This window comes from Inquilinus sp. OTU3971 (assembly GCF_038440215.1).
Map to the genome: position 1 here is coordinate 1 of NZ_JASATH010000037.1, position 48,153 is coordinate 48,153.

The 48,153-nt window shown below is 70.7% G+C and carries 43 protein-coding genes and 1 tRNA gene; 24 read left to right on the top strand and 20 right to left on the bottom strand.

Annotated features, from left to right (window positions below):
• Nucleotides 1–75: 75 nt before the first annotated feature.
• Complete coding sequence (locus AAHM41_RS11960; protein ID WP_342236764.1) at nt 76–1,086, top strand: serine hydrolase domain-containing protein; 1,011 nt, start codon at nt 76–78, stop codon at nt 1,084–1,086.
• 10 nt (nt 1,087–1,096) lie between these two features.
• Here the strand turns inward: AAHM41_RS11960 and AAHM41_RS11965 are convergent, their stop codons facing one another.
• Nucleotides 1,097–1,486: a hypothetical protein gene (locus AAHM41_RS11965; RefSeq protein WP_342236765.1), complete on the bottom strand. Its 390-nt coding sequence runs from the start codon at nt 1,484–1,486 to the stop codon at nt 1,097–1,099.
• 50 nt (nt 1,487–1,536) lie between these two features.
• On the opposite strand from AAHM41_RS11965, the gene AAHM41_RS11970 reads away from it, so the two are divergent.
• The 3 genes from AAHM41_RS11970 to AAHM41_RS11980 all read left to right on the top strand — a co-directional run bounded on the left by AAHM41_RS11970 (nt 1,537) and on the right by AAHM41_RS11980 (nt 2,979).
• The gene (locus AAHM41_RS11970) at nt 1,537–1,719 is read left to right on the top strand and encodes a hypothetical protein (RefSeq protein WP_342236766.1); all 183 of its coding nucleotides are present in this window, start codon (nt 1,537–1,539) and stop codon (nt 1,717–1,719) included.
• A gap of 178 nt (nt 1,720–1,897) precedes the next feature.
• Nucleotides 1,898–2,347 (top strand): Dps family protein, encoded by a 450-nt coding sequence (locus AAHM41_RS11975; RefSeq protein ID WP_342236767.1) that lies wholly within the window; start codon nt 1,898–1,900, stop codon nt 2,345–2,347.
• 116 nt (nt 2,348–2,463) lie between these two features.
• Entirely contained in the window at nt 2,464–2,979 is a 516-nt protein-coding gene (locus tag AAHM41_RS11980; RefSeq protein ID WP_342236768.1) for a hypothetical protein, read from the top strand.
• A gap of 63 nt (nt 2,980–3,042) precedes the next feature.
• On the opposite strand, the gene AAHM41_RS11985 is transcribed toward AAHM41_RS11980, so the two are convergent.
• Together AAHM41_RS11985 and AAHM41_RS11990 are read right to left on the bottom strand one after the other, a co-directional pair.
• Nucleotides 3,043–4,617, bottom strand: a complete 1,575-nt coding sequence (locus tag AAHM41_RS11985; RefSeq protein WP_342236769.1) for a calcium-binding protein — start codon at nt 4,615–4,617, stop codon at nt 3,043–3,045.
• A 182-nt stretch (nt 4,618–4,799) separates the two neighbouring features.
• Nucleotides 4,800–5,699, bottom strand: a complete 900-nt coding sequence (locus tag AAHM41_RS11990; protein WP_342236770.1) for a LysR family transcriptional regulator — start codon at nt 5,697–5,699, stop codon at nt 4,800–4,802.
• Nucleotides 5,700–5,823: 124 nt separating this feature from the next.
• On the opposite strand from AAHM41_RS11990, the gene AAHM41_RS11995 reads away from it, so the two are divergent.
• Nucleotides 5,824–6,654 (top strand): oxidoreductase, encoded by an 831-nt coding sequence (locus tag AAHM41_RS11995; protein WP_342236771.1) that lies wholly within the window; start codon nt 5,824–5,826, stop codon nt 6,652–6,654.
• A 132-nt stretch (nt 6,655–6,786) separates the two neighbouring features.
• Nucleotides 6,787–8,199: an APC family permease gene (locus AAHM41_RS12000; protein WP_342236772.1), complete on the top strand. Its 1,413-nt coding sequence runs from the start codon at nt 6,787–6,789 to the stop codon at nt 8,197–8,199.
• On the opposite strand, the gene AAHM41_RS12005 is transcribed toward AAHM41_RS12000, so the two are convergent.
• The 6 genes from AAHM41_RS12005 to AAHM41_RS12030 form a co-directional block, all read right to left on the bottom strand.
• Nucleotides 8,196–8,534 carry an ArsR/SmtB family transcription factor gene (locus AAHM41_RS12005; RefSeq protein WP_342236773.1) on the bottom strand — a complete coding sequence of 113 codons (339 nt, stop codon included), beginning with the start codon at nt 8,532–8,534 and terminating at the stop codon, nt 8,196–8,198. The two genes, AAHM41_RS12000 and AAHM41_RS12005, sit on opposite strands and share 4 nt — an antisense overlap.
• Nucleotides 8,535–8,570: 36 nt before the next feature.
• On the bottom strand, nt 8,571–9,383 hold the full coding sequence (locus AAHM41_RS12010) for an ABC transporter permease (RefSeq protein ID WP_342236774.1): 813 nt from the start codon (nt 9,381–9,383) through the stop codon (nt 8,571–8,573).
• A 5-nt stretch (nt 9,384–9,388) separates the two neighbouring features.
• Nucleotides 9,389–10,621 (bottom strand): ABC transporter permease, encoded by a 1,233-nt coding sequence (locus AAHM41_RS12015; RefSeq protein ID WP_342236775.1) that lies wholly within the window; start codon nt 10,619–10,621, stop codon nt 9,389–9,391.
• 187 nt (nt 10,622–10,808) lie between these two features.
• Nucleotides 10,809–11,849 (bottom strand): ABC transporter substrate-binding protein, encoded by a 1,041-nt coding sequence (locus AAHM41_RS12020; RefSeq protein WP_342236776.1) that lies wholly within the window; start codon nt 11,847–11,849, stop codon nt 10,809–10,811.
• 48 nt (nt 11,850–11,897) lie between these two features.
• Complete coding sequence (locus AAHM41_RS12025; RefSeq protein WP_342236777.1) at nt 11,898–12,653, bottom strand: SDR family NAD(P)-dependent oxidoreductase; 756 nt, start codon at nt 12,651–12,653, stop codon at nt 11,898–11,900.
• A gap of 160 nt (nt 12,654–12,813) precedes the next feature.
• Entirely contained in the window at nt 12,814–14,784 is a 1,971-nt protein-coding gene (locus tag AAHM41_RS12030) for a bifunctional DedA family/phosphatase PAP2 family protein (protein WP_342236778.1), read from the bottom strand.
• Between the two features lie 180 nt (nt 14,785–14,964).
• On the opposite strand from AAHM41_RS12030, the gene AAHM41_RS12035 reads away from it, so the two are divergent.
• Nucleotides 14,965–15,732, top strand: a complete 768-nt coding sequence (locus tag AAHM41_RS12035; protein ID WP_342236779.1) for a ChaN family lipoprotein — start codon at nt 14,965–14,967, stop codon at nt 15,730–15,732.
• Nucleotides 15,733–15,945: 213 nt separating this feature from the next.
• Nucleotides 15,946–17,121, top strand: coding sequence for a hypothetical protein (locus AAHM41_RS12040; RefSeq protein WP_342236780.1), 1,176 nt, complete (start codon nt 15,946–15,948; stop codon nt 17,119–17,121).
• On the opposite strand, the gene AAHM41_RS12045 is transcribed toward AAHM41_RS12040, so the two are convergent.
• Complete coding sequence (locus AAHM41_RS12045) at nt 17,114–17,479, bottom strand: VOC family protein (RefSeq protein WP_342236781.1); 366 nt, start codon at nt 17,477–17,479, stop codon at nt 17,114–17,116. The genes AAHM41_RS12040 and AAHM41_RS12045 overlap by 8 nt on opposite strands.
• Nucleotides 17,480–17,509: 30 nt before the next feature.
• On the bottom strand, nt 17,510–18,415 hold the full coding sequence (locus AAHM41_RS12050) for a LysR family transcriptional regulator (RefSeq protein ID WP_342236782.1): 906 nt from the start codon (nt 18,413–18,415) through the stop codon (nt 17,510–17,512).
• A gap of 117 nt (nt 18,416–18,532) precedes the next feature.
• Here AAHM41_RS12050 and AAHM41_RS12055 point away from each other — a divergent pair, with 117 nt between their 5' ends.
• Both AAHM41_RS12055 and AAHM41_RS12060 read left to right on the top strand, forming a co-directional pair.
• Nucleotides 18,533–19,165 (top strand): glutathione S-transferase family protein, encoded by a 633-nt coding sequence (locus tag AAHM41_RS12055; RefSeq protein ID WP_342236783.1) that lies wholly within the window; start codon nt 18,533–18,535, stop codon nt 19,163–19,165.
• 25 nt (nt 19,166–19,190) lie between these two features.
• Nucleotides 19,191–20,114 carry a DMT family transporter gene (locus tag AAHM41_RS12060; RefSeq protein ID WP_342236784.1) on the top strand — a complete coding sequence of 308 codons (924 nt, stop codon included), beginning with the start codon at nt 19,191–19,193 and terminating at the stop codon, nt 20,112–20,114.
• 14 nt (nt 20,115–20,128) lie between these two features.
• Here the strand turns inward: AAHM41_RS12060 and AAHM41_RS12065 are convergent, their stop codons facing one another.
• A complete protein-coding gene (locus tag AAHM41_RS12065; protein ID WP_342236785.1) occupies nt 20,129–20,977 on the bottom strand; it encodes a LysR substrate-binding domain-containing protein in 849 nt (282 codons plus the stop codon).
• A gap of 103 nt (nt 20,978–21,080) precedes the next feature.
• On the opposite strand from AAHM41_RS12065, the gene AAHM41_RS12070 reads away from it, so the two are divergent.
• The 4 genes from AAHM41_RS12070 (at nt 21,081) to AAHM41_RS12085 (ending at nt 24,143) form a co-directional block, all read left to right on the top strand.
• Nucleotides 21,081–21,713 carry an FMN-dependent NADH-azoreductase gene (locus tag AAHM41_RS12070; RefSeq protein WP_342236786.1) on the top strand — a complete coding sequence of 211 codons (633 nt, stop codon included), beginning with the start codon at nt 21,081–21,083 and terminating at the stop codon, nt 21,711–21,713.
• 41 nt (nt 21,714–21,754) lie between these two features.
• On the top strand, nt 21,755–22,576 hold the full coding sequence (locus tag AAHM41_RS12075) for a class I SAM-dependent methyltransferase (protein ID WP_342236787.1): 822 nt from the start codon (nt 21,755–21,757) through the stop codon (nt 22,574–22,576).
• A gap of 191 nt (nt 22,577–22,767) precedes the next feature.
• Nucleotides 22,768–23,283: a MarR family winged helix-turn-helix transcriptional regulator gene (locus AAHM41_RS12080; protein ID WP_342236788.1), complete on the top strand. Its 516-nt coding sequence runs from the start codon at nt 22,768–22,770 to the stop codon at nt 23,281–23,283.
• Nucleotides 23,280–24,143: a DMT family transporter gene (locus AAHM41_RS12085; RefSeq protein ID WP_342236789.1), complete on the top strand. Its 864-nt coding sequence runs from the start codon at nt 23,280–23,282 to the stop codon at nt 24,141–24,143. Before AAHM41_RS12080 ends, AAHM41_RS12085 begins: the two co-directional genes overlap by 4 nt.
• Here the strand turns inward: AAHM41_RS12085 and AAHM41_RS12090 are convergent.
• Complete coding sequence (locus AAHM41_RS12090) at nt 24,140–25,060, bottom strand: LysR family transcriptional regulator (RefSeq protein WP_342236790.1); 921 nt, start codon at nt 25,058–25,060, stop codon at nt 24,140–24,142. The genes AAHM41_RS12085 and AAHM41_RS12090 overlap by 4 nt on opposite strands.
• A gap of 107 nt (nt 25,061–25,167) precedes the next feature.
• Here AAHM41_RS12090 and AAHM41_RS12095 point away from each other — a divergent pair, with 107 nt between their 5' ends.
• From AAHM41_RS12095 to AAHM41_RS12115, 5 genes are all read left to right on the top strand, one after another.
• Nucleotides 25,168–25,797 (top strand): glutathione S-transferase family protein, encoded by a 630-nt coding sequence (locus AAHM41_RS12095; RefSeq protein WP_342236791.1) that lies wholly within the window; start codon nt 25,168–25,170, stop codon nt 25,795–25,797.
• 27 nt (nt 25,798–25,824) lie between these two features.
• Nucleotides 25,825–27,927 (top strand): pyridoxamine 5'-phosphate oxidase family protein, encoded by a 2,103-nt coding sequence (locus AAHM41_RS12100; protein ID WP_342236792.1) that lies wholly within the window; start codon nt 25,825–25,827, stop codon nt 27,925–27,927.
• Nucleotides 27,928–28,059: 132 nt separating this feature from the next.
• The gene (locus AAHM41_RS12105; RefSeq protein WP_342236793.1) at nt 28,060–28,605 is read left to right on the top strand and encodes a hypothetical protein; all 546 of its coding nucleotides are present in this window, start codon (nt 28,060–28,062) and stop codon (nt 28,603–28,605) included.
• A complete protein-coding gene (locus tag AAHM41_RS12110) occupies nt 28,602–29,183 on the top strand; it encodes a hypothetical protein (RefSeq protein ID WP_342236794.1) in 582 nt (193 codons plus the stop codon). The genes AAHM41_RS12105 and AAHM41_RS12110 overlap by 4 nt, the downstream gene beginning before the upstream one ends.
• On the top strand, nt 29,180–29,779 hold the full coding sequence (locus AAHM41_RS12115) for a hypothetical protein (RefSeq protein WP_342236795.1): 600 nt from the start codon (nt 29,180–29,182) through the stop codon (nt 29,777–29,779). Before AAHM41_RS12110 ends, AAHM41_RS12115 begins: the two co-directional genes overlap by 4 nt.
• Nucleotides 29,780–29,782: 3 nt before the next feature.
• On the opposite strand, the gene AAHM41_RS12120 is transcribed toward AAHM41_RS12115, so the two are convergent.
• Nucleotides 29,783–31,120: a hypothetical protein gene (locus AAHM41_RS12120; RefSeq protein WP_342236796.1), complete on the bottom strand. Its 1,338-nt coding sequence runs from the start codon at nt 31,118–31,120 to the stop codon at nt 29,783–29,785.
• Between the two features lie 147 nt (nt 31,121–31,267).
• On the opposite strand from AAHM41_RS12120, the gene AAHM41_RS12125 reads away from it, so the two are divergent.
• The 3 genes from AAHM41_RS12125 to AAHM41_RS12135 all read left to right on the top strand — a co-directional run bounded on the left by AAHM41_RS12125 (nt 31,268) and on the right by AAHM41_RS12135 (nt 39,248).
• Complete coding sequence (locus tag AAHM41_RS12125; protein WP_342236797.1) at nt 31,268–32,614, top strand: MdtA/MuxA family multidrug efflux RND transporter periplasmic adaptor subunit; 1,347 nt, start codon at nt 31,268–31,270, stop codon at nt 32,612–32,614.
• 266 nt (nt 32,615–32,880) lie between these two features.
• Nucleotides 32,881–35,985 carry an MdtB/MuxB family multidrug efflux RND transporter permease subunit gene (locus AAHM41_RS12130; RefSeq protein WP_342236798.1) on the top strand — a complete coding sequence of 1,035 codons (3,105 nt, stop codon included), beginning with the start codon at nt 32,881–32,883 and terminating at the stop codon, nt 35,983–35,985.
• Nucleotides 35,982–39,248: an efflux RND transporter permease subunit gene (locus AAHM41_RS12135; RefSeq protein WP_342236799.1), complete on the top strand. Its 3,267-nt coding sequence runs from the start codon at nt 35,982–35,984 to the stop codon at nt 39,246–39,248. The genes AAHM41_RS12130 and AAHM41_RS12135 overlap by 4 nt, the downstream gene beginning before the upstream one ends.
• Nucleotides 39,249–39,250: 2 nt before the next feature.
• On the opposite strand, the gene AAHM41_RS12140 is transcribed toward AAHM41_RS12135, so the two are convergent.
• The 4 genes from AAHM41_RS12140 to AAHM41_RS12155 all read right to left on the bottom strand — a co-directional run bounded on the left by AAHM41_RS12140 (nt 39,251) and on the right by AAHM41_RS12155 (nt 44,293).
• Nucleotides 39,251–41,665 carry a hypothetical protein gene (locus AAHM41_RS12140; RefSeq protein ID WP_342236800.1) on the bottom strand — a complete coding sequence of 805 codons (2,415 nt, stop codon included), beginning with the start codon at nt 41,663–41,665 and terminating at the stop codon, nt 39,251–39,253.
• Nucleotides 41,666–41,669: 4 nt separating this feature from the next.
• The gene (locus AAHM41_RS12145) at nt 41,670–42,311 is read right to left on the bottom strand and encodes a protein-L-isoaspartate(D-aspartate) O-methyltransferase (protein WP_342236801.1); all 642 of its coding nucleotides are present in this window, start codon (nt 42,309–42,311) and stop codon (nt 41,670–41,672) included.
• A 264-nt stretch (nt 42,312–42,575) separates the two neighbouring features.
• The gene (locus AAHM41_RS12150) at nt 42,576–43,712 is read right to left on the bottom strand and encodes a lactonase family protein (protein ID WP_342236802.1); all 1,137 of its coding nucleotides are present in this window, start codon (nt 43,710–43,712) and stop codon (nt 42,576–42,578) included.
• A gap of 146 nt (nt 43,713–43,858) precedes the next feature.
• Nucleotides 43,859–44,293, bottom strand: coding sequence for a tetratricopeptide repeat protein (locus AAHM41_RS12155; protein ID WP_342236803.1), 435 nt, complete (start codon nt 44,291–44,293; stop codon nt 43,859–43,861).
• A 177-nt stretch (nt 44,294–44,470) separates the two neighbouring features.
• Here AAHM41_RS12155 and AAHM41_RS12160 point away from each other — a divergent pair, with 177 nt between their 5' ends.
• A complete protein-coding gene (locus tag AAHM41_RS12160; protein ID WP_342236804.1) occupies nt 44,471–45,553 on the top strand; it encodes a transporter substrate-binding domain-containing protein in 1,083 nt (360 codons plus the stop codon).
• 453 nt (nt 45,554–46,006) lie between these two features.
• On the opposite strand, the gene AAHM41_RS12165 is transcribed toward AAHM41_RS12160, so the two are convergent.
• Entirely contained in the window at nt 46,007–46,900 is an 894-nt protein-coding gene (locus tag AAHM41_RS12165) for a LysR family transcriptional regulator (RefSeq protein ID WP_342236805.1), read from the bottom strand.
• 100 nt (nt 46,901–47,000) lie between these two features.
• Here AAHM41_RS12165 and AAHM41_RS12170 point away from each other — a divergent pair, with 100 nt between their 5' ends.
• A complete protein-coding gene (locus AAHM41_RS12170) occupies nt 47,001–47,885 on the top strand; it encodes a polysaccharide deacetylase family protein (RefSeq protein ID WP_342236806.1) in 885 nt (294 codons plus the stop codon).
• A gap of 42 nt (nt 47,886–47,927) precedes the next feature.
• Here the strand turns inward: AAHM41_RS12170 and AAHM41_RS12175 are convergent.
• Nucleotides 47,928–48,004, bottom strand: a tRNA-Arg gene (locus AAHM41_RS12175).
• Between the last annotated feature and the right edge of the window lie 149 nt (nt 48,005–48,153).

The following is a 48,153-nucleotide window of genomic DNA, read 5'->3' on the forward strand; positions in this document are numbered from 1 at the left end:
TCCAACCCGCCCCGGTCTTGCCGCCTCGCCGCCCCCGTGCTCTAACGACGCCGTCCGCCCCGACGAGCCGTGTCCATGAGCCTCGAGACCCTCGCCGACCATGCTTTCGCTCCCGTGGCCCTGGCCCTGGAGGATGGCCGGATTCCGGGTGCGGCGCTGGGCATCGCCACGGCGGACGGCCAGCGCGCGCTGCGCTGGGGCGGCGTCGCCACCACCCTGCCGAAGCCGGAGCCGCTGGCGCGCGACACCTGGTTCGACCTCGCCAGCCTGACCAAGGTCATCGTCACGGTGACCGAGATCCTGCGGCTGGTGGAGGAGGGGGTGCTGGACCTCGACGACCCGCTGGCCAAGCACCTGCCGGACGCGGCGCCGCTGCACGGCGCCATCACGCTGCGCCGGCTGATCGACCATTCCAGCGGCCTGCCGGCGCAGGAGCGGATCTATCTCTGGCCCGGCCCGGCCGAGCAGCGCCGCACCGCGGTGATCCGCAAGCACTGGCCGATGAAGGCCGAGCCGGTCTATTCCGACATCAACTACATGCTGCTCGGCTTCGTGGTCGAGCGCTGGCGCGGCGTCGCCTTCAACCAGCTGCCGGTCGGCACCGGCCTGTCCTTCGCGCCGGCGCCGGCACAGTCGGCGGCGACCGAGGTCTGCTCCGTCCGCAACCGGCTGCTGCGCGGCGAGGTGCATGACGAGAACGCCTGGTCGCTCGGCGGCGCCGCCGGCCATGCCGGGCTGTTCGGCACCGTGCGCGGCGTGCTCGACTTCGCGCTGGAACTGCTGCGCGGCCGGCTGCTCAGCCCGGCGGCGATGGTCGAGCTGTGCGCGCCGCAATCGACCCCTGGCCGCGCGCTGGGGTGGGAGCGGCGCCATCCCGGCTGGAAGGGCGGCAGCCTGTGCTCGCCGCGCACCATCGGCCATCTCGGCTTCACCGGCACCGGGCTGTGGATCGACCTCGACCGCGGCATCGCCTGGACGCTGCTGACCAACCGGGTGCATCCGAGCCGCGAGGTCGACACCGGCATCCAGGATCTGCGCCTGTCGGTCGGCAACCGCATCGCCGCGCGCTGGCGCGACTGGGCCTGACCGCCTCCCGCTACGGCAGCGCCAGATAGGGGCGCAGCATCGCCAGGCACATCACGTCGAGGTCCCGCTTCATCCGGTCGCGGACCGGCGCCGGCCGGACGGTAGCGGCGGCAAAGCAGGCGTGCCCGGTCTCCAGGATCATCAGCCCCAGCCGGTCCGCGGTCTCCTGGTCCAGCGCCGGGTTGAGGCGCCGGAACCAGTCGGCCTGCGCCGCGACGATCGCGGCGTCGTGCTCCTGCACGATCCGGCGCAGCTCGGCATTGGCCTGCATCGCCTCCAGCACCGGCAGCAGGCCGGCATGGTCGCCGTAGATCCCGGCCAGGGTGTCGCCGAAGCCGCGGAAGCTTTGCTCGAACGCGGCCCAGCTGCGGGCCGGCGGCCGGTCCCGCTGCTCGTCCACCGCGGCTCAAGGGCCCGATCTTCGAGATCGCCGGCGAGGCCGACACGGCGGTGCCGCTGCCCGGCATCCAGGAAACCGTGGATCGCGCCTGCCGCAACGGCCAGGCGGTGACCTTCCGCCGCTACCCCGGGCTCGACCACGATCCGGCGATGGGCGAGACGGTGGCCGACCAGCTAGCCTGGATCCGCGACCGCTTCGCCGGCAAGCCGGCGCCGGGCAACTGCCCCACCTAAGTCTGCCCGGACCTATCCCCTATCATAGTGGAATTCGACCTGCTTTTTCCGATAAGGAGAGTTGATTGTCGCGATCCGACGGATCGATTGGAACTCCGCTGGATCGGGACCATTTTAGAGTTCGTGGCAGCGGCCCAGGGACGGGCCCGAACGCTTCCGAAAAAGCAGGAGAAGGGTGATGAGCAAGGCCTCCAATACACCGGTCGTGGACGCGCTGAAGCAGGTGCTGGCCGATACCTACGCCCTCCAGATCAAGACCCAGAACTATCATTGGAACGTGGAAGGCCCGCAGTTCCGCTCGCTGCACCTGATGTTCGAGGAGCAGTACAAGGAGCTGTTCGCGGCGGTGGACGAGGTGGCGGAGCGGATTCGCGCCCTCGGCGAGCATGCGCCGGGCAGCTTCAAGGCGTTTTCCGAGCTGACCAAGGTGTCGCCGCCCAAGGACGGGATCGAGGGCACGGCCATGGTCAAGGACCTGCTCAAGAGCCATGAGCTTCTGTCCGAGCAGGCCAAGGCCGCCCTGGCGGTGGGCGAGAAGGCGGGCGACGATTCGACCGTCGACCTGCTGACCGACCGCATCACCTATCACGACAAGACCGCCTGGATGCTGCGCGCCACCGCGGCGTAAGCAGTCCGGCATCGATCGGAGGCGAAAAGCCCGGACCTCGGTCCGGGCCTTTTCTGTTGCGGCCGGTCCCGGATCTCCCGACCATCGGCACGCCAGGCAGAGCGAGGAGGGGCGTGATGCGGCGTGCGTCGACCTGTGGATTTCTGGTGCTGGCAGCGCTGGCCGGGCCGGTACGCCTCGCCGCGGCGGCGCCGCCGGAGCCCTTGGATTGCCGGGCCTACTCGTACAGCGACCAACGGGATCTGCTGGTCCAGAAGCTCAAGCAGGACGGATACTCAGCCGAGCAGTCGAAATTCCTGATGTGGCTGTCCGACCTGAAGGTCCGCAGCATCAAGCAGAGCTGCCTGACCGACGAGGGCCGGCAGTGCGGGGCGGGCAGCATCAAGGGGATGATGCTGGCATGCACCCGGAAGTTTCTCGACGATGTCGCGGCCAAGGCCGGGATGACGCCGGCTTCGCCGGGGATGGATGAGATCAGGCCGATGGCTCTCTATGGCAGAACCAAATTCGCGGTTCGCGAGATGCTGGCCCTGTCGGCCATGGAGGCGTGCTCCGGCAGTGCGAAAGAGCGGTTCTTCAGCCTGCCCCAGCGGGGCGACTGCCTGATGGATATGGACGCCACGCCGCCCTGAGCGGCGCTGCGTCGCCCCGGCCGGAGAACGAAGGGTTCGGCTTTCAGCCGGACCCTTGTCCTGCTACAGCACGAAATCGGCCACGGTCAGCGCGGTCGCGGTGACCACGTCGATCGCCAGGTCCGCGACCCGGTCGCCCTCGCGGTCGCCATAGACCGTGGTCACGCCGCCTTCGGCGACGACGATCAGCTCGCCGGCGAGGCCGGTGAAGGCGCCGCCCGCGGTGAAGGTGAAGCTGCCGTTCCAGGAGCCGTCGGCACCGATGTCGCGCAGGTTGATCCTGTCGCCCTCGGCTGCAGAGAAATCCTCGATCCGGTCACGGCCCGTGGCGTCCACGGTGCTGTCGCTGAACACCCGGTAGATAAAGGTGTCGGCGCCGGCCCCGCCGGTCAGCACATCCGCGCCATACTCCGCGTCCATGCGGTCGCTGCCGCTGCCGCCGAGAAGCGTGTCGTCGCCGCCGGCGGCCACCAGCCAGTCCGCGCCGTCCCCGCCTTCCATGCGGTTGGCGTACCCGGTTCCGCCGAGCGTGTCGTCGAAGGCCGACCCGATCAGGTTCTCGACCTCCCGGATCTCGCAGGTCCGGTAGGTCGGGTCGGCGCCGATCCGGACATGCACCCCGGCCGCCGCGTCGGCGAAGGTGACCGTGTCGATGCCGTCCCCGCCGATCAGCAGGTCCTTCCCGCCATGGCCGTCGAGCAGGTCGTCTCCGGCCTGGCCATAGAGGATATTGACGCCGGCATCCCCGGACAGCACGTCGTCATGGGCCGACCCGCGGAGATTCGCGATCCCGGCATAGGTATCGCCCGCTGCATCGCCGCCCGATGCGGCGCCGGTCGCCAGATCGATCGTCACCGCGGCGGCCGAATGCCGGTAGGACGCCGTGTTGCTGCCGGCGCCGCCGTCGAGCCTGTCGGCCCCCGCACCGCCCTCGAGGATGTCGTTCCCGGCCTCGCCGAGCAGGGTGTCGGCGCCGGTGCCGCCATAGAGCGCGTCGATGCCGTCCCCGCCGGAGAGCGCGTCGTCGCCCGCCGCGCCCTGGAGCCGATCGTTGCCGCCGCCGCCGGTCAGGATGTCGTCATGGGCCGATCCGAGCACCCTCTCGATTCCGGTCAGGACGTCGCCGAGCGCGTCGCCCGCGCTGCCCGTTCCGGTGGCGAGATCGACGCTCACCCCGGTCGCGCTGGTGTGGTACGAGGCCCAGTCCGCCTGGTCGGCGCCGCCCACCAGCGTGTCGGCGCCGAGGCCACCGACCAGGATGTCGTCACCCCAGCTGCCGTCGAGCCGGTCGTCGCCGCTGTGGCCGTAGAGCACGTCGGCGCCGACGCCGCCCAGGAGAGCGTTCGCTGCGGTGTCGCCGGCCAGCCTGTCGTCGAAATAGGACCCCGTCAGCCCTTCGATGCCGCTGAAGCTGTCGCCCTCGGCATCCCCGCCGGCCGCGCTCCCGAGCTGCAGGCTGACGGAAACGCCGCCGTCGGACTCCCCGTAGGACAGCGTGTCGATCCCGGCCCCGCCCTCGATCCGGTCGGCGCCCGCGCCGCCGTCGAGCGTGTCGTCGCCGCCATAGCCGTAGATCGAATCGTCGGTCTCGGTGCCGGCCAGGACATCGTCCTGCTCGGTTCCTTCGATAATCGCCATGCCGTTCCCCCTTCGCAGGGCGGCGCCGGATATCATGAGCCGTCGGCGCCGCCGAAATCTTCCGAGAGGATTTTGCAGAAGATTCTGTTAGGAGTCCTGAACTTAAATTCTTTCGACGGGCTCAATAATTCTGTAACGAGAGGGTTTTGCGGCAGCGCTCCGACGTTTCGCCTCCGGCTTCGTCAGGCGTCCGGCCATTCCTCGCGCGCCATGTCGATGAACGCCCGCAGCCCCAGCGGCAGCTGCCGCCGGCTCGGGTGGTACAGGAAGAAGCCCGGGAAGTCCGGGCACCAATCCTCCAGCAGGCGGACCACCCGCCCGCTGGCCAGGGCAGGGGCCGCAACCCCCTCGAACACGCAGGCGATGCCGGCGCCGTCCAGCGCGGCGCGCAGCATCAGCTCCTGGTCGCCCAGCGTCAGCGGGCCGTCGACCTCGACCTCCAACGCCTCGCCGTCCTTCTCGAACTCCCAGCGGAAGAAGGTTCCGCTGTGGAAGCGGTAGCGGATGCAGCTGTGATGCTTCAAATCATGCGGTGCGAGGGGCCGATCGCGGCCATCGAGGTAGCCTGGCGCAGCGACCACGGCCCAGCGTTGGCGCGGGCCGAAGCGCACGGCGATCATGTCCTGCTGCAGGCTCTCGCCGAAGCGCAGCCCGGCGTCGAAGCCGCCCGCCACGACGTCGACCAGGTCGTCGTCGGCGACGATCTCCAGCCGCATCTGCGGGTAGGTCCGGACGAAGCGCGCCATGATCGGCGCCAGCACCATCCGCGCCGCCTGATGCGCGGCGTTGAGGCGCAGCGTGCCGGCCGGCACGTCGCGGAACCGGTTGACCTCCTCCAGCGCGTCGCCGAGGTCGCGGAACATCGGCTGCAGCCGCTGCAGCAGCCGCGCCCCGGCATCGGACGGCGCGACGCTGCGGGTGGTGCGGTTCAGCAGGCGCACGCCCAGCCGCTCCTCCAGGTCGCGCAGCAGGTGGCTGACGGCGGAGGGCGAGACGCCGAACTCGGCCGCGGCCCGGCGGAAGCTGCGATGGGTCGCCACGGCGACGAAGGCGGAGAGGCCGGGGAAGTCGATCCGCGCCATGCATTGATGACCTTTTCTCAATGACCAATGGAAGATTGAACGGATTATTGTTCAATCTTCCAGCCCCTAAATTCGGAAGCATGAACGGGCCGCGGGGCGGTCCGGCAGTCCGAAGGAGGGCATCATGAAGGTCTGGTTCATCACCGGCGCGTCGCGGGGCATCGGCGCCGAGATCACCCGGGCGGTGCTGGATGGCGGCGACGCCGTGGCGGCGGCCGCGCGGGACGCGAAGTCCGTGGCCGAGCGCTTCGGCGATCATTCGAACCTGCTGCCGCTGACGCTCGACGTCACCGACGAGGCGCAGGCGCAGGCGGCGGCGCGGGCCGCGGTCGAGCGTTTCGGCCGGATCGACGTCCTGGTCAACAATGCCGGCTACGGCCTGCTCGGCGCGGTCGAGGAGGCGGATGCCGGCGAGGTCGAGCGGCTGTTCGGCACCAATGTCTTCGGCCTCTTGAGCGTCACCCGGGCGGTGCTGCCGCAGCTGCGGCGCCAGCGCTCCGGCCACATCCTCAACATCTCCTCGGTCGGCGGCTACCAGGCCTATCCGGGCTGGGGCGTGTACGGCGCGACCAAATTCGCGGTCGAGGGGCTGACCGAGGCGCTGGCGGCCGAGCTGGCGCCGCTCGGCATCCACGCCACGGTGGTCGAGCCCGGCTTCTTCCGCACCAACTTCCTGGACGGCAGCTCGCTGATCCGGACCCGGGCCGAGATCGCCGACTATGCCGAGACGGTCGGCCGGATGCGCGACTTCGCGTCCGGGCACAATTACCAGCAGCCCGGCGACCCGAAGAAGCTGGCCCAGGCGCTGCGCACCGTGGTCGCCGCCGAGAAGCCGCCGGTGCGCCTGCCGCTCGGCCGCGACACGGTCGAGCGGATCGAGGCCAAGAACACGTTCGTCGCCCGCGAGCTGGCGCAGTGGCGCGGCCTGGCGGAATCGACCGGCTTCGAGGACTGAATACCTCTCCTCCGGGGGTTCTCCGCTTCGGCGGAGGACGCCCGGTGGCGGTCGCAAGCGGCCCTGGGGCGACATTCCTGGGGAAATGCTGTTTCATGCATATCCGCATACGATCGTCGGAAGGGGGAATTGATGGTCGATATCGCCAAGGAAGCCGGCGGCACGCCGGCCGTGGAGCCGAGCCTGCATCGGGTGATGGGGCCCTGGCTGCTGCTGCTGTTCATCGTCGGCGACATCCTCGGCACCGGCATCTACGCCCTGACCGGGCAGGTGGCGAAGCAGGTCGGCGGCGTGGTCTGGCTGCCCTTCCTGGTGGCCTTCGCCGTCGCCCTGGTCACCGCCTTCAGCTATCTGGAGCTGGTGACCAAGTACCCGCGTGCCGCCGGTGCCGCGCTGTACACGCACAAGGCGTTCGGCATCCATTTCATCACCTTCATCGTCGCCTTCGCGGTGATGTGCTCGGGCATCACCTCGGCCTCGACCGCCTCGCGCGCCTTCGCCGCCAACCTGTCGAACGCCTTCGCCCTCGGGCTGTCGCCCGGCGGCGTCACCCTGATCGGCCTGGCGTTCATGGCGGTGGTGGCGGCGATCAACTTCCGCGGCGTCGGCGAAAGCGTGAAGGCCAATGTCGTGCTGACCACGGTCGAGCTGACCGGCCTCTTGATCATCATCGTCATCGGGCTGTGGGCGATCGGGCTGGGCCAGGGCGACGTCTCGCGCGTCACCCAGTTCGCCACCACCGACCGCGGCATGTTCTGGTCGGTGATCGCGGCCACCACCCTGGCCTTCTTCGCCATGGTCGGCTTCGAGGATTCGGTCAACATGGCCGAGGAGTGCCGCGAGCCGAGCAGCATCTTCCCGAAGGTGCTGCTGGCCGGGCTTTGCATCACCGGCGCGATCTACGTGCTGGTCTCGATCTCGGCCATCACCCTGGTGGCGCCGGAGCAGCTGGGCGAGGGCGAGACGCCGCTGCTCCAGGTGGTGCAGGCCGGCGCGCCCGGCTTCCCGTTGGAGATCTTCGGCTTCATCACCATGTTCGCGGTTGCCAACAGCGCCCTGATCAACATGCTGATGGCCAGCCGGCTGGTCTACGGCATGAGCCGGGAGCGGGTGCTGCCCAGCGTTCTGGGCAAGGTCCATGCCGCGCGGCGCACGCCCTATATCGCCATCGGCTTCACCACCCTCCTGGCCTTCGGCCTGATCGGCTTCGTCGGCGGCGTGCCGGCGCTGGGCGGCACCACGGCGCTGCTGCTGCTCTGCGTCTTCACCGTGGCCAATGTCGCCGTGCTGGTGCTGCGCCGCGACCCGGTCGAGCACAGCCATTTCCGCACCCCGACCTTCCTGCCGGTGGTGGGCGCCGTGACCTGCGCCTTCCTCGCCGGCCCCTGGACCGGGCGCAACCCCGAGCAATACGTCATCGCCGGCATCCTGCTGGCGATCGGCGTCGGCCTCTGGGTCGTCACCGTGCTGATCAACCGCGCCACTGGCCAGACGGCCGCGGAGCCGGCGATGGAGGATCTCGGCGGGGCAGGGCCGGTGAACTAAGAGGGCTCGTCCGTCGTCTCGGCGAGGTAGTCGCCGAGCCGGTCGAGCCGGCGGTCCCAGCTCAGCCGCAGGTCGCTGAGCCATTGCTCGGCCGTGTGCAGCGCCGCCGGCTCGATCCGGCAGGTGCGCACGCGGCCGATCTTCTCCGACCGCACCAGGCCGCTGGCCTCCAGCACCGCCAGGTGCTGCACCACGGCCGACAGCGACATGGCGAAGGGCTTGGCCAGCTCGCTGACCGAGGCCGGGCCGCGGCTCAGCCGCTCGACCATCACCCGCCGGCTGGGGTCGGCCAGGGCCTGGAACATCAGGTCGAGGGGCTGCGGATGCTGAAGCATCTGCTTCAGTACTCCCGAAGCGCCGGGGCGGGCAAGTCAGCGCCGGGCCCGCAGCCTTTCGCCGCGGCGGCGCAGCGCCTCGATCGCCACAAGCATCAGGGTCGAGACCACGATCAGCACGCTGGCGGCGGCGGTGATGGTCGGGGTGATGCTCTCGCGGATGCCGTTGAACATCTCGCGCGGCAGGGTGCGTTGGCCCGGCCCGGCCAGCAGCAGCGCCACCACCACCTCGTCGAAGGAGGTGACGAAGGCGAACAGCGCGCCGGAGACGACGCCGGGCAGGATCAGCGGCAGCGTCACCTGGAAGAACACGGTGGTCGGCCGGGCGCCGAGGCTGGAGGCCGCGCGCGGCAGGTTGCGGTCCAGCCCCTGCAGCGTGGCGCCGACGGTGATGACGACGAAGGGCGCGGCCAGCGCCGTGTGCGCCAGGATCAGCCCGGCATAGCTGTTGGTCAGCCCGACCGCGGCGAAGGCGAAGTACAGCCCGACCGCCACGATCACCACCGGCACGATCATCGGCGATAGCAGCAGGCCGGTCAGCAGCCCGCGGAAGCGCAGCGGCGCGTGGTTCAGCCCCAGCGCCGCCGGGATGCCCAGCGCCGTCGCCAGCACCGTGGTGGCGCCGCCGACGATCAGGCTGTTGGCCAGGGCCCCCATCCAGCGTTCGGACTCGAAGAACTCCGCGAACCAGCGTAGCGACACGCCGTCCAGCGGGTAGACCAGGAACGACCCGCCGTTGAAGGACAGCGGCATGATCGCCAGGATCGGCGCGATCAGGAACAGCAGCGTCGCGCCGCCGGTCAGCCACAGCAGGGCGCGCCAGAAGGCCAGGCTTTCGAACAGTCTCATCGCGCTCAGCCCAGCCGCATGCGGTCGGCGCCCACCAGCCGGGCATAGACCGCGTAGAGGGCGAGGGTGGCGACCAGCAGCAGCAGGCCGAGCGCCGAGGCCATGCCCCAGTTGACGGTGCTGGTGGTGTAGAAGGCGATGAACCAGCTGATCATCTGGTCCGCCGGCCCGCCGACCAGCGCCGGGGTGATGTAGTAGCCGAGCGCCAGGATGAAGACGAGCAGGGCGCCGGCGCTGATCCCGGGCAGGGTCTGCGGCAGGTAGACCCGCAGGAAGGCGCCGACCGGCCGGGCGCCGAGCGAATAGGCGGCGCGCAGATGCGCCGGCGGGATCGAGCGCATGACGCTGTACAGCGGCAGGATCATGTAGGGCAGCAGCACATGGGTCATGGCGATCAGCACGCCGACCCGGTTGTAGACCAGTTGCAGCGGCTCCCCGGCCAGCCCCAGCCCGGTCAGGATCTCGTTGACCACGCCGTTGGTCTGCAGCAGCACCACCCAGGCGGTCGTGCGGACCAGCAGCGAGGTCCAGAACGGCAGCAGCACCAGGATCATCAGGATGTTGGCGATGCGCGGCGGCCGGGTCGCCAGCAGATACGCCACCGGGAAGCCGATCACCAGGCACAGCGCGGTGACCGACAGCGCCACCAGGAAGGTGCGCAGGAACACCCCGCGGTAGATCGCCTCGTCGGGCGGGGATTGCAGGATCGCGCCGGCGGCATCGCGGCGCAGATCCGCCGCCGCCAGCAGGTAGAAATCGGTGGTCGGCCCGGCGGCGCGGGCGATGGCGCCCCAGATCTCGGGGCCGCCCCAGGCCGGGTCGAGAGCCGTCAGCGTCTCCTGCCAGCTGCCCTGCGGCGCATCGGGCAGCTTGCGCGCGGTGTTGGTGACGACCGTGCGATAGCCGTTGCGGTCGTAGTTCAGCCGCCGGGCGGCGGTCGGCAGCGTCTTCTCGGCGCGGGCCTGCACAAGGTCGGCGGCCAGCGCGGCGAAGGCCGCCTCGCCCGGCAGCCCGTCGCCGTGCCAGGTCGCCAGGGCGGCGACGGTGCGCGGCATGACCGGGGCCAGGTCGCGGTCGTCGATGGCGCGCCACAGCATGCCGGCGATCGGCGCCACGAACACCAGCAGCAGAAAGGCGACCAGCGGCGCCAGCAGCAGCCACGCCTCGATCCGCCGGCGCCGCCCGGCCCGCCGCAGCGACCGCCGGATGGTGGGACCGTCCTCGGCGAGGGCGGTCATGACGCAGCTTTACGAGTCCCCCCTCCCCCCGCGGGAGGGGGGTAGGGGGAGGGGGTTGTCGATCGAAGAGAAGGGGCTAGGCAGGATCGACCGCTCTGGCGGCGCGAACCCCCTCCCCCTGGCCCCCTCCCGCGAGGGGAGGGGGGACTCGTCAGCATCGGCGCGTGAGCCATCGGGGCAGGCGGGACTACTTCGCCGCCCAGGTGTTGAAGCGCTCGGTCAGGCTGTCGATGTTCTCCAGCCAGAATTCGGCGTTCAGCTCGGTCGCCTGGGACATGTTGGCGGGGTTGGTCGGCAGGCCGGGCAGGTACTCGGCCGGGATCAGCGGCGTCGCCGCCTTGTTGGTGACGCCGTAGGTGATCTTGGTCGGCAGCTTGGCCTGGTTCTCCGGCTTGCCCATATAGGCCAGGAACTTCGTGGCGGCGTCGACATTGGGCGAGCCCTTCAGGATCACCCAGCTGTCGATGGTGAACAGGCTGCCGTTCCAGACGATCTTGAAATCCTTCTTGTCGGCGGTGTTGGCGGCGGCGATGCGGCCGTTATAGGCGGTGGTCATCGCCACGTCGCCGGCGGCCAGCATCTGCGGCGGCTGGGCGCCGGCCGTCCACCAGATCAGGTTCGGCTTCAGCTCGTCCAGCTTGCGGAAGGCGCGGTCAACGCCCTCGGGCGTCGCCAGCACCTTGTAGACATCGGCCGGGGCGACGCCATCGGCCATCAGCGCAATCTCCAGGTTGGTCTTCGGCCCCTGGCGCATCGCCCGCTTGCCGGGGAACTTCTTCACGTCCCAGAAATCGGCCCAGCTCTTCGGCCCGTCGGCGATCTTGGCGCCGTCATAGGCCAGGATGAAGTTGTAGACGATGGCGCCGACGCCGCAGTCGTTCACCGCCGCCGGCAGATAGGCGTCGCGGCCGCCGATCGCGTCCCAGTTCAGCGGCTGGAACAGGCCTTCCTCGCAGCCCAGCGCCAGCTCCTCGGATTCGACCTGGACCACGTCCCAGCTCGAATCGCCGCCCTCGACCTTGGCGCGCAGCACGCCGATGCCGCCGTCCCAGCTTTCGTCATGCATCGGGGTGCCGGTGGCCTTGAACGGCTCGAAATACAGCTCGCGCTGCGCATCCTGATAGGCGCCGCCCCAGGACACCACGGTCAGGTCGCGGGCCATGGCGGGCCCGGCCATGCCGGCCGCAAGCACCACTGCCGCGGGCAGGAGGCGGGTGAAACGGATCATGACGGAGACTCCCTGTTTTCTTGTTCCGCCGAGGCGGCGGCTCAGCGCCTAGACATGCTGGCCGCCGTTGATGTGCACCTCGGCCCCGGTAATGTAGGACGAGCCGGAGGTGCAAAGGAACATGATCGTTGCGGCGACCTCTTCCGGCTTGCCCAGCCGCTTCATCGGGATCTCGCTGTCGACCATCGCCTCGGTGCCTGGCGACAGGATCGAGGTGTCGATCTCGCCGGGCGCGATCGCGTTCACCCGCACGCCATGGGCGCCGAACTCATGCGCCATCTCGCGGGTCAGCGCCGCCAGCGCCGCCTTCGAGGTGGAATAGGCCGAGCCGGCGAAGGGATGCACCCGGCCGCCGGCGATCGAGGTGACGTTGATGATCGACCCCTTGGCCGCCTTCAGCGGTTCGAACAGCCCGCGGGCCAGCAGCGCGGTGGCGAACAGGTTGACGTTGAACACGTGCAGCCAGGTCGCATAGTCGGTGGCCATCACCCCCATGCGCTTGCCGCCGGGCAGCTTGGGCGAGATGCCGGCATTGTTGACCAGCGCGTCCAGCTTGCCCAGCGGTAGCCGGGCCCGCAACTCGTCCATGCCGCGCTCCAGGTCCCCGACATCGGACAGGTCGAGCTGGACGTGGTTCTCCTCGCCCGCATGCCACGGGCATTCCTTGGAGAAGGCCTGGCGGGAGACGGTGATCACCCGCCAGCCGGCGGCGCTGAAGCGCTTCACCGTGGCATGGCCGATGCCGCGGCTGGCGCCGGTCAGGATCAGGGTCTTCGGCTCGTCCGTCTGGGCCGTGTTGGACATGACTGTACCCGGGGTGGAGGAATCGATCCTGAGAACGGATCGCGATCGCAATCATGCGGCGCGCCGCCGCATCCGTCCAGGGGCGGGAAGGTGCAACAGCCGCTACCCTGCGCCGCAGCCCGCGTATGTCGGGTTCGCAAGCGAACCCAACGCCGCTCGATTACGGTTGGGCCAGGACCAGCCCCGGAACCGGTTCGATCGCTCGCCGCAATGACCGAAGCTCGGGCAGATCCGGTAGTGGCCCCTCATCCTCGGCATCGATGGCGCTGACCAGCCCAAGCGGATGATGGATCGTCTCGATCCCGGGCGCTGCCAACAGGATCGGCGGGCCGTCCTCCAGCGCGAAGCCCGAGCGCCACAGCCGCAGCACCTGGCGGCCGGCGCCGCCGTCCTCGGGCCGGATCAGGGTCAGCACCGGCATCCGCCCGTCCTGCAGCACCGGCGGCACCGGCAGGGTCCGGGCGTCGGCGCCGTCGTCGAGGAAGCGGGCTGCGGTGGCGACGCTCCAGCCCGGCGGGGCGGTCCAGCCGGCGGCGGCGAGGGCGGCGGCCAGCGCCTCCGGCGGCCCGGCCCATTGCAGAAGGAAGGGCTGCTCGGCCTCGCCCTCCAGGTCGATGCGGTGCTGCGGCAGGCGGCGCCAGCCCTCCGCCCGCCACTCGACGGCCGGGATCGCGACAATGGTCTCGCGCGGCACATACATCGCCGCGGCACCGTGATAGCCGGTGGCGACATGGGCGCCGCCGGCGACGGCCAGGGCCAGCAGCAGCGCCAGGGCGAAGCGGCGCGGCCGGATCCGCTGCGGATCGGCCAGTCGGAAGGCCATGGCGAAGGCGATGGTCATGCCCAGGCCGAAGATCAGCCCGGCGGCCACGTCGGACGGCCAATGCGCCGCCAGGTAGACACGCGAGGTGCAGATCAGCCCGATCAGCGCCGCGGCGACGCTCAGCGGCAGCAGCTGCCAGCGTCCGGGCAGGCCGCGCGCCACCAGCCAACCCAGGATGCCGTACAGCACGGCGGAGAAGGCGGCGTGGCCGCTGGGGAAGCTGAAGGCGTCGGCGCCGGTGTAGAGGTCGGTCGGCCGGGCGATCTGCAGCCGGCCCTTGACCAGCGGCACGAAGCCGGCGGTGACGGCGATGGCGATGGCCACGCCGCCGGCCCGGTGCCAGGCCTGGTGCAGCAGCAGCCAGCCGATCGCGGCGATCGCCAGCGCGGTGACGATGGTGCCGTCGCCCAGCATGGTCACGACAGTCAGGGCGGCATCGCCCCAGGGCGTGCGCAGGGTCTGCACGAAAGTGCTGATCGCGCCGTCGGCCCGGGCCAGCTCGCCATGGGCGGCGACCAGGCGCAGCAGGTTGACGAAGCCGGCGACCAGCGCCAGCACCACGATGCCGAGCGCCGCCATGACGCGCAGGTCCGGCTCCTCCGGATCGGCCAGCCGGGCCAGCAGGCGGGCCGGGCGGCTGCTGCGGGCCACGGCCCAGCGGTGGATGGTGTGCTGTGCCCAGCCCAGCAGCGGCAGCAGGCGGCGCCAGATCCAGCGGGTGACGACGACCAGCAGCCACAGCGTCAGCGCCAGCACGGCCAGCATCGCCACCAGCCGGCCGCTGACCGCGCCGAGCGCGCCCAGAGAAGCGCCCAGCACCGCGCCGCCCAGGATGTGGGCCGGCGCCCAGACGATCGCCGAGGCGATGTTGACGATGTAGAACAGCCCCGGCCGCAGGCCCAGCGCGCCGGCCACCATCGGGATCATCGGCCGCAACATCGGCAGGAAGCGGCCCAGCGCGATGCTCTTGCCGCCATGCCGCCGGAAGAAGGCCTCGCCGCGGGCGATCAGCGCCGGATACCGGCTGATCGGCCACGCGCCGAGGATGGTGCCACGGTAGCGCCGCCCCATCTCGTAGGACACGCCGTCGCCGAGGATCGCCCCGGCCGTGGCCCAGACCAGCATCGGCCAGAGCGGCAGGTGGCCGAGCCCGACCACGGCGCCGATTCCGATCAGGATCGGCGAGCCGGGGATGAACAGCCCGACCACCGCCACCGATTCGGTCAGGGCGATCAGGAAGATCAGGATGCCGGCCCAATGCGGGTGCTGGCCGATGAACTCGATGACCGCCTGCGCGATGTCGGTCATGCCCCCGCCCTGATCAGTTCCGTTCCCCTCGTCATCCCGACTCCTTGCCTCGAACCGGTGTCATAGCTCGCGATTCCGGCGGCCGGGCGCAACCCCGCCGGTCGTCATGGCGAACCTGTTGCCGCGCGCGGCGAAGGCTGCCACATGAGACTGGTGTCGGATGGAGCGGAAGAAATGGCGATGAGGGGGAGGATCCTGACCCTGGCGGTGACGGGCCTGCTCGGCTGGTCCATGGCCGGCTGCGCCACGCCTGCGCCGGCCCGGCCCGCCCCAGCCCGGCCTGACGGTGGCGTCGTGCTGCTCGGCGAGACCCATGACCGCGTGGCGGATCATCACTGGCAGCTGCAGCGGATTGGGGCGCTGCGCGAGGAGCAGCCTGGCCTCGCCATCGGGCTGGAGATGGTGCCGCGCAGCCGCCAGGCCGCGCTCGACGCATGGATCGCGGGCGAGCTCGACGAGGCCGCCTTCCTGCGCGAGGTCGACTGGGACCGGTCCTGGGGCTTCGATTTCGGCCTGTACCGGCCGATCTTTGCCTTCGCCCGGATGAACCGCATCCCGCTGATCGCGCTGAATGTCGACCGCGACGTCGTGCGCGCGGTCGGGCGGGACGGCTGGGCGGCGCTGCAGGCCCGGTCCGACCTCGCTCTCGGCCGGCCGGTGGCGCCGTCCTCGGACTACAACCGCTACCTCGCGGCCGCCTTCGCCGGCCATGGCAGGGGCGCGGAGGGCGACGCCCTCAACCGCGGCTTCCGCCGCTTCGTCGAGATCCAGCTGCTGTGGGACCGGGCGATGGCCGCGCGCATCGCCGAGGCGCGGGCGGCCGGGACGCCGCTGGTCGTGGTACTGGCCGGCAGCGGCCATGTCCACGAGGGCATCCCGCGCCAGCTGCGCGACCTCGGCTATGCCAGCACCGCGCTGGTGGCGCCGGACGCCGCGGACGGGACCTGAATCCAGCTCTGCGGCACTGCCTGAATTGTGACATGAAGTTGGGGGATCGTCTGGCCCGGTTGCTGTGAATATTGAAGGGCGACTGGCTTGATTACCCTCCGTCAAAGTGAATCCGGTTCACTTTTCAGCAGGACGACTGTCTCAATTCGGCCGAAGGGGCTGGCCTGGCTGGCCGCCGCCGCCCTGGCTCTGCTCCTCGCGGCTGCGCCGGCCATGGCCGCGACGCCGGTGGAACTGACGCAGAAGCACCTCTATGCCGGCTCGATCGCCGAGGGCGAGAAGGTCCTGGCTGCGATCCTGGCGAAGAAGCCGGACGATGCCGAGGCGATCGCCGGGCTCGGCCTGATCCGCCTGGCCAAGGCGACGGAGCGTTTCAGCCAGACCCTGTACCGCTACGGCTACCGGCCGCCGGACGACCCAACGATATCGGTGCCGCTGCTGACCATGCCGGTGCCGCCGAACCCGAACCCGGAGGTGATCCGCTACCAGGACGCCCGCGCCATCCTGCAGGCGCTGGTCGACGATCTCGACGCCGTCGACCGCACGCTGCAGCCACTGGGCGACCGGCCGGTGAAGCTGCCCATGGCAATGGGGCGGGTGAAGCTCGATCTCGCCGGCAACGGCCGGGGCCAGGCCACGCTCTACGACGTCTACAGCGCCGTGCTGCTGGGCGGGCAGGGCGATCCCGCCAATTCCGGCAAGCTGGTGATCGCCTTCGACAGCGGCGACGTGCTGTGGCTGCGCGCCTACACCCATGTGCTGCGCGCGGGCGCCGAATTCCTGCTGGCGCGCGACTGGCACCGCAGCTTCGAGGCCGCCGCGCATCTCCTGTTCCCGCGGCCGGAGTCGCCGTTGGCCGCGGCGCTGACCCTGCCCACCCAGGGGATGTTCCTGGGGGAGGAGGATGGGCGGATCGCCGACATGATCGCCTGGGTCCATCTGCTGAACTGGCCGGTGGCGGAGGCCGACCGGCTGCCGCGGACCCGCGAGCACTTCCTGGCGGCCGCCAAGCTCAGCCAGGAGATGTGGGCGTCGATCCGGGCCGAGACTGACGACGACCGCGAATGGCTGCCGAACGCGAAGCAGGCCAGCCTGATCCCGGGCATGAGCATCACCGACGAACGCATCGACACCTGGCTGGCGCTGATGCAGGAGTCCGAGGCGATCCTGAACGGCGACAAGCTGCTGCCGCATTGGCGCTTCGACCAGGGCTTCAACCTGCGCCGCCTTATGGAATCGCCGCAGCCCTTCGACCTGGTGCTGCTGCTGACCGGCACCGGCATGGTGCCCTATCTCGAGGACGGCCCGGTCAGCGACCGCTCGTTCTGGGAGCAGGCGACCGGCGCCTTCGAGGGCGAGTTCCTAAGCTTCGCGGTGTGGATCAACTGAGCCCGAGGGCTGAGTGCGTCAGGATGTTGACCAGCCGGCCGAACGGGTCGCGGACATAGAAACGGCGCACGGCCCAGGGCTCGTCGGCCGGGCCGTACTCGATCGGCAGGCCTAGCTCGACCGCCTTGCGGTGCACCGCATCGACGTCGTCGACCTCGATCGAGATGTCCGGCACCGGCGTGCCGGAGCCGCCCTCGGTCATCACACTGAGCTGCGGCGTCATCGTCGCGTCGGCGGTGAAGGTCAGGATCCAGCCCATATCCATGGCCAGCCGCAGACCCAGCAGGTCGCCGTAGAAGGCCTGCGCCCTGGCGACGTCGCCGGCGGCGATGTTGGTGACGATCCGCTTCACGGCCATTGGGGGCCTCCGATGGTCTTGGCGCTCGGGCTAGACTGACACGGCCGGCCGGCGGCCTTCCAGCAGGTCGCGCTGGCGGGCCAGGGCGGCGGCGGCGAATTCGGTGAAGGCGCTGACCCGGGCGGTGCGGCGCAGATCCTCATGCGTCAGCACCCACAGCGCCGCGTTCTCGGGCGCGGTCGGGGTGGCGATCCGCACCAGCCCCTCGGTGACATCGCCGAGATAGCAGGGCAGGGCGGCCAGCCCGATCCCGGCACGGGCCGCACGGCACAGCTCGACCAGCGAATCCGCCCGCAGCGCGATCGCCGCATCCGGCAGCGCCCGGCGCATCCAGCGGGCCACAGAGGTGCCGGCCAGGCTGTCGTCCGGCGCCACCCAGGGATGCGCGGCGACCGTGCCGGACCGCGCCGCCGGATGGCTGGCTGCGGCATAGGCGGCGAAGGCGATGCCGGCGACGCGGCGGCCGACCAGCGTCTCCGGCGGATCCAGCACCGGCCGGATGGCGACGTCGGCGTCGCGCCGGGTCAGGTTCGCCATCAGGTTGGCGGTGGTCACCTCCAGCACGATGCCGGGATGCAGCTCGCGGAACTGGGCCAGCAGCGGCGGCAGCAGCGAGGCCGTCAGCGTGTCGGCCGTGGCCACCCGCAGCGTGCCCTCCAGGCGCAGGTCCTGGCCGGCCAGACGGCGCTCCAGCGCCTCGACTGTCGCCGCCATCCCGCGGGCAGCGGCCGCCAGCTCCTCGCCGCCCGCGGTCAGCGCGTAGCCGCCCGGCAGCCGGTCGAACAGCCGCAGGCCCAGCCGCTGCTCGAAGCCGCCGATCCGGCGCAGCACCGTGGTGTGGTTGACGCCGAGCCGCCGCGCCGCACCCGCCAGCGAGCCGCAATCGGCCACGGCGAGCACCGTCTGCAGATCCTCCCAGTCGATCCGGCCGTCCATGGCTTGCCTTGTGCGTCAGTGCAGATGAAGGCTGCAGTATCACAGATCGAACTGCGCTGATGCACGGATCATCTTCTCCCCAGCAGCGGGGCTGGCCCGCCTTCCGGAGAGACAGCAATGACCCCGATCCAGCTCTACACCTGGCAGACCCCGAACGGGCACAAGGCCTCGATCATGCTCGAGGAGACCGGCCTGCCTTATGAGGTCCACATCGTCGACATCGAGCGCGGCGAGCAGCGCGAACCGGCCTTCCTGGCGCTGAATCCGAACAACAAGATCCCGGTGATCACCGACCCGGACCGCGGCCGCACCGTGTTCGAGAGCGGCGCCATCCTGACCTATCTCGCCGAGCGTTCCGGCAAGCTGCTGCCGGCCGATGCCGGGGAGCGGCTGACGGCGCTGCAATGGACCCTGTTCCAGGCCGCCCATCTCGGCCCGACGCTCGGCCAGCTCTGGAACTACAAGGTCTTCGCCGCGGAGAAGATCCCCTACGTCATCGGCCGCTTCGAGGCCGAGGCGGCGCGGGTGTTCCGGGTGCTGGACGGCACGCTGGGCCGGCGCAGCCACCTGGCGGGCGAGGCCTACGGCATCGCCGACATCATGAGCTGGCCCTGGATCCATGCCGGGCTGGTGCATATCGGCCTCGACCTCGATGCCAGCCCCAACCTGCGCCGCTGGTACGACGCCATCGCCGCCCGGCCCGCCGTGCAGCGCGGCCTGCGCGTGCCGGTCCTCGGCAGCCGGGATTGACTGAACGATCGGTCGGAGAATTTCCATGGAAACCCTGTTCGTCCCGGTCTCGCTGCTGGCCGGCGGGCTGCTCGCGGTCCAGGCCGGCGCCAACGCCCAGCTCGCCAAGGCCACCGGCAGCCCCTTCGCCGCCACCACGCTGCAGCTCTCGGTCGGCACCGCGATCCTGCTGGCCGCGGCGCTCCTGACCGGCACGGTCTCGGCCCTTGCCGCCTTGCCGGGCGTGGTCTGGTGGCATGCGGTCGGCGGCGTCGCCAGCGCGGTCTATGTGGTCTCGACCATCCTGCTGTTCCCGCGGCTCGGCGCCGTGGTCAGCGTCGGCCTGTTCATCGCCGGCCAGATGCTGGCGTCGCTGGCGCTCGACGGCTTCGGCCTGCTCGGCGTCCCGGCGGCGGGATTCGCTCCCGCAGCCCTGGCGGGAACGGCGCTGGTGCTGGCCGGGGCGGCGGCGATCGTGCTCGGCCAGTCCGGCGGCAGCGCCATCGCGACCCTGGCGCGGGCCGGCTGGATCCTGCTGGCGCTCCTCGCCGGGGCGGTGCTGCCGGTGCAGGGCGCGGTCAACGCCCTCCTGCGCCGCGACCTCGGCGCGCCCTTCGCGGTCGGCGCCGTCAGCTTCCTGGTGGCGACCGTGGCGATGGCGGCGGTGGTGCTGCTGGTGCTGGCCCTGCCGCGCCAGCCGCGGCCCAGGCTTGACGGCGTGCCGGCGATGCCGTGGTGGGGTTGGCTCGGCGGCGTCGCCGGCGCCACCTACGTCACCACCGTCTTCACCGCGATCCCGGTGATCGGCGCCGCCGCCGCGGTCGGGCTGACCGTCGCCGGCCAGCAGGTCGCCTCGGTCTTCGTCGACCGCTACGGCTGGTTCCGCCTGCCGCGGCGCCCGGTCTCGGCCCTGCGTCTGGCCGGGGTGGCGGCGCTGCTGGCCGGCGTCGCCGTGATCAAGCTCGGCTGAGGGCGGCCGCCGTGCTAGGCGCGCCCCAGCTGTCCGGCCGACTGGCGCAGCGTCTCGGCCAGCGCCCGGGCCGGTTCGGACGGGCCTGCGGTGCAGACCACGAACTCCACCTCGGGCAGCGGCGGCAGCCCGTCCTCCGGCCCCAGCACCCGCAGCCCGGGTCCGATCGCGCTCAGCGGCAACGGCGTCACCGCCAGCCCGGCCAGGGCCGCGGCACGGACGCCGGCGACGCTGGGGCTGACATAGGCGATCCGCCAGGGGCTCCGGGCTCCCGCCAGCCCCGCCAGCGCCGCCTCCCGGTACGGGCACGGCTCGGGGAAGAAGGCGAGGGGGATCGGGTCGGGCAGCGCCCCCAGATCCGCGGCGGTGGCCCAGGCCAGCGGCTCGCGCCACAGCGTCCAGCCGCGGCCGTCGCCATGGCAGCGGCTGCACAGGATCAGGTCCAGCCGGCCGCCCTCCAGCGCCTGGAACAGCGTGGTGGCGATGCCGACCTCGACCTCGATCCGCACCGCCGGGTGGCGTGCCGCGAAGCGCCGCAGCACCTCCGGCAGGCCCGAGCCGGCGACATCCTCCGACGCGCCGATCCGGATCCCTCCGGCCAGCGTCGACGCCGACAGGCTGGCCCGGGCGTCCTGGTTCAGCCGCAGGATGCTGCGGGCATAGCCCAGCAGGGTCTCGCCGGCCTCGGTCAGCGCCACCGACCGGGTGCTGCGCCGCAGCAGCGGCCGGCCGGCCTGGTCCTCCAGGCGGCGGATCTGGGCGCTCACCGTCGACTGGGTGAGGTGGAGATGCTCCGCGGCGCGGGTGAAGCCCTGCAGCTCCGCCACTGCCACGAAGCTGCGCAGCAGCTCGGTCTCGAACATGGAATCAATATATCGCAGTTCGCCATCAATCTCATGGGATCTATTCGTTTATCCTCTGGGTGGTGAGCCGCTAGCCTGATCCCACCCCTAACAGGAGACCCAAATGGCTCGGCTGCTCTATGTCGAAGCGTCGCCCCGCAAGCAGCGCTCGGCCTCGATCGAGGTCGCGCAGGCCTTCCTCGCCGCCTATCGGGCGGCCCATCCCGCCGACGAGATCGAGACGCTGGATCTCTGGGCCGTCGACCTGCCGGAGTTCGACGGCGCGGCGATGGAGGCGAAATACGCCGGCCTCTCCGGCACGGCGCTGACCGGGGCGCAGGAGACGGCGTGGCGCCGGATCCGCGAGCTGGCGCAGCCCTTCCGCGCGGCCGACCGGCTGCTCTTCGCCGTGCCGCTGTGGAACTTCGGCATCCCCTACAGGCTGAAGCACCTGATCGACGTGATCTCGCAGAAGGACGTGCTGTTCTCCTTCACCGAGCAGGGCTTCTCCGGCCTGCTGCCGGGCCGCAAGGCGGCGGTGATCTACGCCCGCGGGCTCGACTACGGCCCCTCGGCCTTCACCCCCGCCGCCGGCTTCGACTTCCAGCGGCCGTATATGGAGATGTGGCTGCGCTTCATCGGCATCACCGACATCACCGCGATCACGGTGGAGAAGACGCTTTTCGGGCCAGAGGTCGACACCCAGGCCCGGTCGGAGGCGAGGAGCCGGGCGGAGGCCGTGGCGAAGACCTTCTGACCTCGCTGCGATAGGATGGGCCGGAACCGCGGGAGGTCGCCATGGAGGCCGAGCAGCAGGTCGCGCGGCATTACGGCCGCAGCGGCATCGAGCAGGCGTTCCTCGACGCGCTGCGGGCCGCCGGCAAGGACATCGATCATCTTCAGCCCGGCGACCTGTCCGGCGCCGACGAGTTCCATCTCGGCGGGCCCGCCGCCACGGCGGCTCTGGCGGCGGATCTCGGCCTGGGGCCGGAGACGCATCTGCTCGATATCGGCTGCGGCATCGGCGGTCCGGCCCGGCACCTCGCCGCGGCGCTGGACTGCCGGGTCACCGGCATCGACCTGACGGCGGAGTTCGTCGAGGCCGCCGAGGCCCTGACCCGGCGTTGCGGCCTGGCCGTGTCGTTCCGCCAGGGCAGCGCGCTGGCCATGCCCTTTCCGGACGGCGCCTTCGACGCCGCCACGCTGATCCATGTCGGCATGAACATCGCCGACAAGGCGGCGCTGTTCGCCGAGGTGCGGCGGGTGCTGAAGCCGGGCGCGCGCTTCGGCGTCTACGACATCATGCGGGTGGCGGAGGGCGACCTGCCCTACCCGATGCCCTGGGCGGCGACGCCGGAGACCAGCTTCGTCGAGCCGCCCGAGACCTATCGCCGGCTGCTCGGCCAGGCCGGCTTCACGATCGAGGCGGAGCATGACCGCAGCGACCTGGCGCTCCGGCTCGGCCGCGAGGCGCGTGAACGGGCAGCGGCGCGGGGACCTTCGCCGCTCGGCCCGCATCTCCTGATGGGCCCGACGGCGCCGCAGCGCGTTGCCAATGTCATGGCGACGCTGGAGCGCGGCCTGATCGCGCCGGTCGAGATCATCGTCCGCGCCGACTGAGCCCCGCAGCCGGCAACCCTCACCGTCATTGCGAGGAGGCGAAGCCGACGAAGCAATCCATGCCTCCGCTCTCGCCGCCCTGGATTGCTTCCCCCGGCTCAAGGCCGGGGTCGCAATGACGACACTGAGATGTGGCGCAATTTATTTCGATATGATTTCATAATGAAATCATTTTGTGATCGGAACCCGCCATGGCTTCGCCCTCCGCCGCCCCAGCCCTGGAGCTCGGCCGCTGGCTGCCCTACCGGATGTTCATTGTCGCCGGGCGGGTGGCGGAGCTGTTGGAGAGCTTCTACGGCCCGCGCTGGGGCATGGGGCTGCCGGCCTGGCGCATCCTGGCGGTGGTGGCCGACCGGCCGGGCGTCAGCGCGCGGGAGATCGCGTGGGCCTGCGGCCTCGACGCCGTCGCGGTCAGCCGCGGCATCGCCCAGCTGGTCGCCCTCGGCTTCGCCCGGCGCGAGGCCGGGGCGCAGAACCGGCGCTACGCCTCGGTGACACTGACCCAGGAGGGGGAGGCCGCCTTCGCCGAGATCGCGACCCTGGCGCGGGCGATCGAGGCCCGGCTGCTGGCGGCGCTGCCGGAGGACGAGCGGGCGGCGCTCGACCGCGCCCTCGACCGGCTCGACACCGCCAGCGGCAAGATCGCGGGCGCCGGCTGGCGGGCGCTGCTGGCCGAGGCGGCGGAGACGGCGGAGACAGGGCGGTGACCGCGGTCCTGTTCCTGGCCACCGCGCTGCTCTGGGGCGGCGGGGCGCTGGCCACCGCGCTGCAGGCCGGGCCGGTGGCGGCCACCGTTTCTGTCGGTTACCGCATGGCCGCGGCCGGCCTGCTGATGCTGGCTCTCGGCGCGGTGACCGGTGCCCGGCTGCGCCTGTCCCGGGCCGACCTGCCCTGGGTGCTGCTGCAGGGCGTGCTGTTCTTCGGCCTTGCCTTCATCGCCTTCTACCAGGCCACTCGGCTGATCCCGAGCGGCCTGGCGGCGCTGGTGCTGTCGCTCTCCGCCGTCTTCGCCGGCCTCCTCGGCCGGGTCTTCCTCGGCACCGCCCTGACGCCGCGGCTCTGGGCCGGGCTCGGCTGCGGCGTGCTCGGCCTCGCCATCGTCTTCGGCGGCGATCTCGGCACGGTGGCGGCGGATGGGCGCAGCCTGGCGGGCTTCGCCTGGGCGGCGCTGGCGGCCCTGGCCACCGCCGGCGGCACCATCCTCGGCGCCCGCAACCAGCGGCGCGGCGTCCCGATCTCGGCGGTGATGGGCTGGGGCGCCCTGACCGGCGCGGCCGCCGCCTTCGCCTGGTCGGCCGCGGCCGGATCGGCGTTCGCGATCGACACTTCGCCGCGCTATCTCGGCAGCCTGGCCTATCTCGCCATTGCCGCCTCCTGCGTCACCTTCCTGATGTATTTCGACCTGGTCCGCCGCATCGGCCCGGCCCGCACCGCCTACACCCTGGCGCTGGTGCCGGTGGTCGCACTGGCGCTGTCGGCCGGCTTCGAGGGCCTCGCCCTCGGCCCTGACCTCTTGCTCGGCGCCGCCGCCATCCTCTGCGGCAACGTGCTGGTGCTGCGCGGCTAGCCCCGCAGGGTGGGGTCGGCCCGCAGCCCCTCAGCCAGAAAATCGACCAGCGCCCGCACCCGGGCGGAGGCGCGGCGGCCCTCCTGGTGCACGACATGGATCGGGATCGGCGGCGGCTCGAACTCCTCCATCAGGACCACGAGCTGCCCGGCCCGGATCGCGGCCGCCGCCTGGTAGGACATCACCCGGGTCAGGCCGCGCCCGGCCACCGCCGCCGCCACCGCGACATCGGCCTGGTTCACGATCAGCCGCGCCCGCGGCGTGATCGTCTCGGTCTGGCCGACCGCCCCAGTCCGGCCGCCGTGATGGAAGGTCCAGTCCCGCAGCGTGGAGCCCTGGAAGAACGGGATCGCCTCGTGCTCCGCCAGCTCGGCCGGGCTGCGCGGCGTGCCGTGCGCTTCGAGATAGGCCGGCGAGGCGCAGACGATTCTCCGAACGCTGCCGACACGGACGGCGCTGAGGCCGGAATCCGGCAACTCGGCGATGCGTACCGCGACGTCGTAGCCCTCCTCGGCCAGGTGGACGATGCGGTCGATGAAGAAGCTGCGCACCACGAGGCCCGGATAACGGCCGGCGACGTCGAACAGCACCGGCGCCACATGCAGCCGGCCGAACAGCACCGGCGCGGTGACCGCGACCGGGCCGCGCGGCTCGGCGTGCAGCCCGGCCGCTGCCGCCTCGGCCTCCTCGATCTCGGCCAGGATACGGCGGCAATCCTCCAGGAAGCGCATGCCGGCCTCGGTCAGGCGGACCACCCGGGTGGTCCGGTGCAGCAGGCGGGCGCCGATCCGCTCCTCCACCGCCGCCACGGCGCGGGTCACCGCCGGCGGCGACAGGGCCAGGCGCCGGGCCGCCGGGGCGAAGCCGCCGGCCTCGGCCACGGCGACGAAGATGCGCATGCCGTCGAGCCGATCCATCGGATTATTCCGCTGAATGAAATGGTGATCTGTCAAGCGCACACATTCTCTATGATTCAGGGAATGGGCATCTTGAGGGCGAATTCTCCATCCGAAAGGCCACTGCCATGCCCGCTCCCGCCCAGCCAATCCGCCTCTACCGCTTCGGCCTGTCCGGCCATTCCCACCGGGTCGAGCTGTTCCTGTCGCTGCTGGGCCTGCCCTTCGAGGCGATCGACGTCGACCTGCCGGGCGGCGAGCACAAGACCCCGGATTTCCTGGCCCGCAGCCCGTTCGGCCAGGTGCCGGCGATCGAGGACGGCGAGGTCGCCCTGGCCGACAGCAACGCCATCCTGGTCTACCTCGCCGGCCGCTATGACGAGGCCGGCCGCTGGCTGCCGCGCGACCCGCTGGCCGCGGCGGAGGTGCAGCGCTGGCTGTCCGTCGCCGCCGGCTTCCTGGCCTATGGCCCGGCGGCGGCGCGCCTCGTCACCGTGTTCAAGGCCCAGCTCGACCATGAGCGGGCCAAGGCGATCGCCGCCCGGCTCTACGGGGTGATGGAGGCGCATCTGGGCCGGGGCGGCTTCCTCGCCGGCCCGCAGCCGACCATCGCCGACATCGCGAACTACACCTACACCGCGGTGGCGCCGGAAGGCGGGGTCTCACTGCAGCCTTACCCGAATATCCGCGCCTGGCTCGAACGGGTCGAGGCGCTGCCCGGCTTCGTGCCGATGCCGCGCACCGCCGTGGCTGCCTGAAGGCCCTCCGCATTCCCGAGGTGCACCATGCCCGACACCATCCCCGCGCCGCTGCCCGGCTGGCCGCATGACGAGCCGCCCTTCCATCCCGGCGAGCTGGCCGCCCAGGCCCGGGCCGGCGTGCGCCAGCGGATGGCGTCGGCCGGCCGGCGGGCGATCCGCGGCATCATGCCGGATCAGCATCGCGACTTCTTCGCCATGCTGCCCTTCGTCGTGGTCGGCAGCCTCGACCGGCAGGGCCGGCCCTGGGCCTCGGTCCTGTCCGGCCGCCCGGGTTTTCTCCGCTCGCCCGACCCGCAGACCCTGACCGTGGCGGCGCAGCCGGCCTATGGCGACCCGCTGGGCGACAACCTGGCCGCCGGCGCGCCCATCGGGCTGCTCGGCATCCAGCTGGAGACGCGCCGGCGCAACCGCATGAACGGCACCGTCACCGAATGGGCCGATGGCCGCTTCGCCGTCACGGTCGGGCAGAGCTTCGGCAACTGCCCGCAATACATCCAGGCGCGCAGGCCGAGCTTCGTCGCCGAACCGGACAGCCTGGGCGCGCCGCGGCCGGTCCATGCCGAAGGGCCGGCGCTCTCCTCGAGGGCGGCGGCGCTGGTCGCGGCGGCCGACACCTTCTTCATAGCCACCCGCTCGGCCGACGCCGGGGACGGCGGAGCGCCATCCGAGGGCGTCGACGTCTCGCATCGCGGCGGCCGGCCCGGCTTCGTCCGCGTGGCGGAGGAGGGCGGGCGCACGGTGCTGACCTCGCCCGACTTCGTCGGCAACTTCTTCTTCAACACCTTCGGCAACATCGAGGTCGACCCGCGCGCCGGCCTGGTCTTCGTCGATTTCGACACCGGCGGCGCGCTGCTGCTGACCGGCACCGCCGAGGTGGTGTGGGACGGGCCGGAGGTCGCGTCCTTCGCCGGGGCGGAGCGGCTGTTGCGCTTCCGGGTGGAGGAGGGGCGGTGGATCGAGGACGCGGTGCCGCTGCGCTGGTCCGCGCCTGAGCAGGCGCCGCAGCTCGCCGCCACCGGCACCTGGGACGAGGCCGGGCGGGTCGCGCAGGCCGAGGCGGCGCGCAACACGCTGCGCCCCTTCACCGTGACCCGGATCGTGGACGAGAGCGCGACCATCCGCTCCTTCGTCCTCGAGCCGGCGGACGGCGGCAGCGTGGTGCCGCACCAGCCCGGCCAGTTCCTGCCGATCGCGCTCGACATTCCCGGCCGCGACCAGCCGGTCCGCCGCACCTACACCCTGTCCGATGCGCCGGACGGCCGGGCGTACCGGATCAGCGTCAAGCGCGAGCCGGGCGACCGGCCCGGCCTGGCCAGCAACTGGCTGCACGACCATGTCCGGGTCGGCGACACCCTGCGCGCCTTGGCGCCGCGCGGCGACTTCGTGCTCGACACCGACGGCCGGCGGCCGGTGCTGCTGCTGTCGGCCGGCGTCGGGGTGACGCCGATGATCGCCATGCTGAACCACCTCATCGGCCGCAACCCGGACCGGCTGCGCCATCCCGGCCGCGGCCTGTGGTTCGTCCACGCCGCGCGCGATGGGGCCGAGCACGCTTTCGCCGACCATCTGCGGGCGCTGGCGGCGCGGGCGCCGACCCTGACCGCCCATGTCCGCTACAGCCGGCCGCGGCCGCAGGACGTGCCGGGCCGCGATTACGACGATGCCGGCCATATCGACGCCGCGCTGCTGCGCCGGCTGCTGCCGCTCGACGATTACGACGTCTATCTCTGCGGCCCCGCCGGCTTCATGCAGGCGATGCGCGAGGTCCTGGCGAGCCTCGGCGTGCGGCCGGAGCGGATCCGCAGCGAGGCCTTCGCCATCGGTTCGGCCGCGCCGGCGGACCCGGCCGCGCTGCCGCCGGCGGTGGCCGAGGCGCAGGTCGAGTTCCGCGCCTCGGGCCGCAGCGCCGCGTGGGACCCGTCGAAGGGCTCGCTGCTCGACCTCGCCGAGGCGGCCGGGATCGAGGCGCCATGGAGCTGCCGCTCCGGCCTGTGCGGCACCTGCGCCGCGCGGGTGGCGGACGGCGCCGTGACCTATGCCGAGCCGCCGGCCGGCGCGCCGCGGCCGGGCGAGGCGCTGGTATGCTGTGCCGTGCCCGCCAGCGGCCGGGTGGTGCTGGAGCTGTAGTCCCGGGTCTCTCTCAAATCCGGAACCAAATCCTGCCCTCATGCGTTCGATCGGTCCTGTGGGTGGGGGGAGCGCCTTCGGCGCAGCGGCATGTCGCTCGGACAAAGGCTTGGCGGATTGAGAAGCAGGACCGTGGTCTGGCTGACCACGGGCATCGGCGGCTTCCTGGCCGCCGGGGTGGTCCTGGTCATGACCATCGCCTCCTACCGCGCCGACAAGCCGCTGCCGAAACTACCCCTCGGCCCGCCGATCGAGGCCGGGGAATGGCGCGTCGTGCCGCTGTCCGCGCGGATCGCCACCACCACCCCGGACGGGCGGAAGGTCCGGGACGGCCAGAAGGCCCTGGTGGTGGAGATGGATCTGACCAACCGCACCGCCGCCTCGAGCAACAGCTTCGGCCGCCTGCTGAGCCTCGACCCGTCGGTCGGCAAGGACCAGCCGACTTACATGCTGCTGCGCGACCAGGACCTGTTGTGGGAGCTGCATCCCGACATGACGGAGCGGGTAGCCGCGGTCTGGACCATGCCGCAGGACGCCGCCGTGCCCGCGGTGCTGACCTTTGCGGTCCACACCTCGGACTACAAGCGGCGCGACAATCTCTGGGGCATGTCCGGCTGGTACAACCCGCATGTGCTCGGCACCCTCGACATGCCCGTCCAGGCGTCGGATCCGGCATGATGCGGTGGCTCGGCCGACTGGCGGCGCTGCTGGTCGCCGCCCTGCTGCTGCTGGCGATGCAGTGGTCCACGCCCCTCTATGACGAGATGATCGCCCCGATCCCGGCCTATGGCCAGATCGGCGACACGGTCGCGGCGCGGAAGTTCACGATCCGGATCGAGACGATCCAGTTCGCCCGGCAGCTGCGCTTCGAGGCCTATGGCAAGGAGGAGGTGCGCGACACCTCCGGCCTCTGGGCGGTCGTCACCGCCACCCTCGGGGCGCAGTCCGAAACCACGACGGTGAACGACGCCTACTGGGAGGGGCCGACGGGGCTGCTCTATTCCCACAGCAACCGGCTGTCCGGCGTCAGGCCGCTGCTGGCCGGCGCTTTGCTCCAGCCCGGCCTGCCGCGGCGCGGCTGGTTCATCTTCGAGATCCGCGAGGACCAGGCCCGCGGCGCCACCTTCGTGGCCCCGAATGCCGGCCTCATCCCGCTCGATTCCATCGTCCGCGTCAGGCTTGGCGCCGGCGGCGACGGCGCCCTGCCGATCCTCGACAGCCTGGATCTCGACCGCACGCCGGGGACGATCGAATGACGACGGCCGAACCGCCGGATGAGAACGCCGCTGCCCTCGTCCCGACCGACAGCGGCGAGCGGCGGTGGCGCCGCTTCAGCCTTTGGGGGCTGCTGGTGACGCTGCCCGTCACCTTCCTGCTGTCCGCCAGAACGGATCTGGAGGAGTGGTGGCAGGGCCAGGAGCTGTTCGAGCAGTCGGTGCCCGCCGGGTCCGAGATCCGGTTCGCCGGGGTCGATTGGCGGTTGGAGACGGTCGAGGTCCTGCCGCTGAAACAGTCGGGATGGCCGCGCCGGCAGGGGCAGGGCACACCCGTCCGGGTCCGCTTCGCCGTGACCGTGCGCGACCCCGGCATCGACGTGCTGTGGCGGCGCTGCCGGGTGTTGCTGCGGGACGATCACGGCCATCGCTGGTCGGCCGGCAGCTTCGGCGGCCCGCGCTCGACCGAGGGCGCGATGGCCTGCGGCACCGCGACGCTGGAGCCGCGGGCGCCCGGCACGGTGCTGCGGATCGAGCATGACTTCACCGTTCCGCATGACGCGGCCGGAACGGTGGAGCCAACCGTCAGCATGGACGGCGAGCGGCCGTCCTATCTGCGCTTCCGGCGAGGCGGCTGACCCTTACGCCTTCACGGCTGCCTCGTCGGCCTGCGGTTCGGCCGGCGCCTGCGACCGGGCGAAGGCGATCTCCAGCACCGCGGCGATCAGGCAGATGCGCAACGGCTCGACCAGGATGCCGGGCGTGGTGCCGGACGGGCTGCCGAGCAGCAGCGCCAGGCCGTCGCCGAGCACCTGCCAGAGATCGAGCGGATGCGGCCCGATCACATGCGTCGTGCCGATCCACAGCCAGTCGGCCGCCCATTCCAGCCCGCGCCAGCCGAGCACGAGGATCAGCAGCAGGAGCAGATCGGCGTGCAGTACCAGCCGAATGCTATTGGCGATTGGCAGGTAACGGCCGCGGTACCCGTCGATGAAATGGCCGATGAAGTCGCGCAGGAATTTCGGCAGGGCGGCGTAGCGGCTGCCGATGCGCTCCAGCCGCCGGTGCCGCATCCAGCCAGGGTCGCCGCCCAGGTCGTGGCCGTAGATCAGCGCCGCCAGCACCAGCCAGATCAGCGGCAGCAGGGCATAGAAGAACAGGCCGGTGGCGACGGTCGCCGGGTCGGTCGGCGCCTGCTCGATCGGCCCGGCGGCGAAGGCGGTGGAGATCGGGGTCAGTACCGCCTGCCAGATCCGGTTGAGCCAGTCCCAGGCGGCGCCGCTGGCCACCCAGGCAAGGGCCTCGTCCTTCCATTGCGACAGCACGAACAGGCCGATGAAGACCCAGTTGGTCTCGCACAGCACGATCAGCAGCTTCCAGATCGGGGCGTCGGTCCGGTCGCGCAGCGCCTTGAAGAACCGGCGCAGGATCCAGGTGCCGACGACGGAGACCACGAGCCAGCGGGCGCCGATGGCGTCGAGCAGGTTGCCGCTCTCGCCGAAGGGGGCGAGGCTGAGCGACAGCATCGAGTATTCGCGGATGGTCTCGCTCAGGAATCCCCAGGCGGCGTAATAGGCGAAGAACGGCACCAGGGCGATGGTCAGGGTGGTGGCGAAGCTGGTCAGCCGCTGCCGGCGCGTCGGCGCTGCCGGGGCCGGCGCGCTGACGGCATCGGGATCGGGCCCGGTGATCGGCACCGCCGTTCCGGCCGACAGGGCCTGGGCGGCGGCGATGGCCGGCAGCGCCGGCCGCATGATCAGGAAGCTGGCGACGGTGACGATCAGCTTGGTCAGCACCACCAGGGTCAGCGCTGCGAAGCCGAGCGAGCTGTCGGCGAAGCCGATATGGACCGACAGCAGCAGCAGTTGGTCGTTCAAGAGGATGCCGATCAGCACCAGCAGGCTGAGGTGCGGCCAAAAGCGCCACCACAGCTTTCCGGTCAGCACCAGCGGCGCCAGCAACTCCCGCAGCATCCCCATCCCCCAGACTCCAACGGGCACACTAACGCGCGACCTGCGTCTTTGTGCCCTATCCGGCCAGGACCCGCCCGCCCGACGGACCCGCACCGTCCGGCCGTGTAGCAGGCGGAAGGGGCCCGCCGGACGCAGACTCAGGGTGACGGATCCATGGATGCTCGCGTCGAGGACCGCCAGCGGCCGGTCGAGCAGACGGAAAGGCCGGCCCCGGCGCGACGCCGCGGGCGGCTGGTATGGGGGACCTTCGGCCTCGCGGCCGCGGCGTTGATCGCTTTCGCCACCTGGCATGTGGTGACCGCTCCCGGCGCACCGTCCGCCCGCGGCGGCCGCTTCGCCGATGCCGCGCCGCAGCCGGTCGGCGTCGCCATCGTCGGCAAGGGCGACATCCGGATCACCCTCGACGCGCTCGGCACCGTCACCCCGCTGGCCACCGTCACGGTCAAGCCGCAGATCGCCGGCCAGCTGACCGAGGTCGGCTTCCAGGAAGGGCAGACGGTCAGGAAGGGCGACTTCCTGGCCCAGATCGACCCGCGCCCCTACCAGGTGGCGCTGGAGCAGGACCAGGGCCAGCTGGCCAAGGACCAGGCGGTCCTCGCCCAGGCCCAGAGCGATCTGGCGCGCGACCAGCAGATGGTGAAGCAGAACGCCGTCTCGCGGCAGCAGGTCGACGACCAAGCCTTCCTGGTGCAGCAGGACCAGGGCACGATCCAGTCCGACCAGGCGCAGATCGACGCGCAGAAGCTGAACCTCGACTACGCGCATATCGTCTCGCCGGTCGACGGCCGGGTCGGGCTGCGCCAGGTCGACCCCGGCAACTATGTCCAGGTCGGGGACGCCCTCGTCATCGTCACCCAGCTGCACCCGATCTCGGTGGTGTTCTCGCTGCCGGAGGACGACCTGCCGCAGATCCAGGCCCGGCTGCGCGCCGGCGCCAGCCTGCCGGTGATCGCCTTCGACCGCTCCGGCACGACCCAGATCGCCACCGGCACGCTGTCGACCCTCGACAACCAGATCGACACCACCACCGGCACGGTCAAGCTGCGCGCCGGCTTCGACAATGCCGACGAGACGCTGTTCCCGAACCAGTTCGTCAACGCCCGCCTGCTGGTGGAGACGCAGCAGGACGTGGTCACCGTCCCGGCTGCCGCGGTCCAGCACGGCGCGCCGGGCGCCTTCGTCTACCTGGTCGGCGCCGACGGCACGGTGGCGGTCCGGCCGATCGGGACCGGCGCCTCCGACGGCGGCATGGTCGCGGTCACGGACGGGTTGCAGCCCGGCGACCGGGTGGTGGTCGACGGCACCGACCGCCTGCGCGACGGCGCCCATGTCACGGTCGCCGGCCAGGATGGCGCGACGGGGCAGGGCGCCACGGCTCCCGTCACTCCGGCGGACGGGCCGGCGGGCCAGCGACGCCACCGCCAGGGAAGGGACGATGGCGGCCAGGGCCAGCACCGCCGCCGCGACGGCCAGACCCAGCAGCCCCAGACAAACGGATGAGCGCTCGCCGGCTGCAGAGGGATCGTCGGCCGAGCGCCGTGATCGGTGGCAACTTGTTCCGAACCCTGCTTTCCACTCTCCCCCTCCCCCCGCGGGAGGGGGTAGGGGGAGGGGGTGTCGATCGAAGAGAGCCGGCACGAACAGGTTCCGAACCGTTGAAGGATGGCGCCAATCCTTCGGCATCGGTCCTTGCTGCAACAGACCCCCCGGCAAGGGGAGGGGGAGGATGAAATGCTCCGTGCTGGCCACCCCGGCGGAGGCCGGCCATGAACCCGTCCCGTCCGTTCATCTTGCGGCCGGTCGGCACCTCGCTGCTGATGGCGGCGATCCTGCTGGTCGGCGCCGTGGCCTACCGCTTCCTGCCGCTCTCGGCCCTGCCGGAGGTCGACTACCCGACCATCCAGGTGCAGACCTTCTATCCGGGGGCCAGCCCCGAGGTGATGACCTCCTCCGTCACCGCGCCGCTGGAGAAGCAGTTCGGCCAGATGCCGGGGCTGAACCAGATGACCTCGGCCAGCTCGGCCGGTGCCTCGGTCGTCACCCTGCAGTTCAACCTCGACCTCAGCCTCGACGTGGCCGAGCAGGAGGTGCAGGCCGCGATCAACGCCGCCGGCAACCTCTTGCCCGGCGACCTGCCGGCGCCGCCGATCTACGCCAAGGTCAACCCGGCCGACGCGCCGATCCTGTCGCTCGCCGTCACCTCGAAGACGATCCCGCTGACCGAGCTGCAGAACCTGGTCGACACCCGCCTGGCGCAGAAGATCTCGCAGCAGCCCGGCGTCGGCCTGGTCAGCCTCAGCGGCGGCGCCCGGCCGGCGGTGCGCATCCAGGTCAACCCGCAGGCGCTGGCCGCCTATGGCCTCGCCATCGACGACGTGCGCACCACGCTCGGCAACGTCAACGTCAACACGCCGAAGGGCAATTTCGACGGGCCGACCCGGTCGTCGACGATCAACGCCAACGACCAGATCACCCAGGCCCAGGACTACGACGACGTGGTCGTGGCCTACCGCAACGGCGCGCCGATCCGCCTGTCCGACGTCGCCACCGTGGTCAGAGGGCCGGAGAACGGCAAACTCGCCGCCTGGGCGGACACGACGCCGGCGATCATCGTCAACATCCAGCGCCAGCCCGGCGCCAACGTGATCGAGGTGGTCGACGGCATCAAGGCGATCCTGCCGCAGCTCGAGGCCAGCCTGCCGGCGGCGGCCGAGGTCGCGGTGCTCAGCGACCGCACCGTCACCATCCGCGCCTCGGTCGCCGATGTCGGCTTCGAGCTGATGCTGGCCGTCGGGCTGGTGGTGCTGGTGATCTTCCTGTTCCTGCGCACGGCGGCGGCGACCATCATACCCAGCCTGTCGGTGCCGCTGTCGCTGGTCGGCACGCTGGCGGCGATGTATCTGCTCGGCTTCAGCCTGGACAACCTGTCGCTGATGGCGCTGACCATCGCCACCGGCTTCGTCGTCGACGACGCGATCGTGATGATCGAGAACATCGCCCGCTTCGTCGAGGCCGGCGAACCGCCCTTGCAGGCGGCGATGAAGGGGGCCGAGCAGATCGGCTTCACCATCATCTCGCTGACCGTGTCGCTGATCGCCGTCCTGATCCCGCTCCTGTTCATGGGTGAGGTGGTGGGCCGCCTGTTCCATGAGTTCGCGGTCACGCTGGCGGTCACCATCGTGATCTCGGCGGTGGTGTCGCTGACCCTGGTGCCGATGCTGTGCGCCCGGCTGCTGCGCCACCGGCCGGAGGTCGAGCGCGGCCGCTTCGACCGCGGCGCCGAGCGCGCCTTCGACTGGATCATCGGCCGGTACGGCAAGGCGCTCGGCTGGGTGCTGGACCATCAGCCGCTGACGCTGCTGGTCGCGCTGGCGACGCTGGGCCTGACCCTCGCGCTCTACATCGCCATCCCGAAGGGCTTCTTCCCGGAGCAGGACACGGGAATGATCCAGGGCATCTCCGAGGCGGCGCAGACCATCTCCTATGCCGAGATGGCGAAGCATCAGTCGGCCCTGGCCGAGGCGATCCTGAAGGACCCGGACGTCGCCGGCCTCAGTTCCTTCATCGGCGTCGACGGCACCAACACCACGCTGAACAGCGGCCGCTTCCTGATCACGCTGAAGCCGCTCGGCCAGCGCAAGGCCGGCGCCGGCGCGGTGATCGACCGGCTGCGCGGCGAAGTCGCCGGCGTGCCCGGCATCACCCTCTACATGCAGCCGGTGCAGGACCTGACGATCGATTCCACCGTCAGCCGCACCCAGTACCAGTTCGTGCTGCAGAACGCCGATCTCGACCAGTTCCAGGAGTGGGTGCCGCGGCTGATGCAGCGGCTGCAGCAGGTGCCGGAGATCGCCGACGTCGCCAGCGACTACCTGCAGCAGGGGCTGGCCGTCGACCTGGTGATCGACCGCGCCACCGCCGCCCGCTTCGGCATCACCCCGGCCACGGTCGACAATGCCCTCTACGATGCCTTCGGCCAGCGCATCGTCTCGACCATCTACACCCAGGCCAACCAGTACCGCGTGATCCTCGAGGCCGACCCGTCGCTGCAGCAGTCGCTCGACGGGCTGAAGGCCCTCTACCTGCCGTCCTCGCTGTCATCGGCTGGGCAGGTGCCGCTGTCCGCCATCGTCAAGGTCGAGCAGCGGGCCGGGCCGCTGCAGATCACCCATCTGGGCCAGTTCCCGGCGACGCTGATCTCCTTCAACCTGGCGCCGGGATCGTCGCTCGGCGCCGCGGTCGACGCGATCCAGAAGGCGGAGCAGGAGGTCGGCCTGCCGGACAGCTTCGTCACCGCCTTCCAGGGCTCGGCCGCCGCCTTCCAGTCCTCGCTGGCCAACGAGGCGCTGCTGATCCTGGCCGCGATCGCGACCATGTACATCGTGCTGGGCGTGCTCTATGAGAGCTTCATCCACCCGGTCACGATCCTGTCCACCCTGCCGTCGGCCGGGGTCGGCGCGCTGCTGGCGCTGATGGCGGCTGGCGACGGGCTGGATGTCATCGGGATCATCGGCATCATCCTGCTGATCGGCATCGTCAAGAAGAACGCGATCATGATGATCGACTTCGCGCTGCAGGCGGAGCGCGAGGAGGGCAAGCCGCCGCGCGAGGCCATCTACCAGGCCTGCCTGCTGCGCTTCCGGCCGATCCTGATGACCACCATGGCGGCGCTGCTGGGCGCCCTGCCGCTGATGCTCGGCACCGGCATGGGGTCGGAGCTGCGCCGGCCGCTGGGCGTCGCCATCGTCGGCGGCCTCGTGGTCAGCCAGCTGCTGACCCTGTTCACCACGCCGGTGATCTACCTGGCCTTCGATAGGCTGGCATCGCGGGTCCGCGGCGGCCGCCGCGCAATCACGGAGGAGGGGGCGTGAACCTCTCCGCCCCCTTCATCGCCCGGCCGGTGGCGACCACGCTGCTGACGCTCGGCATCGTCCTGGCCGGCTTCTTCGCCTATCTGAAGCTGCCGGTGTCGCCGCTGCCGCAGGTCGACTTCCCGACCATCTCCGTCTCGGCCTCGCTGCCCGGCGCCAGCCCGGAGACGGTGGCGGCGACGGTGGCGAGCCCGCTGGAACGCCATCTCGGCGCCATCGCCGACGTCACCCAGATGACCTCGCGCAGCTCGGTCGGTCAGGCCAGCATCACCCTGCAATTCGGCCTGAACCGCGACATCGACGGCGCCGCGCGGGATGTGCAGGCGGCGATCAACGCGGCCCGGGCCGACCTGCCGGCGGCGCTGCGCAGCAACCCGACCTACCGCAAGGTCAACCCGTCCGACGCGCCGGTGCTGATCCTGGCGCTGACCTCGAAGACCCTGACCCGCGGCCAGATCTATGACGCCGCCAGCAACGTGCTGGAGCAGCGGCTGTCGCAGATCGAGGGCATCGGCCAGGTCACCCTGGGCGGCGCCGCCCTGCCGGCGGTGCGGGTCGAGCTGAACCCCCAGGCGCTGGCAAAGGTCGGCATCGGGCTGGAGGATGTCCGCGCCGCGCTGGCGGCGGCCAACGCCAACAGCCCGAAGGGGTCGATCGAGGAGGCCGGCCGGCACTTCCAGATCTACAGCAACGACCAGGCCAGCCGGGCCGCCGACTACAAGCCGCTGGTGATCGCCGCCCGCAACGGCGCCACGGTGCGGCTGTCCGACATCGCCGATGTCGAGGATTCGGTCGAGGATCTGCGCAACGCCGGCCTGGCCGACGGCAAGCCGGCCGTGCTGGTGCTGCTGTTCCGCGAGCCCGGGGCCAACATCATCGACACGGTCGACCGGGTGAATGCCGAGCTGCCGCATCTGCGCGCCGCCATGCCCCGGGACATCGAGATCACCCCGGCCGCCGACCGCACCGGCACCATCCGCGCCTCACTGAACGACACCCAGCTCACGCTGCTGATCTCGGTCCTGCTGGTGATGCTGGTGGTGTTCGCCTTCCTGCGCGACCCGCGCGCCGCCATCATCCCGGCGGTGGCGGTGCCGGTCTCGATCATCGGCACCTTCGGCGCGATGTACCTGGTCGGCTACAGCCTCGACAACCTGTCGCTGATGGCGCTGACCATCGCCACCGGCTTCGTCGTCGACGACGCCATCGTGGTGCTGGAGAACATCTCCCGTCACGTCGAAGCCGGCATGCCGCGGCGCCAGGCGGCGCTGCGCGGCGCGCGCGAGGTCGGCTTCACCGTGCTGTCGATCAGCATCTCGCTGGTCGCAGTGTTCATTCCGATCCTGCTGATGGGCGGGCTGGTCGGCCGGATCTTCCGCGAATTCGCCCTGACCCTGTCGATCGCCATCGCCGTGTCGATGGCGATCTCGCTGACCACCACGCCGATGCTGTGCGCCCTGCTGCTGCGCCGCCGGCCGCGCCGGCCCGACAGCGGCCCCGGCCCGCTGGCCCGGGTGATGCGGGCCTATGAGCGGACGCTGGGCTGGGCGCTGCGCCACAGGGGCTTCGTGGTCCTGGTGCTGTTCGGCGTGGTCTGCCTCAACATCGCGCTGTTCGCGATCATCCCGAAAGGCTTCTTCCCGGAGCAGAGCACCGGCCGGCTGGTCGGCGGCATCGTCGCGGACCAGAGCATTTCGTTCCAGTTGATGCAGCAGAAGCTGGGGCAGCTGATGGACATCGTCCGCGCCGACCCGGCGGTGGAGAGCGTCGTCGGCTTCACCGGCGGCGGGGGCGGCGGCCGGTCGCAGACCAACACCGGCCAGGTCTTCGTCACGCTGAAGCCGCTGTCCCAGCGCGGCGTCAGCGACGACGACGTCATCGCCCGGCTGCGCGACAAGCTGGCCGTGGTGCCGGGCGGCCGGCTGTTCCTGGTCTCGGCCCAGGACATCCGTGCCGGCGGCCGGCAGAGCAACGCCGCCTACCAATACACGCTGCAGTCGGATTCCTCGGCCGAGCTGCAGGATTGGGGCCCGAAGCTGCTGCAGGCGCTGCAGGCCAGCCCGGTGCTGGCCGACGTCAACTCCGACCAGCAGCAGAAGGGCATCGAGACCGACATCGTCATCGACCGCGACACCGCCGCCCGCCTGGGCATCACGCCGCAGCAGATCGACAACACCCTCTACGACGCCTTCGGCCAGCGCCAGGTCTCGACCATCTACAGCGCCATCAACCAGTACCACGTGGTGATGGAGGTGGCGCCGCAATACTGGCAGAGCCCGGAGACGCTGAAGGACCTCTACGTCAGCACCTCGGGCGGCAGCGCCAGCGGCACCGCCAGCACCAACGCGCCGGCCAGCGCCACCGGCACCGGAGCCGCCAGCCTGACGGCGCAGTCGGCCGCCAACGCCGCCACCAACGCCCTGGCCAATGCCGGCCGCAAAGGCACCTCCAGCGGCGCCGCGGTCAGCACCGCGGCGGAGACCATGGTGCCGCTGTCGGCGATCAGCCATGTCGGCCTGGGCAACACGCCGCTCTCGGTCAACCACCAGGGCCTGTTCGCGGCGACGACCATCTCGTTCAACCTGGCGCCGGGCAAGTCGCTCAGCGACGCCGCGGCGGCGGTGCAGCAGGCGATGGTGGCGCTGCACATGCCGGCCACCATCCACGGCAGCTTCCAGGGCACGGCCCAGGTGTTTCAGAGCTCGCTCAGCAACGAACCGATCCTGATCCTGGCGGCGCTGGCGGCGGTCTACATCGTGCTCGGCATCCTGTACGAGAGCACGATCCACCCGATCACCATCCTGTCGACCCTGCCCTCGGCGGGAGTGGGCGCGGTGCTGGCGCTGATGCTGTTCGACACCGAGTTCAGCCTGATCGCGATGATCGGCGTCATCCTCTTGATCGGCATCGTCAAGAAGAACGCGATCATAATGATCGACTTCGCGCTGGAGGCGGAGCGCAGCCGCGGCCTGGCCCCGCGCGAGGCGATCCTGCAGGCTAGCCTGCTGCGCTTCCGGCCGATCCTGATGACGACGATGGCGGCGATCTTCGGGGCGGTGCCGCTGGCGGTCGGCTTCGGCAGCGGCAGCGAACTGCGCCAGCCGCTCGGCATCGCCATCGTCGGTGGGCTGATCGTGAGCCAGGTGCTGACGCTCTACACCACCCCGGTGCTGTACCTGGTGCTCGACCGCTTCCGGCACTGGGCACGGGGTCGGTGGGCTCGGGCGTTCCCGAGCCTGGCCGGCGGGTCGGAGGCGAAGTGAGATCACCGTCGGCGACCTGAAGCCGGCAGGAAGACCGCCGCGCCGACAGCGTAGAGCGTCAGCGCCAGGCAGACGACGATGGTGAAGCCGAGATGCATGGCGAGAATGCTGGCGAGGACGGCGCCGACCACCGAGGCGCAGCCGTTGATGCCCCAGGCCCAGGGCACCAGCCCCGGCGCCTCCGCCGCCACCTGCCCGAGACCGAGGGGGAAGGGCAGGCCCATGGCGAAGCCCAGCGGCGCGATCAGCAGGACCGCGACCGCCACCTTGGCGAAGACCGGGAGGGCGACGAGTCCCGAGAACACGAAAGGCAGCGCGATCAGGTAGAGACCGGCGAGGGAGACGATGCCGGCCACGGCGATCGCGACCGCGGGACGCCGATGCCGCGACAGCCGCCCGGAGAGGCCGCTGCCCAGCCCGGCGAAGACGAGGAAGGCGGCGAGCACCACGGCGACGGCCGCGAGCGGGTGGCCGATGAACAGGGTGAAGCGCTGGATGAAGCTGATCTCGATGAAGATGAACGCGAAGCCGAGCATCAGGAAATAGATCGCCACCCGCCACCGCGCCAACGCTCCGTCCCCGCCGGACCTGGTGCGCAGGATCGCGAGCGGCAGCAGGATCAGGACGAGGCCCGCCGCCGCCGACAGCGGCAGCGCGGCCAGGACCACGAGATAGCCGGCGTCCGCCTGGGTCAGCCCGCCCTGGCCGCGCAGCGCCCAGAGCTCCGGCAGCAGCCGCCATTTGACGAAGCGGAAGAAGTACGGCCGGTCGTCGGTCGCGGGGGCGATATTGAAGCCGTAGTCATCGAGGAAGCGCTGGCGGGCCGGTCCGAGCAGCGCCGCGGCAACCTCGTGCAGAGATGGTTCGGCGAGACGGGTGAAGCGGTTCGCCTCCGCGGCCGCCATTCCGGGATACCATGCGACGTCGAAGGCGCGGGCCTCCGCAAACGCCCGGATCGCCGTGACATCGGCGGCGGTGAGGGGCCCGTTCTTGACCAGAAGCGTCGCCGTGTCCCAGCCATGGATCATGGCGAGCCGGTCGCCGGGGTTCCGCACGCCCATGCCTTCGAGCGCCAGCACCGCGGTGGCGAAGAGCTTGACGGTGTCGCGCGGCGGCGACCGCACCCAGCGGGTGGCGGCCAGCAGACCGCCCGGGGCGAGGTGCCGCAGATAGGCCTGCAGGGCCTCGACGGTGTAGAGCCCGGTCTCGCCCAGGGCCTGGACACCGGCAGCGGCGGCGGTGAAGGAGTCGAGAAGCGCCACCTGGATCAGGTCCCACCGCCGGTCCCGGCTCGCCTCGACGAAGCTGCGTGCTTCGGCGGCGTGAAGCGTCACATCCGCGCGGCCATAGAGCCCTCCGGCGAGATCGGAGAAGTCTTCCCGCACGAGATCGAGCAGCGCCGGATTGAGCTCGACGGCATCGACATGTCGCGCCTCGTGGAGCAGCGCCCGCAGCACGTCGGCACCGCCGCCGGCGCCCAGGATGAGCGCATGCGGGCGCTCCAGCAGATGGAAGGGCAGCGCCATCGTCTGCTGGTCGAGATAGGCAAGCGCACCCGGCTCACCGGTGAAATGGACAATCGGGCTCAAGGATTCTGCGTCGGTGAAAATGCCGAGCTGCGGCGGCGGCTCGGTTGTCGCGCCGAGACTCAGGCCCGGGGCGTGCCGCAGCGGGATGACCGGACTCTCCACGACCGTCAGGAGCCCGAGCGGACTCGATCGTTCCGTCACGACCCGGGCGCCCGGCGCCGTCAGCGCCAGGTTCAAGCCCTTGTATGGCGAGGGTGACAGCTGCAGCCAGGACGCCGGCCAGGCAGCGATGGAGATCGCCCCGAGGGCGGCGAGCGCGATGGCCCACCTGCGCGCGGCGCCGGCCCAGGCGGCGAATGCGGCGGCGACGAAGCCGAGCCCGCCGACGAGACGCAGGCAGTCCTGCGGCCAGGCGACGAACAGGAGCGCCACGATCAGCGGCGCGCCCAGGCCGGCGCCCAACAGGTCGGCCCGGTAAAGGCTCGCGATCCGGTCCGCACTGTGGATGAAGGCCAGTCCGATCGCGGCACCGACCGCGAAGAAGGGCACGGCCAGCAGCAGCTGGATCTGCGCGAGACGGACCTGCTGCCGGGCGTCCCAGATCACCTCGAGCGGGTTGAACGGCACGCGTTGCGCCAGGGCGAAGCCGCCGACGGCGGAGACTGCGAACAGGACCCCGAACCCGGCGAAGGCCACGGTGAACCGCCGCGTCAGGAAATCCTTGGCGAAGACGAGAAACGTGCCGCTGGCGCCGATCCCGAGCAGCGCTACGCTGATGATCATATAGGCGAAATGGTGCCACAGCAGGATCGAGAAGAGCCGCATCAGCAGGATTTCGAGGGCGATGGCGGCGCCCGCGAGGATGGCGATGGCGGCGAGGAGCGCCACGGGATCAGCGGGCGCCGGCGCCGGTCAGGGGCACGAAGGAGACCGGCAGGAGAACCTCGGTGCGGACCTTCCCGTCCCCGTCCTTCGTGACCAGCATCAGGTTCTGGGTCATGAACGGCGGGCCGACCGGGATCACCATCCGGCCGCCCGGCTTGAGCTGGCTGACCAGAGGCGGCGGGATATGGCTCGCCGCCGCGGTGACGACGATGCCGTCAAAAGGGCCATGCTCACGCCAGCCATAATAACCGTCGCCGTGACGCGTGACGACGTTGCCGTATCCCAGCGCTTTCAGCCGCTCTGCGGCTTGTTTGGCCAGCGGCTCGACGATCTCGATCGTGTAGACGTGGCGGACCAGGGGAGAGAGCACGGCCGCCTGATAGCCGGAACCGGTGCCGATCTCGAGAACGGCATCGTCCTTCCCGGGATCCAGAAGGTCGGTCATGAGCGCGACGACATAGGGCTGGGAGATCGTCTGCCCATAGCCGATCGGCAGCGGCCGGTTCTCATAGGCCTCGTCGCGGGACTCGTCGGGCACGAATTCGTGCCGGGGCACCTGACGCATCACCGACAGGACGGGCGGGTCGATGCTCTCGGATCCCAGTGGTGCCGCGTCACCTCTGGCGAGGTCGACGATCGTCTCGACCATCCGCTCCCGTGCCGCCGCGGCGTCCATCGCGGACACCGTAGAGGGGAGCAGAGACAGGGCAGCGGCGAGCGATATCAGTCTCCGATCCATGACTGAACCCTCGTTGCCGCCGATCCTTCCTCAAGACCGTTCGTCGGCGGCCGGCACGTCAGTCTAGATCAAATTGCCGCTGACGGAGAACGCGCCAACCATGGGTGCCGTCAATGCGGCGAGAGCGACCTCACCACATCCTGCGAACGGCAGGCTGACACACAGCCGGCCGCGTCACGGCAGGTCGACGATCTCGACCCAGTTGGCATCGCGGCCGACGGGATACCGTCCCGCCGGCACCAAGCTGCCATCGGCCTTATTGATCCGGTAGACCGACAGCCGGTCCGACTTCTCGCCCGACGCGACGAGCCAGGTTCCGCTCGCATCGATGCGGATACCGCGCGGCTGCGTCTCCGTGGCGTAGTTGGTGACATAGGTCGGCTTCCCGGAGGCGGGGTCGACCGAGAGCAGCGCGATCCGGCTGGTCGTCCGCTCGGTGGCGTAGAGGAACCGGCCGTCGGGCGTGGCCTGGAGGTCCGCGGCCCAGATCTTCGGCTTGTCGCCAGCCGGCGCGCCAGGCGGGGTCCCGGGCACGAGACCGGCCTCCGCCGGCACCGTGCCGGTGCTGTCGAGCAGGGTCAGGGTTCCCTTATCCTGGTCGACCGCGAAATGGAGGACGTTGCCGGACAGCTCGCACAGCACGTAGAGATGCTTGTCGTCCGGCGACAGCACCGGATGGCGTGGGCCGTCGCCGGCCGCGGTCTTCGCCACCGGCGGATCGTTCGGCGTCAGCCGGCCGGTCGCGGCATCGAAGCGGAACTGGACGATCTGGTCGCTGCCGAGATTGGTCGCGTAGACGAAGCGGCTGCTCCGGTCGGCGCGGATCGCATGGGCGTTCTTGCCGGTCGGGATCACCTGGCCCGCCTCCGCCTTCACCAGCCCGTCCGCATCGATCGGGCTGACCGCGACCTTGTTGCCGCCATAGGAGGCGGTGAACAGGAAGCGGCCGGTGGCGTCGGTCGAGATATAGGCCATGCTGTCGGGCAGCGGCGCGGTCGCCTCCTGCCGCAGCGCGCCGCTGGCGGGATCGATGGCATAGGTCAGGACCGCGAAAGGCTCCGAACGGACCACGGCATAGAGATGCCGCTTGTCCGGGCTGATCGTCATCGGCATCACCTTCGGCCCGGCCTTGGTCTCGCCGAGCGGCGTCAGCGCGCCGGTCGTCTGGTCCAGGGCGTAGCCGTCGATGTCCCCGTCATCCGCATTGGAGACATAGACGAAGGACTTCGCGTCCCCCGGCGCCGCGCCGAAAGCGGTGAGCGATGACGCCATGACGAACACTCCTGCCAGCAGCCGCAACGCACTGTGCATGATCCCTCCCTGAGAGGCGACGGGCACCTCGGTGCCTCTATTCCCTCCCTCGGCAGGGTCTTACGGCCTCGGCCTCGCCGTCCAAGCCGAAACGGGTATCGATCGATGCGGCCCGCGCATCGATCCGGGCCGGCGACAGGGCCGGTTCACTCCGGCAGCCCGGCTTTCCGGAAGCCGTCGAGAATCATGTCCCGGGACGCGGAATCCCTGAGTGGCAGGCACTCCCGCAGCGCCGAGACGGTCATTCCGGGCGCCAGGGGGAGAAACTTGCCGAGCGCCGCCTGCGCCTCCGGCAGCCGGTCGAGCTGGACACAGGCGGGGATCAGGGCCCAGTAGGCCGTGTCCCAGCCGGGATTGAGGGCGGCCGACCGTTGGGCCAGCTCCAGGGCCTTGGCCGGGCGGCCGCTGAACAGTTGGGCCAATCCGGCAACCGTGAGGAACATGAAGTAGCCGGGATCCAGCGGACCCAGCGCCATGGCCCGCTCCGCCAGCGCCAGGCCGGCTTCGGGATCGCCGCCGCAGACCAGAGCAGTGCCGGCGAGGAAGTTGACCTGCCTCGAACCGGGGTTCCGCAAATTCATATGCAGTATACGCCTCAAATCCGTTCGAACTTTGAACATTGAGTCGTCGACGGCCCCATCAGGGGTCTGTCCGGCCCGCCATGTGCCCGCGATCTGGCACCATGACGCGAAGGCATTGGGTCCGGGACCGGCGCCGCCGCCAGGATGCGGTCCTGGCGTCCCCAGGGAGCGAGTGCGGTGTCGGCAAGGGTGTTGACGATGGTGGTGGCGGCACTGGTGGCTCTGGCCCTGCCGGCCGCGGCCCAGGAGCCGCAGCGGGTGGTGCCCGTGGCGGTGCGCGTGATCCCGCCGATGGTCGAACAGACCAACGGCCAGCTCAGCGGCTTCAGCATCGATCTCTGGAACGCGATCGCCAGCCGCCGCCACTGGACCACCGCGTTCACGGTGGTGCCCAGCGTCCAGGCCCAGCTCGCCGCCGTGTCCGGCCGGGCGGCCGATGTCGGGGTCGGCGCAATCTTGATCACCGCCGAGCGCATCACCGACTACGATTTCTCGCAGCCGATCCTGAATGCCGGCCTCGGCATCCTGACACGCAGCCAGCGGCCGGGGCGCGAGGCCACCGCCTTCGGCAGCCTGCTGCACCTGCTGCTGTCGCCCGCGGTCTTGGTCTGGCTCGGCATCGCCGGGCTGCTGACGATCATCCCGGCGCATATCGTCTGGTTCGTCGAACGCGGCCAGCCGGACGGCCTGATCGGCACCAGGCGCTATTTCCCCGGGATCTTCCAGGCCTTCTTCTGGGGCCTCGGCACCCTGGCCACCCAGGCGGATGCGATGCCGCGCCACTGGGTGTCCCGCGGCGTCGCGGTGCTGTGGATGTTCACCGGCGTGGTCTTCGTCGCCTTCTACACGGCGACGCTGACGGCCAGCCTGACGGTCCAGCAGATCCGGCAGGAGATCAACGGCCCCGGCGACCTGCCGGGCAAGGCGGTCGGCACCGTCGCCGGCACCACCTCGGCCCGCTATCTCGGCGCCGCCGGCATCCAGTCCCTGGCCTTCGCCAATGCGGAGGACGCGTACCAGGCCCTGATGGACGACCAAGTCGATGCCGTGGTCTATGACGCGCCGGTGCTGCAATACATCGCGGCGCATGAGGGGCTGGGGCGCGCCGGCCTGGCCGGGACGGTGTTCCAGCCCGAGGATTACGGCTTCGTCTTCCGCAACGACAGCGACCTGCGCCGCGACGTCGACGCCGCCCTGCTGTCGATGCGCCAGGACGGCAGCTACGAGGAGCTGCGCCAGCGCTGGTTCGGCAAGTCGTAGGGGCGGGCAGGGCGCCTTATCCTTTGCGGACTCTATGAGTCCCAAAAATTTTGAAAGTCCCTGTCATGGCGCTCGACGGCTTCCTGAAGTGTGGAAAACCACTCACAGCGCTCTGACAAGTCCTCTTCCGTCAGAAATTCTATTAAGTTGCGGTCCTGCCACGCTTGCAGTCGACGATCTAATGGCAAGTTGAAGAAGTCTGCCGCGAGTACGCAATAACCCTTCTGAGGTATGTTCTCAAAGCAGGCATAGCGAACCGACTTGGTGGCGTTGACACGCCGCCAGACGTGAATTGCTCGATAGAGGTTGGACATGCGAAAGCGGCAATACCGCTGGCTGATCGCTGATGCCGATCATTATGACCGAAGCCTGGGGCTTTGTCACCGCCTCCGCTCATTTCCGCTTTCCGCCCCTTACAGTCGTGGCCCCACCCGCTCCGCATCCCAGCGCGCGCTACGCCGGGAACAGGTGCCGCGCCAGGAAGTCGATGAAGGCCCGCAGCTTGGGCGAGGGATAGCGGCTGGACGGCCACAGCAGGCGGAACACGCCCTCATGCGCGGTGTGGTCCTCAAGCACCACCGCCAGCCTTCCCTCTTCGATCTGCCGGCGGATGGCGAAATCCGGCAGGCAGGCGATGCCCAGGCCCTGCTCGGCCAGGGCGATCAGCGGCTCGATCGTGTTCGCCACCGCCGTGGCCGACAGCGTGATCTCCCTGCCGCCGCGCAGCGGCCAGGGCTCGAACTTGCCGCTGGTGGCGAAGCGGTGCTGCAGGCAGGCATGGCCGGCCAGCTCCTCCGGACTCCGCGGCACGCCGCGGCGCGCGAGATAGCCGGGTGCTGCGACCAGCTGCAGCCGGAACACGCCCAGGAACCGGCTCATCAGCCGGGAATCGCTGACCTCGCCGGCGCGGATCACGGCGTCGAAGCCCTCCTCGATCACATCCACCAGCCGGTCGGTGAAGTCGAGGTCCAGCTCGATCTCGGGATAGGCCTGCATGAAGGCGCCGAGGGTCGGCATCATCAGCATGCCGGCCAGCGGCAGGCTGACCCGCAGCCGGCCGCGCGGCGCGCTCTGGGTCTGCGCCAGCTCGGTCTCGGCGGTCTCGATCTCGCTGAAGATCCGCCGGCAGCGCTCCAGGAACAGCGCCCCCTCCGGCGTCAGCGTCACCGAGCGGGTCGAGCGGTGCAGCAGGCGCACGCCCAGCCGCTGCTCCAGCCGTGCCACCGCCTTGCCGATGGCGGAGGAGGAGATGCCGAGCTGCCGCCCCGCCGCGGTGAAGCTGCGGGCGTCGGCGGCGCGGACGAAGGCGTCGAGCGCGCCCAGGCTGTCGGTGTGCCGCATCGTCATTCCGGACATTCAGATCCCAAGTGTCCGGAACTATAGCCTAATTCTCCGGAACGAACGGCGGCCTCATCGTCTCGGCAGTCACCGACCGCAGGAGGCAGACATGGACGCACCCCAGCAGCACGACCGGTTCCCGTATTCCGCCATCGTCGACCGCCCGCCCTTGCGCTGGCCGAACGGCGCCCGGGTGGCGGTCTGGGTCACCCCGAACGTCGAGCATTTCCTGTTCGACCGGCCGTCGAGCTCGATCAACCCGCACACCGCCGACCTCGTCCCCGACGTGCTGAACCATTCCTGGCGCGACTACGGCGTCCGGGTCGGCATCTGGCGGCTGATGGAGGTGATGGAGAAGCACGGCTTCAAGGGCACGGTGGCGCTCAACTCCGACGTCGTCCGGCACTATCCGCGCATTATCGAGGCCGGGCAGGCGCTGGGCTGGGAATGGATGGGCCATGGCGAGACCAACTCCACGCTGATCCACGCCCAGCCGGAGGCGGAGGAGCGCCGGATCATCCGCAGCGTGGTCGACACCCTCGAGCAGGCCGCCGGCCGCCGGCCGCGGGGCTGGCTCAGCCCGGCGCTGACGGAATCGCACCGCACGCTCGACCTGCTGGCCGAGGCCGGCATCGACTATGTTGCCAACTGGGTCAATGACGAGCAGCCCTATCCGATGCGGGTGAAATCCGGCGCGATGCTGTCGCTGCCCTATTCGATCGAGATCAACGACTTCAACGCCTTCCTCTTCCAGGGCCAGACCGGCGAGCAGTTCGCGCAGACGATCCGCGACCAGTTCGACGTGCTGTACGAGGATGGCACCACGACCGGCCGGGTGATGGGCATCGCCCTGCACCCGTTCCTGATCGGCCACCCGCACCGGGCCTGGCATTTCGCCAAGGCGCTCGCCCACATCGCCGCGCATGACGAGGTCTGGCTCGCCACCGGCAGCGAGATCGCCGACTGGTACCGGACGAACTACGGAGGGATATGACCGGCCTGGGATGGCCTGCCACCCGAAGCCGAAGGCGTGGGGTGGCGTCCCCGGAGAGATTCGAACTCCCGACCCGCTGCTTAGGACGCAGCCGCTCTATCCTGCTGAGCTACGGGGACCCGGGCGCCCTTATAGCAAGGCGGCGGGGGCGATGACACCCCCGTCGTGACATCGCGCGAGCACCGGAAACGAAGAGGCCCCCCCCCCCGCGGGGGGGGGGGGGCGCCCGGGGGGCAAAAAGGAGCGGCGGGGCGCCCCCCCAAAAAAC

Bases quoted from the DNA above. Each gene is read 5' to 3' on its own strand.
- AAHM41_RS11975 (WP_342236767.1), top strand. From the start codon at position 1,898: ATGAGCAAGGCCTCCAATACACCGGTCGTGGACGCGCTGAAGCAGGTG.
- AAHM41_RS12030 (WP_342236778.1), bottom strand. From the start codon at position 14,784: ATGACCGACATCGCGCAGGCGGTCATCGAGTTCATCGGCCAGCACCCG.
- AAHM41_RS12170 (WP_342236806.1), top strand. From the start codon at position 47,001: ATGGACGCACCCCAGCAGCACGACCGGTTCCCGTATTCCGCCATCGTC.
- AAHM41_RS12165 (WP_342236805.1), bottom strand. From the start codon at position 46,900: ATGACGATGCGGCACACCGACAGCCTGGGCGCGCTCGACGCCTTCGTC.
- AAHM41_RS12080 (WP_342236788.1), top strand. From the start codon at position 22,768: ATGGCTTCGCCCTCCGCCGCCCCAGCCCTGGAGCTCGGCCGCTGGCTG.
- AAHM41_RS12110 (WP_342236794.1), top strand. From the start codon at position 28,602: ATGATGCGGTGGCTCGGCCGACTGGCGGCGCTGCTGGTCGCCGCCCTG.
- AAHM41_RS12055 (WP_342236783.1), top strand. From the start codon at position 18,533: ATGACCCCGATCCAGCTCTACACCTGGCAGACCCCGAACGGGCACAAG.
- AAHM41_RS12020 (WP_342236776.1), bottom strand. From the start codon at position 11,849: ATGATCCGTTTCACCCGCCTCCTGCCCGCGGCAGTGGTGCTTGCGGCC.
- AAHM41_RS12120 (WP_342236796.1), bottom strand. From the start codon at position 31,120: ATGGGGATGCTGCGGGAGTTGCTGGCGCCGCTGGTGCTGACCGGAAAG.
- AAHM41_RS12035 (WP_342236779.1), top strand. From the start codon at position 14,965: ATGAGGGGGAGGATCCTGACCCTGGCGGTGACGGGCCTGCTCGGCTGG.
- AAHM41_RS12005 (WP_342236773.1), bottom strand. From the start codon at position 8,534: ATGCTTCAGCATCCGCAGCCCCTCGACCTGATGTTCCAGGCCCTGGCC.
- AAHM41_RS12000 (WP_342236772.1), top strand. From the start codon at position 6,787: ATGGTCGATATCGCCAAGGAAGCCGGCGGCACGCCGGCCGTGGAGCCG.
- AAHM41_RS12070 (WP_342236786.1), top strand. From the start codon at position 21,081: ATGGCTCGGCTGCTCTATGTCGAAGCGTCGCCCCGCAAGCAGCGCTCG.
- AAHM41_RS11990 (WP_342236770.1), bottom strand. From the start codon at position 5,699: ATGGCGCGGATCGACTTCCCCGGCCTCTCCGCCTTCGTCGCCGTGGCG.
- AAHM41_RS11995 (WP_342236771.1), top strand. From the start codon at position 5,824: ATGAAGGTCTGGTTCATCACCGGCGCGTCGCGGGGCATCGGCGCCGAG.
- AAHM41_RS12100 (WP_342236792.1), top strand. From the start codon at position 25,825: ATGCCCGACACCATCCCCGCGCCGCTGCCCGGCTGGCCGCATGACGAG.
- AAHM41_RS12045 (WP_342236781.1), bottom strand. From the start codon at position 17,479: ATGGCCGTGAAGCGGATCGTCACCAACATCGCCGCCGGCGACGTCGCC.
- AAHM41_RS12090 (WP_342236790.1), bottom strand. From the start codon at position 25,060: ATGGATCGGCTCGACGGCATGCGCATCTTCGTCGCCGTGGCCGAGGCC.
- AAHM41_RS12115 (WP_342236795.1), top strand. From the start codon at position 29,180: ATGACGACGGCCGAACCGCCGGATGAGAACGCCGCTGCCCTCGTCCCG.
- AAHM41_RS12155 (WP_342236803.1), bottom strand. From the start codon at position 44,293: ATGAATTTGCGGAACCCCGGTTCGAGGCAGGTCAACTTCCTCGCCGGC.
- AAHM41_RS12075 (WP_342236787.1), top strand. From the start codon at position 21,755: ATGGAGGCCGAGCAGCAGGTCGCGCGGCATTACGGCCGCAGCGGCATC.
- AAHM41_RS12060 (WP_342236784.1), top strand. From the start codon at position 19,191: ATGGAAACCCTGTTCGTCCCGGTCTCGCTGCTGGCCGGCGGGCTGCTC.
- AAHM41_RS12050 (WP_342236782.1), bottom strand. From the start codon at position 18,415: ATGGACGGCCGGATCGACTGGGAGGATCTGCAGACGGTGCTCGCCGTG.
- AAHM41_RS11960 (WP_342236764.1), top strand. From the start codon at position 76: ATGAGCCTCGAGACCCTCGCCGACCATGCTTTCGCTCCCGTGGCCCTG.
- AAHM41_RS11985 (WP_342236769.1), bottom strand. From the start codon at position 4,617: ATGGCGATTATCGAAGGAACCGAGCAGGACGATGTCCTGGCCGGCACC.
- AAHM41_RS12040 (WP_342236780.1), top strand. From the start codon at position 15,946: ATGGCCGCGACGCCGGTGGAACTGACGCAGAAGCACCTCTATGCCGGC.
- AAHM41_RS12095 (WP_342236791.1), top strand. From the start codon at position 25,168: ATGCCCGCTCCCGCCCAGCCAATCCGCCTCTACCGCTTCGGCCTGTCC.
- AAHM41_RS12010 (WP_342236774.1), bottom strand. From the start codon at position 9,383: ATGAGACTGTTCGAAAGCCTGGCCTTCTGGCGCGCCCTGCTGTGGCTG.
- AAHM41_RS12150 (WP_342236802.1), bottom strand. From the start codon at position 43,712: ATGCACAGTGCGTTGCGGCTGCTGGCAGGAGTGTTCGTCATGGCGTCA.
- AAHM41_RS12065 (WP_342236785.1), bottom strand. From the start codon at position 20,977: ATGTTCGAGACCGAGCTGCTGCGCAGCTTCGTGGCAGTGGCGGAGCTG.
- AAHM41_RS12130 (WP_342236798.1), top strand. From the start codon at position 32,881: ATGAACCCGTCCCGTCCGTTCATCTTGCGGCCGGTCGGCACCTCGCTG.
- AAHM41_RS12015 (WP_342236775.1), bottom strand. From the start codon at position 10,621: ATGACCGCCCTCGCCGAGGACGGTCCCACCATCCGGCGGTCGCTGCGG.
- AAHM41_RS12025 (WP_342236777.1), bottom strand. From the start codon at position 12,653: ATGTCCAACACGGCCCAGACGGACGAGCCGAAGACCCTGATCCTGACC.
- AAHM41_RS11980 (WP_342236768.1), top strand. From the start codon at position 2,464: ATGCGGCGTGCGTCGACCTGTGGATTTCTGGTGCTGGCAGCGCTGGCC.
- AAHM41_RS12125 (WP_342236797.1), top strand. From the start codon at position 31,268: ATGGATGCTCGCGTCGAGGACCGCCAGCGGCCGGTCGAGCAGACGGAA.
- AAHM41_RS12145 (WP_342236801.1), bottom strand. From the start codon at position 42,311: ATGGTCGAGACGATCGTCGACCTCGCCAGAGGTGACGCGGCACCACTG.